This is a genomic window from Photobacterium sp. GB-56 (genome assembly GCF_003026105.1).
Lineage (GTDB): Bacteria > Pseudomonadota > Gammaproteobacteria > Enterobacterales > Vibrionaceae > Photobacterium.
This window is the reverse complement of sequence record NZ_PYNW01000001.1, coordinates 1-57671: the sequence shown is the minus strand read 5'-3', so window position 1 is coordinate 57671 and position 57671 is coordinate 1. Positions and strand designations below refer to the sequence as shown.

48 protein-coding genes and 9 tRNA genes are annotated in these 57671 nt (G+C 41.1%); 20 read left to right on the top strand and 37 right to left on the bottom strand.

What is annotated here, in order from left to right:
* Positions 1 to 70: 70 nt before the first annotated feature.
* The 7 genes from nusB to glyA all read right to left on the bottom strand — a co-directional run bounded on the left by nusB (position 71) and on the right by glyA (position 6138).
* Positions 71 to 541 carry a transcription antitermination factor NusB gene (gene nusB / locus C9J42_RS00290; protein ID WP_005370080.1) on the bottom strand — a complete coding sequence of 157 codons (471 nt, stop codon included), beginning with the start codon at positions 539 to 541 and terminating at the stop codon, positions 71 to 73.
* Positions 542 to 543: 2 nt separating this feature from the next.
* Positions 544 to 1014 carry a 6,7-dimethyl-8-ribityllumazine synthase gene (gene ribE / locus C9J42_RS00285; RefSeq protein WP_006646664.1) on the bottom strand — a complete coding sequence of 157 codons (471 nt, stop codon included), beginning with the start codon at positions 1012 to 1014 and terminating at the stop codon, positions 544 to 546.
* A gap of 234 nt (positions 1015 to 1248) precedes the next feature.
* Complete coding sequence (gene ribBA, locus C9J42_RS00280; protein ID WP_107287231.1) at positions 1249 to 2352, bottom strand: bifunctional 3,4-dihydroxy-2-butanone-4-phosphate synthase/GTP cyclohydrolase II; 1104 nt, start codon at positions 2350 to 2352, stop codon at positions 1249 to 1251.
* A gap of 51 nt (positions 2353 to 2403) precedes the next feature.
* Positions 2404 to 3060 (bottom strand): riboflavin synthase, encoded by a 657-nt coding sequence (locus C9J42_RS00275; RefSeq protein WP_105060781.1) that lies wholly within the window; start codon positions 3058 to 3060, stop codon positions 2404 to 2406.
* A gap of 29 nt (positions 3061 to 3089) precedes the next feature.
* Entirely contained in the window at positions 3090 to 4214 is a 1125-nt protein-coding gene (gene ribD / locus C9J42_RS00270) for a bifunctional diaminohydroxyphosphoribosylaminopyrimidine deaminase/5-amino-6-(5-phosphoribosylamino)uracil reductase RibD (protein WP_107287230.1), read from the bottom strand.
* Positions 4215 to 4224: 10 nt separating this feature from the next.
* Positions 4225 to 4674, bottom strand: a complete 450-nt coding sequence (nrdR, locus tag C9J42_RS00265; protein WP_107205413.1) for a transcriptional regulator NrdR — start codon at positions 4672 to 4674, stop codon at positions 4225 to 4227.
* Between the two features lie 213 nt (positions 4675 to 4887).
* A complete protein-coding gene (gene glyA, locus C9J42_RS00260) occupies positions 4888 to 6138 on the bottom strand; it encodes a serine hydroxymethyltransferase (protein WP_107205412.1) in 1251 nt (416 codons plus the stop codon).
* Positions 6139 to 6531: 393 nt separating this feature from the next.
* Here glyA and C9J42_RS00255 point away from each other — a divergent pair, with 393 nt between their 5' ends.
* Entirely contained in the window at positions 6532 to 7146 is a 615-nt protein-coding gene (locus tag C9J42_RS00255; protein ID WP_107205411.1) for a YitT family protein, read from the top strand.
* Positions 7147 to 7204: 58 nt separating this feature from the next.
* On the opposite strand, the gene glnB is transcribed toward C9J42_RS00255, so the two are convergent.
* The 3 genes from glnB to purL form a co-directional block, all read right to left on the bottom strand.
* Positions 7205 to 7543: a nitrogen regulatory protein P-II gene (glnB, locus tag C9J42_RS00250; protein ID WP_006646656.1), complete on the bottom strand. Its 339-nt coding sequence runs from the start codon at positions 7541 to 7543 to the stop codon at positions 7205 to 7207.
* A gap of 100 nt (positions 7544 to 7643) precedes the next feature.
* A complete protein-coding gene (locus tag C9J42_RS00245) occupies positions 7644 to 8048 on the bottom strand; it encodes a hypothetical protein (protein WP_107287229.1) in 405 nt (134 codons plus the stop codon).
* 178 nt (positions 8049 to 8226) lie between these two features.
* Positions 8227 to 12144 carry a phosphoribosylformylglycinamidine synthase gene (purL, locus tag C9J42_RS00240; RefSeq protein ID WP_107287228.1) on the bottom strand — a complete coding sequence of 1306 codons (3918 nt, stop codon included), beginning with the start codon at positions 12142 to 12144 and terminating at the stop codon, positions 8227 to 8229.
* A gap of 445 nt (positions 12145 to 12589) precedes the next feature.
* On the opposite strand from purL, the gene mltF reads away from it, so the two are divergent.
* Positions 12590 to 14080, top strand: coding sequence for a membrane-bound lytic murein transglycosylase MltF (gene mltF, locus C9J42_RS00235; protein ID WP_107245682.1), 1491 nt, complete (start codon positions 12590 to 12592; stop codon positions 14078 to 14080).
* A gap of 80 nt (positions 14081 to 14160) precedes the next feature.
* Here mltF and tadA read toward each other — a convergent pair whose 3' ends face one another.
* Together tadA and C9J42_RS00225 are read right to left on the bottom strand one after the other, a co-directional pair.
* Positions 14161 to 14688, bottom strand: a complete 528-nt coding sequence (tadA, locus tag C9J42_RS00230) for a tRNA adenosine(34) deaminase TadA (protein ID WP_107205407.1) — start codon at positions 14686 to 14688, stop codon at positions 14161 to 14163.
* 30 nt (positions 14689 to 14718) lie between these two features.
* Positions 14719 to 15609 carry a LysR substrate-binding domain-containing protein gene (locus tag C9J42_RS00225; protein ID WP_107205406.1) on the bottom strand — a complete coding sequence of 297 codons (891 nt, stop codon included), beginning with the start codon at positions 15607 to 15609 and terminating at the stop codon, positions 14719 to 14721.
* Positions 15610 to 15807: 198 nt separating this feature from the next.
* On the opposite strand from C9J42_RS00225, the gene C9J42_RS00220 reads away from it, so the two are divergent.
* The gene (locus C9J42_RS00220) at positions 15808 to 16938 is read left to right on the top strand and encodes an S-(hydroxymethyl)glutathione dehydrogenase/class III alcohol dehydrogenase (RefSeq protein ID WP_005370059.1); all 1131 of its coding nucleotides are present in this window, start codon (positions 15808 to 15810) and stop codon (positions 16936 to 16938) included.
* A gap of 83 nt (positions 16939 to 17021) precedes the next feature.
* Positions 17022 to 17870 carry an S-formylglutathione hydrolase gene (gene fghA, locus C9J42_RS00215; RefSeq protein WP_045129331.1) on the top strand — a complete coding sequence of 283 codons (849 nt, stop codon included), beginning with the start codon at positions 17022 to 17024 and terminating at the stop codon, positions 17868 to 17870.
* 124 nt (positions 17871 to 17994) lie between these two features.
* Here the strand turns inward: fghA and C9J42_RS00210 are convergent, their stop codons facing one another.
* From C9J42_RS00210 to guaB, 3 genes are all read right to left on the bottom strand, one after another.
* Positions 17995 to 19551, bottom strand: a complete 1557-nt coding sequence (locus C9J42_RS00210; RefSeq protein WP_107205404.1) for an AbgT family transporter — start codon at positions 19549 to 19551, stop codon at positions 17995 to 17997.
* 437 nt (positions 19552 to 19988) lie between these two features.
* Positions 19989 to 21566 carry a glutamine-hydrolyzing GMP synthase gene (guaA, locus tag C9J42_RS00205; RefSeq protein WP_107301634.1) on the bottom strand — a complete coding sequence of 526 codons (1578 nt, stop codon included), beginning with the start codon at positions 21564 to 21566 and terminating at the stop codon, positions 19989 to 19991.
* 111 nt (positions 21567 to 21677) lie between these two features.
* Entirely contained in the window at positions 21678 to 23141 is a 1464-nt protein-coding gene (gene guaB / locus C9J42_RS00200; protein WP_107301578.1) for an IMP dehydrogenase, read from the bottom strand.
* A 273-nt stretch (positions 23142 to 23414) separates the two neighbouring features.
* Here guaB and xseA point away from each other — a divergent pair, with 273 nt between their 5' ends.
* Positions 23415 to 24764, top strand: coding sequence for an exodeoxyribonuclease VII large subunit (xseA, locus tag C9J42_RS00195; RefSeq protein ID WP_107290608.1), 1350 nt, complete (start codon positions 23415 to 23417; stop codon positions 24762 to 24764).
* A gap of 57 nt (positions 24765 to 24821) precedes the next feature.
* Here the strand turns inward: xseA and C9J42_RS00190 are convergent, their stop codons facing one another.
* From C9J42_RS00190 to C9J42_RS00175, 4 genes are all read right to left on the bottom strand, one after another.
* Positions 24822 to 25067 (bottom strand): zinc ribbon domain-containing protein, encoded by a 246-nt coding sequence (locus tag C9J42_RS00190; RefSeq protein ID WP_045150963.1) that lies wholly within the window; start codon positions 25065 to 25067, stop codon positions 24822 to 24824.
* Positions 25068 to 25476: 409 nt separating this feature from the next.
* The gene (locus C9J42_RS00185; RefSeq protein WP_107290609.1) at positions 25477 to 26352 is read right to left on the bottom strand and encodes a metal-dependent hydrolase; all 876 of its coding nucleotides are present in this window, start codon (positions 26350 to 26352) and stop codon (positions 25477 to 25479) included.
* A 78-nt stretch (positions 26353 to 26430) separates the two neighbouring features.
* Positions 26431 to 26838, bottom strand: a complete 408-nt coding sequence (locus C9J42_RS00180; protein ID WP_107290610.1) for an META domain-containing protein — start codon at positions 26836 to 26838, stop codon at positions 26431 to 26433.
* 196 nt (positions 26839 to 27034) lie between these two features.
* Positions 27035 to 28051 (bottom strand): OmpA family protein, encoded by a 1017-nt coding sequence (locus tag C9J42_RS00175; protein ID WP_107205399.1) that lies wholly within the window; start codon positions 28049 to 28051, stop codon positions 27035 to 27037.
* A gap of 689 nt (positions 28052 to 28740) precedes the next feature.
* On the opposite strand from C9J42_RS00175, the gene C9J42_RS00170 reads away from it, so the two are divergent.
* Positions 28741 to 29415, top strand: a complete 675-nt coding sequence (locus C9J42_RS00170) for a winged helix-turn-helix domain-containing protein (RefSeq protein WP_107245689.1) — start codon at positions 28741 to 28743, stop codon at positions 29413 to 29415.
* On the top strand, positions 29402 to 29839 hold the full coding sequence (locus C9J42_RS00165) for a hypothetical protein (protein ID WP_107205397.1): 438 nt from the start codon (positions 29402 to 29404) through the stop codon (positions 29837 to 29839). Before C9J42_RS00170 ends, C9J42_RS00165 begins: the two co-directional genes overlap by 14 nt.
* Before the next feature lie 38 nt (positions 29840 to 29877).
* On the opposite strand, the gene cueR is transcribed toward C9J42_RS00165, so the two are convergent.
* Positions 29878 to 30273, bottom strand: coding sequence for a Cu(I)-responsive transcriptional regulator (cueR, locus tag C9J42_RS00160; RefSeq protein WP_107205396.1), 396 nt, complete (start codon positions 30271 to 30273; stop codon positions 29878 to 29880).
* 120 nt (positions 30274 to 30393) lie between these two features.
* Between cueR and C9J42_RS00155 the strand changes: the two genes are divergently transcribed.
* Complete coding sequence (locus tag C9J42_RS00155; RefSeq protein ID WP_107301577.1) at positions 30394 to 33324, top strand: copper-translocating P-type ATPase; 2931 nt, start codon at positions 30394 to 30396, stop codon at positions 33322 to 33324.
* A 180-nt stretch (positions 33325 to 33504) separates the two neighbouring features.
* The gene (locus C9J42_RS00150) at positions 33505 to 34392 is read left to right on the top strand and encodes a TraB/GumN family protein (protein ID WP_107301576.1); all 888 of its coding nucleotides are present in this window, start codon (positions 33505 to 33507) and stop codon (positions 34390 to 34392) included.
* 426 nt (positions 34393 to 34818) lie between these two features.
* Here the strand turns inward: C9J42_RS00150 and C9J42_RS00145 are convergent.
* The 5 genes from C9J42_RS00145 to C9J42_RS00125 form a co-directional block, all read right to left on the bottom strand.
* Positions 34819 to 34895, bottom strand: a tRNA-Pro gene (locus tag C9J42_RS00145).
* 41 nt (positions 34896 to 34936) lie between these two features.
* Positions 34937 to 35013: transfer RNA gene (locus C9J42_RS00140), tRNA-Pro, on the bottom strand.
* Positions 35014 to 35336: 323 nt separating this feature from the next.
* Positions 35337 to 35413, bottom strand: a tRNA-Pro gene (locus C9J42_RS00135).
* Positions 35414 to 35731: 318 nt separating this feature from the next.
* Positions 35732 to 35808 (bottom strand) — tRNA-Pro (locus C9J42_RS00130).
* A 180-nt stretch (positions 35809 to 35988) separates the two neighbouring features.
* Positions 35989 to 36065: transfer RNA gene (locus C9J42_RS00125), tRNA-Pro, on the bottom strand.
* A gap of 551 nt (positions 36066 to 36616) precedes the next feature.
* Here C9J42_RS00125 and smrA point away from each other — a divergent pair.
* Positions 36617 to 37201 (top strand): DNA endonuclease SmrA, encoded by a 585-nt coding sequence (gene smrA / locus C9J42_RS00115; RefSeq protein WP_105060798.1) that lies wholly within the window; start codon positions 36617 to 36619, stop codon positions 37199 to 37201.
* A 52-nt stretch (positions 37202 to 37253) separates the two neighbouring features.
* Here smrA and C9J42_RS00110 read toward each other — a convergent pair whose 3' ends face one another.
* From C9J42_RS00110 to C9J42_RS00090, 5 genes are all read right to left on the bottom strand, one after another.
* Positions 37254 to 37868: a LysE family translocator gene (locus C9J42_RS00110; protein WP_107205393.1), complete on the bottom strand. Its 615-nt coding sequence runs from the start codon at positions 37866 to 37868 to the stop codon at positions 37254 to 37256.
* A 133-nt stretch (positions 37869 to 38001) separates the two neighbouring features.
* Positions 38002 to 38919: a LysR family transcriptional regulator gene (locus C9J42_RS00105; protein ID WP_107247680.1), complete on the bottom strand. Its 918-nt coding sequence runs from the start codon at positions 38917 to 38919 to the stop codon at positions 38002 to 38004.
* A 24-nt stretch (positions 38920 to 38943) separates the two neighbouring features.
* On the bottom strand, positions 38944 to 39423 hold the full coding sequence (gene ybaK / locus C9J42_RS00100; RefSeq protein ID WP_006646632.1) for a Cys-tRNA(Pro) deacylase: 480 nt from the start codon (positions 39421 to 39423) through the stop codon (positions 38944 to 38946).
* Positions 39424 to 39633: 210 nt separating this feature from the next.
* Positions 39634 to 41307 (bottom strand): bifunctional UDP-sugar hydrolase/5'-nucleotidase UshA, encoded by a 1674-nt coding sequence (gene ushA / locus C9J42_RS00095; protein WP_107247681.1) that lies wholly within the window; start codon positions 41305 to 41307, stop codon positions 39634 to 39636.
* A gap of 310 nt (positions 41308 to 41617) precedes the next feature.
* The gene (locus C9J42_RS00090; protein WP_107205390.1) at positions 41618 to 42976 is read right to left on the bottom strand and encodes a Na+/H+ antiporter NhaC family protein; all 1359 of its coding nucleotides are present in this window, start codon (positions 42974 to 42976) and stop codon (positions 41618 to 41620) included.
* Positions 42977 to 43276: 300 nt separating this feature from the next.
* On the opposite strand from C9J42_RS00090, the gene C9J42_RS00085 reads away from it, so the two are divergent.
* On the top strand, positions 43277 to 45160 hold the full coding sequence (locus tag C9J42_RS00085; RefSeq protein ID WP_107205389.1) for a methyl-accepting chemotaxis protein: 1884 nt from the start codon (positions 43277 to 43279) through the stop codon (positions 45158 to 45160).
* Between the two features lie 90 nt (positions 45161 to 45250).
* On the opposite strand, the gene C9J42_RS00080 is transcribed toward C9J42_RS00085, so the two are convergent.
* The 7 genes from C9J42_RS00080 to hemA all read right to left on the bottom strand — a co-directional run bounded on the left by C9J42_RS00080 (position 45251) and on the right by hemA (position 52146).
* Positions 45251 to 46513 carry an HAAAP family serine/threonine permease gene (locus C9J42_RS00080; protein WP_199189311.1) on the bottom strand — a complete coding sequence of 421 codons (1263 nt, stop codon included), beginning with the start codon at positions 46511 to 46513 and terminating at the stop codon, positions 45251 to 45253.
* 308 nt (positions 46514 to 46821) lie between these two features.
* Entirely contained in the window at positions 46822 to 47676 is an 855-nt protein-coding gene (kdsA, locus tag C9J42_RS00075) for a 3-deoxy-8-phosphooctulonate synthase (RefSeq protein WP_005369997.1), read from the bottom strand.
* A 15-nt stretch (positions 47677 to 47691) separates the two neighbouring features.
* Complete coding sequence (locus C9J42_RS00070; protein WP_039872581.1) at positions 47692 to 48501, bottom strand: SirB1 family protein; 810 nt, start codon at positions 48499 to 48501, stop codon at positions 47692 to 47694.
* A 13-nt stretch (positions 48502 to 48514) separates the two neighbouring features.
* Positions 48515 to 48895: a SirB2 family protein gene (locus C9J42_RS00065; protein WP_107205387.1), complete on the bottom strand. Its 381-nt coding sequence runs from the start codon at positions 48893 to 48895 to the stop codon at positions 48515 to 48517.
* 2 nt (positions 48896 to 48897) lie between these two features.
* The gene (gene prmC / locus C9J42_RS00060) at positions 48898 to 49752 is read right to left on the bottom strand and encodes a peptide chain release factor N(5)-glutamine methyltransferase (protein ID WP_107294881.1); all 855 of its coding nucleotides are present in this window, start codon (positions 49750 to 49752) and stop codon (positions 48898 to 48900) included.
* Positions 49752 to 50840 carry a peptide chain release factor 1 gene (gene prfA, locus C9J42_RS00055; protein ID WP_107205385.1) on the bottom strand — a complete coding sequence of 363 codons (1089 nt, stop codon included), beginning with the start codon at positions 50838 to 50840 and terminating at the stop codon, positions 49752 to 49754. Before prfA ends, prmC begins: the two co-directional genes overlap by 1 nt.
* A gap of 43 nt (positions 50841 to 50883) precedes the next feature.
* The gene (hemA, locus tag C9J42_RS00050; RefSeq protein ID WP_107205384.1) at positions 50884 to 52146 is read right to left on the bottom strand and encodes a glutamyl-tRNA reductase; all 1263 of its coding nucleotides are present in this window, start codon (positions 52144 to 52146) and stop codon (positions 50884 to 50886) included.
* Positions 52147 to 52360: 214 nt separating this feature from the next.
* Here hemA and lolB point away from each other — a divergent pair, with 214 nt between their 5' ends.
* The 9 genes from lolB to C9J42_RS00005 all read left to right on the top strand — a co-directional run bounded on the left by lolB (position 52361) and on the right by C9J42_RS00005 (position 57625).
* Positions 52361 to 52951, top strand: a complete 591-nt coding sequence (gene lolB / locus C9J42_RS00045) for a lipoprotein insertase outer membrane protein LolB (RefSeq protein ID WP_107205383.1) — start codon at positions 52361 to 52363, stop codon at positions 52949 to 52951.
* A gap of 42 nt (positions 52952 to 52993) precedes the next feature.
* Positions 52994 to 53872 (top strand): 4-(cytidine 5'-diphospho)-2-C-methyl-D-erythritol kinase, encoded by an 879-nt coding sequence (gene ispE / locus C9J42_RS00040; RefSeq protein WP_107291453.1) that lies wholly within the window; start codon positions 52994 to 52996, stop codon positions 53870 to 53872.
* Between the two features lie 32 nt (positions 53873 to 53904).
* Positions 53905 to 54852 (top strand): ribose-phosphate pyrophosphokinase, encoded by a 948-nt coding sequence (locus C9J42_RS00035; RefSeq protein ID WP_005370023.1) that lies wholly within the window; start codon positions 53905 to 53907, stop codon positions 54850 to 54852.
* Between the two features lie 237 nt (positions 54853 to 55089).
* Positions 55090 to 55680: an aminoacyl-tRNA hydrolase gene (gene pth, locus C9J42_RS00030; RefSeq protein WP_045153818.1), complete on the top strand. Its 591-nt coding sequence runs from the start codon at positions 55090 to 55092 to the stop codon at positions 55678 to 55680.
* 97 nt (positions 55681 to 55777) lie between these two features.
* Positions 55778 to 56869, top strand: coding sequence for a redox-regulated ATPase YchF (ychF, locus tag C9J42_RS00025; protein WP_107247682.1), 1092 nt, complete (start codon positions 55778 to 55780; stop codon positions 56867 to 56869).
* Positions 56870 to 57182: 313 nt separating this feature from the next.
* Positions 57183 to 57259 (top strand) — tRNA-Met (locus C9J42_RS00020).
* A gap of 49 nt (positions 57260 to 57308) precedes the next feature.
* Positions 57309 to 57393, top strand: a tRNA-Leu gene (locus tag C9J42_RS00015).
* 42 nt (positions 57394 to 57435) lie between these two features.
* Positions 57436 to 57510 (top strand) — tRNA-Gln (locus C9J42_RS00010).
* A gap of 38 nt (positions 57511 to 57548) precedes the next feature.
* Positions 57549 to 57625: transfer RNA gene (locus C9J42_RS00005), tRNA-Met, on the top strand.
* Positions 57626 to 57671: the final 46 nt, after the last annotated feature.

Sequence of the window (57671 nt, the reverse complement as noted above, 5' to 3'; positions counted from 1 at the left end):
TATCAACACAATAGATAAAAAAAAAGCCAGCTAAGCTGACTTCTTTTATCTAGTTTCGTTACTTCGAAAATTACTTTTCTTTACGAAGTGTTGGTGCAGCTTTATCAAGTACACCATTAACGAACTTGTGGCTATCTTCCGCACCGAATAGCTTAGCTAATTCGATTGCTTCGTTAATAACAACTTTAAATGGTACGTCTTCACGCTTAACCATTTCGTACATTGCAAGACGAAGTAGCGCAAGTTCCATCTGATCAAGATCCTGTAGAGGACGAGATAAGTATGGACGCATCTTGCTATCAAGTTCTTGGTGGCTTAGTACTACGCCTGTGAACAGATCACGGAAGTAGCTAACATCAGTATGTGGTGCAGCAAGAACTGGCGCATCAGCTTGATGTTCTTCTTCTTCAAACTTATCGCCAGAAAGAAAATGTTGCTCAATATCAGCAACATTACCTTTCGTAAGTTGCCAAGAGTAAATAGCTTGTACAGCAAACTGACGTGCATTACGACGTGCGGCTGGTTTCACAGTAACCCCCATTATTAGGATTCGATTTGGGACAGGACATTAACCATTTCGAGCGCGCTTAGTGCAGCCTCTGCCCCTTTATTACCAGCCTTGGTACCGGCACGCTCAATGGCTTGTTCAATAGAATCTACAGTCAAAACACCAAAAGCAACTGGAGTATTATACTCAAGTGCGATTTGTGCTAGACCTTTATTACACTCACCGGCAACATAATCGAAGTGCGGTGTACCGCCACGAATAACTGAGCCTAGAGCAACGATTGCATCATAACGGTCGCTTTTAGCAACCTGTTGAGCAACAAGTGGTAGCTCGTAAGCACCAGGACAACGAACAACAGTAATGTTGTCTTCGCTAACCTGTCCTTGACGTTTCAGCGCATCTAATGCACCTGAAAGTAAGCTTTCGTTAATAAAGCTGTTGAAGCGTGCAATTACGATAGCAACTTTTGCGTTTGGTGCCGCGATGGCGCCTTCAATTACCTTCATGGGCCTTCCTGTGACTATGTCTTTCCGGTTTGAGAAACCGCGGGAGTCTATCACACTTTGCAATATCTCTGCTATGGACAACCGTCGGTTTCAACAGATTTGTTAATATTTATTGCTTATCTGTCCTTGATTCGACCAATAAACAGTATTGAAAGCGGTAGTTAAAAATAATAATTGTCTTTAGCTACCGCAGATATCAGTTATTTTATCACTAGCGTCTAACATTTGGTGAATTTAATCACAAATATACTCAACGACTTCTAAGCCAAAACCTGATAGTGAATGATAACGTTGCGTACTTGATGACAATAAACGCATTTTACTTACGCCTAAATCAGAAAGAATTTGTGAGCCTACACCAACTTGGCGAGACGGATCTTTCTGTGTCACTTTCACCTTAGGTTGACCTGCTTCTTCCGCAGCAATATTTTTCACTTTATGAATAATGGCATCAGTTGGTTCTTGTTTACTTAAAATAACCAATACACCATTTTCTTCGCTAATGCGCTTCATTGCTGCAGGCAGCGTCCATTGCGTTGCACCTGATTGCAGAATATCTTTAAACGTATCTTGCAAGTGAACACGTACAAGCGTTTCTTCACCCGCTTTGATATTGCCTTTACGCAGCGCATAGTGCACTTCGTTATCAATCTTGTCACGGTAAGTGATCATCTCAAACTCACCGAACTCTGTTGGTAATCGACACTCAGCTACACGCTCAATCGTGGTTTCATGATTATTACGGTATTCAATCAGATCAGCAATTGTACCTAATTTAAGGCCATGTTTTTCCGCAAACACTTCAAGCTGCGGGCGACGTGCCATCGTGCCATCTTCATTTAAGATCTCAACAATCACACTTGATGGCTCAAGGCCAGCTAAACGCGCAACATCACAACCCGCTTCAGTGTGACCTGCGCGGGTTAATACGCCACCTTCTTGTGCCATTAATGGGAAGATATGGCCCGGCATAACAATATCAGCTGCAGTCGCATTTGCTGCAACGGCTGCTTGTACTGTGCGAGAACGATCAGCGGCTGAAATACCCGTAGTTACCCCTTCAGCTGCTTCAATAGAAACAGTGAAAGGTGTGCCAAACTGTTCGGTATTTTCTTGAACCATTAAAGGCAAGTTCAATTTTTGACAACGGGCTTTGCTCAGTGTCAGACAAATTAGACCACGACCATAGGTCGCCATAAAATTAATAGCTTCAGGTGTAATTTTTTCAGATGCAATAATCAGATCGCCTTCATTTTCACGATCTTCATCATCCATCAGAATAACCATTTTGCCCTGACGAATATCATCAATAATTTCTTTTGCGCTGCTTAAAGCCATAACACTACCCTTAATTCTTATGTACCTTAGCTGACTAGCTAATCATCATATTTAGCCAAGAAAACCCGTTCTCGCTAATAAATCCATTGTGACTTGCGGTTTTTTATCTGCAGCTTTATCACCCAACATTAAACGCTCTAAATAGCGGGCAATCACATCTACTTCAAGATTTATCATTCGGCCTGGTTTGAATGCGTCCATTGTTGTTTCTAATGCTGTATGCGGAACAATGGTTAACTTAAATTCATCACCATTAATTTCATTCACCGTTAAGCTAATCCCATCAACCGCAACCGAGCCTTTTTCTGAGATATATTTCGCTAAATGCGCGGGTACTTTTACCCAAAACTCAATAGCGCGTCCCGTATGGTGACGTTCAATAATCTCAGCAACAGCATCAACATGACCAGATACCATATGACCGCCAAAACGCGTCGTCGGTAACATCGCTTTTTCTAAGTTGACGACCTGACCAGCCTGATAATGAGCAAAGGCAGTACGTTTTAAGGTTTCTAATGACAGATCAGCAACATAGCCTTTACCTGTCAATTTAACCACAGTTAAGCACACCCCATTTGTCGCAATACTGTCACCCAATTTAACATCGGACAGATCAAGATTGCCTGAGTCGACAGTGACAGAAATATCAGCGCCTTTAGGTGTTAAAGCGGTAATGGTTCCAATTGCTTCAATGATACCGGTGAACATGGAGAGTCCTTGCTTCTTTATTCTATTGATTAACAGCGTTTAACGGTGGCTGTAATTTTTACATCACAATCAACCATACGTAGATCTGTAATATTCAGATCGATAACTTGATCCATCGCGGTTAATGGCGATAAATTCATTAAACTACGACTATCAGCCCCCATTAATTTTGGGGCCTGATATAAAATCAAACAATCAACTAATTGTGCTTCAAGTAATCCACCCGCAAGCCCAGCGCCAGCTTCAACCCAAATATGGTTTATGCCATTTTCTGCTAACTTACGCATGAGTAATGTGAGATCGAGTTGTTGGCTATTTTCTCGGGTAGGAATTATCCACTGAGACACGGAGTCAGGCCAATCTTCATTACCTATTTCTGCGCGTGCCAAAATCGTTTCTCCCGGAAGGTGAAATAACTGATATGCCGGGGTTAATCGGTTTTGGCTGTCAATAATAACGCGAATAGGTTGACGAACATCTGCTTGTGGATATTCATCTTGAATCTGTGTACCCAACTCACTCCAACGCACATTCAGTGATGGATCATCAGCGATAACAGTGGCACTGGTTGATAATATTGCACCAGCTTGCGCACGATGACGTTGAACATCAGCACGAGCATAAGGCCCAGTGATCCATTTACTTTCACCGTTCGCTAACGCTGTTTTACCGTCAAGACTTGATGCCAGTTTTAATTCAACATACGGCATCTTGGTTGTCATTTGTTTAATGAACGCTTTATTAATGGCTTGAGCCTCTTCTTTAAGAAGCCCTACTTGCACATCTACCCCCGCTTTTTGCAACATTTCAACGCCACATCCAGCCACTAACGGGTTAGGATCAACCATGGCACAAATAACTCTACTTACGCCTGATTTAATTAATGCTTCAGCGCAAGGTGGTGTGCGTCCGTAATGAGAGCAGGGCTCTAAAGTGACATAGGCTGTTGCACCTTTCGCGCGCGCACCTGCTTGTTTTAATGCAAACACCTCCGCATGGGATTCTCCCGCGCGAAAATGAAAACCTTCACCAAGGATTTCATCGCCATTAGCAATAACACAACCCACCTTCGGGTTTGGCGCTGTTGTAAAACAACCACGTTTAGCTAACTGAATAGCGCGTAGCATTAATCGTGTATCAAGGTTAGTAAACATTACACTCAGCTTAACGTTCTAGTTTGGCTATTTCTTCACCAAACTCACGAATATCTTCAAAACTACGGTAAACCGATGCAAAGCGAATATAGGCGACTTTATCGAGCTCTTTTAATGCTTCCATCACTAAGTTGCCGATCATCTCTGAAGGCACTTCTCGCTCTCCAGTTGCGCGTAAACGAGTTTTAATATTATTAATCGCACGCTCGATGTCATCCGTACTCACAGGGCGTTTTTCTAATGCGCGTTGAATACCACCTCGAAGTTTTTCTTCATTAAACGGATCACGATTGCCATTGGTTTTCACCACACGAGGCATTACCAATTCGGCCGTTTCAAAGGTCGTATAACGTTCATTACAAGCTAAACATTGGCGGCGTCGGCGCACTTGGTGGCCATCCGCAACCAATCGTGAATCGATTACTTTGGTGTCATTCGCACCGCAAAAAGGACAATGCATTTAGCCTCCTACATTTAATCGCTTCAGTGTAACTCATTTAAAACCGTTAATGAGAATATTCACCCTGTTTTTCTACTCATTTTGATTAAAAAGCCACGAATAGTCGGTTTATTGTTCACTCCGAAAAAGCGCAAAATATAAAAAAGGCTTACCTAGTGGTAAGCCTTTATCATCATAACTCGACAGTTATGTTACTTAATGCATCTAAGTAGATTAAGCGTAAACAGGTAGACGCTTACAAATATCTAAAACTTTTGCTTTTGTTTCTGCAATAACTTCTTCGTTATCAACATTGTCTAAAACATCACACATCCAACCTGCAAGTTGACGCGCATCATCAGCAGTAAAGCCACGACGAGTAATAGACGGTGTGCCAACACGGATCCCTGATGTTACAAATGGGCTACGTGGGTCATTTGGTACACTGTTTTTGTTAACTGTGATGTTAGCGGCACCTAGTGCTGCATCGGCTTCTTTACCAGTGATACCTTTATCGATCAAATCAACAAGGAATAAGTGGTTTTCAGTGCTACCAGAAACAATCTTGTAACCGCGCTCTAGGAATTCACCTACCATTACTTTTGCGTTTTCAACAACACGTGCTTGGTAGTCTTTAAATTCTGGCTCCATTGCTTCTTTAAATGCGACTGCTTTTGCCGCAATAACATGCATTAGAGGGCCACCTTGACCACCAGGGAATACTGCAGAGTTCAGCTTCTTATAAAGATCTTCACCTTCATTAGATAGGATAAGACCACCACGAGGACCTGCTAGTGTTTTGTGCGTTGTTGTTGTAACAACATGTGCATGTGGAACTGGGTTAGGATAAACACCCGCTGCAATCAGACCCGCTACGTGCGCCATATCCACAAAGAAGTACGCGCCAACTTTGTCTGCGATCTCACGCATGCGTTTCCAATCAACAATTTGAGAGTAAGCTGAAAAACCACCGATGATCATCTTTGGTTTATGCTCAAGCGCTAACGCTTCAACTTCAGCGTAATCAATTTGACCGCTTTCATCGATACCGTATGGGATCACGTTGTAAAGCTTACCAGAGAAGTTTACAGGTGAACCGTGAGTTAAGTGACCGCCGTGAGCAAGACTCATACCTAGTACGGTATCGCCAGCATTCAGAAGTGCCATGTAAACAGCATTGTTCGCTTGTGAGCCTGAGTGAGGCTGAACGTTCGCGTATTCTGCACCAAATAGCTGACAAGCACGGTCGATAGCCAGTTGCTCGGCTTTATCAACAAACTCACAACCACCGTAATAGCGCTTGCCTGGATAACCTTCAGCATATTTGTTTGTTAGCTGAGAGCCTTGCGCTTCCATTACACGTGGGCTTGTATAGTTTTCAGAAGCAATCAACTCGATGTGTTCTTCCTGACGAGCTGTTTCTTCCTGAATGGCTGCAAATAGTTCCGCATCATAATCAGCAATATTCATATCGCGCTTTAGCATCTGTATCTCCTAACTCAGCTAAGTTAAATACCATTTTGAGCAAAAACTGAAAAATCGCAATGCTAGGCGCCACGTAGACGCAAACGTTTTCGTCTTGCTTGTTAATTATCGTCTATCTTACATAAATTGATCTAAATCAGGTAGTCCTAATTGTTCTTTTTCTTAATGATTAACTCGGTTTATTTTCAATAGAGCATGAATAATTTTCATCTTGATATACGATTCATGGCTCGATTTTAAATCAAATATAGATGGCAAGTATTTTAACAATAAAATTATTTACAACAGTGTAAAAAATAAATTACAACGCTAAAAAGTGCTTTTCACACGTAAACTTTTATAAATTCTTATTCCCTCTTACTATGGCTTTATTATTTACAAGGAGTTGTTCCATTGAGTCGTATTAAACATCCTGTTCATGAAAATATGATCGCTATTTTAACGGGGACATTTATTGTTGCTCAGGGCATATTTTTTCTACAGCAAAGCCAGTTATTAACGGGAGGCACGACAGGACTCGCGTTACTACTCACCCATTTTGTCGATATCTCTTTTGGTAAGCTGTATTTTTTAATGAACTGTCCGTTTTATTTAATGGCATGGTTTAGAATGGGCAAATCTTTTGCTATTAGCAGCGTCTTATCTGGTGCATTGGTCTCTATTATGGTGGATAACCTTCACCATGTATTAGCTATCAGTTGGCTTAATCCAATTTACTGCGCAGTGATTGGTGGCTTATTGATGGGGCTTGGTATGCTGATATTATTCCGTCATCACACCAGTCTTGGTGGATTTAATGTTCTGGTTTTATTCCTTCAAGATAAATTTGGTATTTCAGCAGGAAAAATCCAAATGTCGATAGATATCTGTATCTTGGTTGCATCCTTTTTCTTTGTTACCCCAACCACTTTATTGCTTTCAATTCTTGGTGCAATTACCCTAAATATTGTCCTTGCAATGAACTACAAACCAGGCCGATATAACCCTGTGGTCCCTGATGTGAATTAGCAATAAAAAAGGAGCATTACAGTCAATGTAATGCCCCTTTTTTGTATTCTTATACAACTTAAATCGCGTCTTCGTCTTCTTCTCCGGTACGAATACGCACTACACGTTCAATATCAAACATGAAGATTTTACCATCACCAATCTTACCTGTTTGTGCCGTTTCAACAATCGTATCAATGCATTGCTCTGCTACTTCATCAGTGACAACAATTTCAATTTTCACTTTAGGTAAAAAATCGACCATGTATTCTGCGCCACGGTATAATTCGGTATGGCCTTTCTGACGTCCAAACCCTTTCACTTCAGACACAGTCATGCCAGTAATACCTACTTCCGCTAATGCCTCACGAACGTCATCAAGCTTAAATGGCTTAATTATCGCTTCAATTTTTTTCATTCTCATCATCCTTTACTGAGCAGAAGTAATATTTTTACTTACAAGCAATTGATTTAATTGCTCTCATTATCGCAGATCCTACAGACAAATTTAAATTTATTTAAACTTCATGCAGTAAGTTTCGATCCATCCTACGCAATAATAAAAAAACTGAATACACTAAAACTACACTATTTAGCCCTAAGATCACCTGATTGCGATAAATACTAAGGACAAGTTCGGGGAGTATCGGAATAATACTGATATTAAGAAACATCGTTGCAGCAGGTATGTAGAAATACAGAGGAAGAAATCCCCATTTTTGGCCTTTTAGTAAACCAATAATTGCCAACACGCCAGAAAATAAGACCAGTAAAACGATAATATTTGGCACTATAACTATTTGAGAGGTAGTAAAAAATTGGTCAAATCGGTCGAATTGACGAAAAATGCTCAGCGCAACCAGCACTGCCAGTATTTGGGATGCAATACATAAACGTAAAACTCTGGGAATACCTTCTCCCATATATAATCCTTTATCGCAATAAAAATTCCATTACATCTTATTCCCCAATTATAACCGTCTATTTTCAATTTTTAATGTGATTATTATCAATTAAAGGGTTGAAAAAGTGATTTTTATACAAGAAGAATAAAAAACCGCCATTTCTGGCGGTTTTTTGATTCTTCAACGCTGTTCTTTATTAACCTAAATTAACACGCGCATTTCTAAACATACGCATCCATGGGCTATTTTCACTCCAGTCATCTGGGTGCCATGAGTTTGCAACGGTTCTAAACACACGCTCAGGGTGCGGCATCATGATGGTTACACGGCCATCTGTTGTCGTCACACTGGTAATACCGTTTGGTGAACCATTAGGGTTCGCAGGGTACTGTTCTGTTAGCTTACCGTAGTTATCAATATATCGTAGTGCAACAATATCGGTTTGCTCTAATGCAGCAAGATGATCAGCATTACGCACTTCAACACGACCTTCACCATGAGATACCGCAATTGGCATGTGAGAGCCTGCCATTTCGTTAAAGAATAATGATGGGCTTTGTTGTACTTCAACCAAGCTAAAACGAGCTTCAAAACGCTCAGATTCATTGCGTACAAAACGCGGCCATAAATCAGCACCTGGAATTAAGTCACGAAGGTTAGACATCATCTGACAACCGTTACAAACACCTAATGCCAACGTATCATTACGGTTAAAGAAAGCTTCAAATTGATCACGCGCAATATTGTTAAACAATACTGACTTCGCCCAACCTTCACCCGCACCTAATACATCACCGTAAGAGAAACCACCACAAGCAACTAAGCCGTTGAAACCATCAAGTTTCACGTTACCCGCTAAAATGTCACTCATATGAACATCTTTCGCATCAAAGCCTGCACGATCAAAGGCTGCCGCCATTTCAACGTGAGAGTTAACCCCTTGCTCACGTAAAATCGCCATTTGCGGTTTAGCGCCAAGATTAATCGCAGGGGCAATAAATGGAGCCGCTACATCATCATTAATATCAAACGTCAGCTTGACATTTAAACCAGGATCTTGGGTATCTTTCTTGGCTTCAAATTCTTGCAATGCGCCAGCTGGGTTATCACGCATCGCTTGCATTTGGTAAGTAGTTTCAGCCCATACAGCACGAAGTTCGGTACGGTTTTGCTCTAGCACTAAATCATTGCCATTCCAAATACGAACAACATCTTCTTCAACCACAGTACCTAAAATATGGCTGCATGCTTCAAGACCGTTTGCTGCAAGTACCGACTGAACAAAATCAAGATCATCAGTACGTACTTGAATAACGGCACCTAACTCTTCGTTAAATAGCGAGGCTAATACATCATCAACTGCATCTTCACTGCCAGTATTAATATCAACTTCAATACCCGTGTGGCCTGCAAATGCCATTTCAGCTAGCGTGACGTATAAACCACCATCACCACGGTCGTGGTAAGCGAGTAGTTTTTCATCACGTACTAACGATTGCATTGCATAGAAGAAGCCTTTCAGTAATTCAGGACTATCTACATCAGCAGGCTTATCACCCAATTGCTTGTAAACCTGCGCCAGTGCTGTTGCACCTAGGCGGTTTTTACCACAACCTAAATCGACTAATAATAGGCTTGTATCACCTTTATCTGTACGCAGCTGAGGTGTCACGGTTTTACGCACATCTTCAACACGACCAAATGCAGTGATAATCAGCGACAATGGAGACGTCACTTCTTTCTCTTCACCGTCTTGTTGCCACTTGGTTTTCATTGACATTGAGTCTTTACCAACAGGAATCGTCAAACCAAGTGCTGGACATAACTCCTCACCGACCGCTTTCACGGCTTCATATAAGCCAGCATCTTCGCCAGGGTGACCTGCTGGTGACATCCAGTTAGCCGAAAGATTGATACGCTTCATATCACCAATATCGCTACACGCAATATTAGTAACCGCTTCACCGACAGCTAAGCGTGCAGATGCGCCAAAATCGAGTAATGCAACAGGTGTACGCTCACCCATAGACATCGCTTCACCATGGTAGGTATCGTAACTAGCAGCAGTAACTGCACAGTTAGCAACAGGTACTTGCCATGGACCTACCATTTGATCGCGTGCAACCAAGCCGGTAACTGTGCGATCGCCAATTGTAATAAGGAAGGTTTTTTCAGCCACAGCTGGCAGACGGAGAATACGCTGCGTCGCTTCAACTAAGTCAATACCACTGCGGTCAATCGCTTGGCCTTCTACTTTTTGTGATTTTACATCACGGTGCATTTTCGGCGCTTTGCCCAATAGAATATCCATTGGCATATCAATTGGCGTATCGTCGAAATGGCTATCTTCTAAGGTTAAATGACGCTCTTCTGTCGCTTCACCCACAACGGCATACGGCGCACGTTCACGCTGACAAATCGCATCGAAAACCGCCATATGTTCTGGTGCAACGGCCATAACATAACGCTCTTGAGATTCGTTACACCAAATCTCTAGCGGGCTCATACCTGGTTCATCGTTAGGAACATCACGAAGTTGGAATTTACCACCACGCTCGCCATCATCAACCAACTCAGGTAAAGCGTTTGAAATACCACCCGCGCCCACATCGTGAATAAAGGCAATTGGGTTAGCGTCACCCAGCTGCCAACAGCGATCAATCACTTCCTGACAGCGACGTTCCATTTCTGGGTTTTCACGTTGTACAGAAGCAAAATCCAGATCTTCTGCCGATTGACCTGATGCCATTGATGAAGCAGCACCACCGCCAAGACCGATATTCATTGCAGGGCCGCCAAGAACAATTAACTTCGCGCCAACTGGAATTTCTTTTTTCTGTACGTGATCAGCACGGATATTACCCATACCACCCGCGATCATAATTGGCTTATGGTAACCACGTACTTCTTCACCGGCATGCGACGTCACTTTTTCTTCGTAAGTACGGAAGTAACCCAATAGGTTTGGACGTCCAAATTCATTATTAAATGCCGCGCCGCCAAGTGGGCCTTCAAGCATAATATCAAGCGCTGTAACAATGCGGTCTGGTTTACCAAAATCAGTTTCCCAAGGTTGTTCAAACCCCGGAACTTTAAGGTTAGAGACAGTAAAGCCCACTAAACCTGCTTTAGGTTTACCGCCAATACCCGTTGCACCTTCATCACGAATTTCACCGCCCGAACCTGTTGATGCGCCCGGCCATGGGGAAATAGCGGTTGGGTGGTTATGCGTTTCTACCTTCATTAAGATATGAGTATCTTCATGGTGGTAGTTATATTGACGAGATTCTGGATCGGGGAAGAAACGCCCTACTTTTGAGCCTTCCATTACTGCTGCATTGTCTTTATACGCCGACAATACGTGCTCATGGTTTTGCTCATAGGTATTTTTGATCATCTTGAACAATGACTTGTCTTGATCAACACCATCAATAGTCCAATCTGCATTAAAGATTTTATGTCGACAGTGCTCTGAGTTCGCCTGAGCAAACATCATCAACTCAATGTCATTTGGATTTCGACCTAGTTTGGTGAAGTTCTCAACTAAGTAGTCAATTTCATCTTCAGCTAAGGCAAGTCCTAACGTAAGGTTGGCTTGCTCTAATGCCTGGCGACCACCAGCAAGGATATCAACGCTTTTCACCGGTGCTGGCTCTGCTTGTTTGAATAAAGCAGCCGCGGCTTCAAAATCGCCAACAATCACTTCCATCATGCGATCGTGGATTAACGCTTTGACTTGCGCTAATTGTGATGCTGATAGCTCGCAAGTTGATTCAATGTAATATGCGGTACCACGTTCAAGACGCTTAATTGATTTTAAGCCACAATTACGGGCAATATCGGTCGATTTTGATGACCAAGGAGAAATTGTCCCCGGACGAGGGGTAACAAGTAGCAAGGTGCCACAAGGCTCGTGCTCTGCAATCGTTGGACCGTAAGTTAAAAGACTCGCTAGTTTGCTATGCTCATCAGCAGTAAGGGCAGCAGATACATCAGCAAAGTGCATAAACTCAGCATAAATACCTGACACAGGCAGATCGAATTCGCGGCAACGCTCAAGTAGCTTATTAACGCGAAACTCAGACAGTGCGGGTGAACCACGCAAAATTTCCATGTGCAAACGTCTCTCGATTAGCGGTTAAAGAAAAGTAATATTGGCCTAACTCCCAAAAAATGGGGTAATTACGTCAATGTCACCTCTGATTTATCCCTGATTATTGACTAAATAGATGAATAATCGATTTCGCACCCGCGCAGTATAAGCGATTTTTTTTTGTGACGTAACACCTGACGCAACCGTTTGCGTGTTTTTTTTTCAAACATCCTGAATTTATCAGTAATTTTGACATTAGCCCGATTTTTTGAGCAAAAACTAACCGATAAAACAAAAGGAGACTATTTTTTTGTTTCAATCCGTGAATTAACACATCCAACGACAGGGTTCAGCTTTTCCACTACCGTTCACTTTGATATAAATGACAGCTCATTTTTAAGTTAGGTTAGCTTTGTTGATATACCTTCAATCTCTTACCAATATATACCGTGTACTCATATCATTAATGCTTGCTTTATTATTAAGTGGTTGCCAATGGCAAGAAAAACCGCTTGATCCTTTAGAGCGCATTCGTGAAAGCGGTGTATTACGTGTAGGTACGTTAAATAATCAGCTGTCTTATTATATAGGGGCTGATGGACCAACAGGCCTAGATTATGAATTAGCTCAACGTTTTGCTAAAGAGCTAGGCGTAAAGCTGGAAATGCAAACCATGTTTACCCTCTCGGGCTTATTCCCTGCTTTAAAAAATGACGATATTGATATTGTTGCAGCAGGATTAACGGTAACGCCTCAACGTTTGCAAGGTTTTCACCCTGCTCCTGCTTATTATTATGCCAGCCAAGTGGTTGTTTATAAGAAAGGGAAACGCCGCCCTCGCGATATTGAAGAATTAGCCAATACTGACCGTTCGTTAGCTGTTGTAGCTAGCTCTAGTCATGAACGTAAATTAGAAGAGCTCAAGAAAAAATATCCCAACCTAACATGGCAATCGATCAAAGAAACCGATATCGATGACCTATTACGTAAAGTCGCTAATGGCGAGTTAGATTATACCGTTGCCGATTCTGTTGATGTTGCCCTACTACAACGAACTCATCCTGAATTAGCAATCGCACTTGAACTAACTGAAGATGAACCTATTAGCTGGTTTGTCAAAGACAGTAACAATGACAGCTTATATGCCCTCTTAATTGAATTTTTTGGTCATATAAAACAAAGCGGTGAATTAGCACAGCTAGAAGAGAAATACTTCGGCCATGTCGAACAATTTGATTACGTTGACACTCGTGCATTTTTACGCGCACTCGATAATAAATTGCCTAAGTGGCAAGGGCTATTTAAAAAGTATGCTAACGAGTTTGATTGGCGTTTAATTGCCGCTCTTGCTTATCAAGAGTCGCATTGGGATCCACAAGCGGTTTCTCCAACAGGCGTTCGTGGCATGATGATGCTGACCAATCCAACTGCGAAATCTGTTGGTGTTACTGATCGCCTCAATCCAGAGCAAAGTATTCGTGGAGGTACCGAGTATTTGAGAAAAATGGTTGCCCGTGTGCCTGACAGTATTGATGAGCACGAGAAAGTTTGGTTTGCTCTTGCCTCATACAATATTGGATTCGGTCATATGATGGATGCTCGTCGTCTAACGAAAGCACAACATGGTAATCCCAATACATGGGCTGATGTAAAGCAACGTTTGCCACTATTACAACAGCGAAAGTATTACACGCAAACTCGCTATGGGTATGCGCGCGGTACAGAAGCGGTTAACTATGTTGAAGGGATCCGCCGTTATTACCAAAGTATTATTGGTTTTGAGCAGACGCATAGCGACAATTATGATGGTGATGATGTCACGATTATTAATGGATTACAGACCATCACATTACCGAATAAACTAATACAAACTTCATCAGCGGCAAGAAACACCCTAACTAGCCCTTCTCAGGCGACAGCAACCTCAGCTGCGATTTCGGTCTCGACCTCAAAATAAATCGCCCACAATATAAAATTTAAAAACAAAAAAGCTCAGGTTATCCCTGAGCTTTTTCTTTTCCGTTGTTAGGCGATAGGTTAAAGCGACTGATCATTCGCCATCTGTTGTTTAGCTAATAGCTTTGCCGCTTTTTTCTCTGCTCGTCGACGTTTAAAAAAAGCTTGTAGCTGAGCACGACATTCCTCGACTAATACGCCTGATGTTTGCTCTACATGATGATTGACGCCATCATAGCTAAGTAAATTCATGGTACTTCCAGCCGCCCCTGTTTTTAGATCATCAGCACCGTAAACGACCTTTCCCACACGACAATGCACCATAGCTCCTGCACACATTGGGCAAGGCTCTAAAGTGACATACAATGTAGTATCAATTAAACGGTAATTTTCTAGCACTTTACCCGCTTGTCGCAACGCCATTATTTCTGCATGCGCTGTGGCATCATGTTGACCAATAGATCGGTTCCAGCCCTCACCCACCACTTGACCGTTATAAACAACAACGGCCCCAACAGGTACTTCACCTTCTTCTTCTGCTTTGGCTGCGAGCTCTATCGCACGGCGCATAAAGTGTTCGTCGTTTGGTTCTACTTGTATCGTCATCATTTACATATTCAGTCAAAAATACATTTTAGCTTATACGTCGTAATGGCTAATTCGCGGTAATTTCTCGGCCAAAAAGTCCACCAGCATTCTTATTTTAGGTGATAGGTGACGGTTATGTGGATACAGCGCCCAAATCCCTTCATCTGGCTCTTGGTAGTTAGTCAAAATAGGAACAATGGCACCCGAATCTAAATCTTTATCAATATAGTAATCAGGTAACTGCGCTATACCGATCCCTTTTAATACCGCATCACGTAAACCGTAACCACTATTGCAGTTTAAATTCCCAGAGACTCTAACACTTTTCTCTTTGCCTGATTCTTGAAAACGCCAATGATCATAGTTTCCGATCAAGCAGTTATGGTGACGTAATTCAGAAAGTGAATGTGGTACACCAAATCTTGCAAGATAATCAGGAGACGCACAAACATACATCGTACGAGAAGTTAAACGTTTTGCCATCATTGAAGAGCTTGTCAAACGACCAAGACGAATCGCTAAGTCAAAGCTACCTTCAACTAAATCAACCTGTCTATTGGTCATATCAATAACCACTTCAAGTTCTGGGTATTGCAGCATGAAATCATTCACTAACGGCATGATATATTTTTCACCGTAGGTGACAGGAGCCGTTAATTTAATTAAGCCTTGAGGTGTTCCACGTAAGTTACTTAATGCGCGTTCAGCTTCTTCCAAACCGTCCATCACTTGACGACAGTGCTGGTAATACACATTGCCTTCTTCGGTCAATGACACCTTACGCGTAGTACGATAGAATAATTTCGTATTAAGTCGATTCTCTAAGGCACTGACTTGTCGGCTCACTTGCGCAGTTGAAATACTTAATCGTTTAGATGCCGCTGTAAAACTTTCAGTTTCAGCTACAGCTACAAATTCTGTTACGCCTTCCCATAGGAACATCTTACTTACCTATATTTTGATACCAATAACAGTCATTATTACTGTTAGGTAAAAGTTATTTGCACTTTAACCTAATTATCATTTATTCAGAAATAAATACAATAGTCTTCATCGAATCGAGACAGAGAAATTTCGATTAAACTTAATTACTCTCTACGAATATCAATAACAACGTAGAACAAATAGAAGAGAATTATAATGACTGATAAATTTATCAAATCAAAAGCTGCGATTGCATGGGGTCCAAACCAACCACTTTCTGTTGAAGAAGTTGATGTAATGCTTCCTCGTGCAGGTGAAGTTCTCGTTCGCATCGTTGCAACTGGCGTATGTCATACTGACGCATTCACACTATCAGGTGATGATCCAGAAGGTATCTTCCCTGCAATTCTTGGTCACGAAGGCGGCGGTATTGTTGAAATGATTGGTGAAGGCGTTACCGATCTTCAAGTAGGCGACCACGTTATTCCACTTTACACAGCAGAATGTGGTAAGTGTAAGTACTGTCTATCTGGCAAAACAAACCTTTGTCAGGCAGTACGTGAAACTCAAGGTAAAGGCTTAATGCCAGACGGTACAACACGTTTCTACAAAGATGGTCAACCTATCTTCCATTACATGGGTTGTTCAACATTCTCTGAGTACACTGTTCTTCCTGAGATTTCACTAGCGAAAATCAACAAAGAAGCACCACTAGAAGAAGTTTGTCTACTAGGCTGTGGTGTAACAACAGGTATGGGTGCGGTACTTAATACAGCGAAAGTTGAAGAAGGTAGCACTGTTGCTGTATTCGGTCTTGGTGGTATCGGTCTAGCAGCGATTATTGGTGCAACTATGGCGAAAGCAAGCCGCATCATCGCTGTTGATATCAACGAAGAAAAATTCGAATTAGCACGTAAGTTAGGTGCAACTGACTGCATCAACCCAATGAAGTTCGACAAGCCGATTCAAGAAGTGATCGTTGAAATGACTGACGGCGGTGTTGATTACTCTTTCGAGTGTATTGGTAACGTAAACGTAATGCGTTCTGCACTTGAGTGTTGTCATAAAGGTTGGGGCGAATCAGTAATTATCGGTGTGGCTGGCGCAGGTCAAGAGATCTCTACTCGTCCATTCCAACTAGTAACAGGTCGTGTATGGCGTGGTTCTGCATTCGGTGGTGTTAAAGGCCGTTCAGAGCTTCCAGGTATCGTTGATCGTTACATGGCAGGTGAATTCCAACTTGATGACTTTATCTCATTTAATATGGGCTTAGACAAAATCAACGAAGCATTCGACCTACTACACGAAGGTAAAAGTATCCGTACTATTATCCACTTCGATAAATAAGAATATAATTACATAATAATTAATGCGCAGAGATCATCTTCTGTACCCTATCTCTGCGCCTAATCTGACTGAGAGAGCATCCCATGCCTTTAGAAAACATTAGCTGTAATAAAACTGCTGGCGGTTGGCATAAACAATATACACACCGCTCAGAAGTACTTAATTGCGATATGCGTTTTGCTATTTTCCTACCACCACAAACGGCTGCAGGACAAAAAGTACCAGTACTTTACTGGTTATCAGGCTTAACGTGTACTGATGAAAACTTCATGCAAAAAGCGGGCGCTCAACGTATCGCAGCAGAATTAGGTGTTGCCATTGTTGCACCCGATACTAGCCCACGCGGTGAAGGTGTAGAAGATGATCCTGCAGGTAGCTATGATTTTGGTTTAGGTGCTGGGTTCTACGTGAACGCAACAGAAGCACCTTGGAATCGTCATTACAACATGTACGATTACATTGTTAATGAGCTACCAGCATTAGTTGAAGCGCACTTCCCTGTATCAGATCAGCGTGCAATCAGTGGCCACTCAATGGGTGGACATGGCGCATTGATGATTGCGATGCGTAATCCTGAGCGTTTTTCTTCAGTATCTGCATTTAGCCCAATTGCTAATCCAATGAATTGTCCTTGGGGTCAAAAAGCCTTCACTGGTTACTTAGGTAGCAACACTGAAACGTGGAAGCAATACGATTCAAGCGAGTTAATTCGTAAAGCTGAGAAAAAACTGCCAATGCTGGTTGATCAAGGTACTCATGACAACTTCTACATTGAAGGTCAACTTCGTACCGAAAGTCTAGCTGCCGCTGCAAAAGCAAATAACTACCCGGTAGAAATTCGCATGCAAGATGGTTACGACCATAGCTACTACTTTATGGCAACATTTATTGAAGATCACTTACGTTTCCACGTAGAGCACTTCAACAAGTAATGAGTATGCGTGTCATACTGAAGTATTCACATAATATCTTCAGATGCTAAATAGAAAAAAGCCTCACTATTCTTAGCGAGGCTTTTCTTTTATCTGCTCAAATTTAAATGTTCAGTCACTTAAATTATAAGCTGTATGTGTATGGCGCTTGTACACCTAGAGGAATGCCTAACGCCCAGTAAGCAAGTAAGAAAATTGTCCAACCAACTAACATTGCAATTGAGTATGGCATCATCATTGACGCTAATGTACCGATACCAGAACTCTTCACATAACGTTGCATGTAAACAACAACCAATGGGAAGAACACCATCATTGGTGAAATGATGTTAGATACAGAGTCACCAACACGGTATGCCGCTTGCGTTAATTCTGGAGAAATTCCTACCGCCATTAGCATTGGAACCATGATAGGACCAATCAGTGCCCATTTTGCCGATGCAGAACCCACTAACAAGTTAACACTCGCCGTTAATAAAATCATACCCACAATCGTTATCTGGCCTGGCAAATTCATTTCTTGCAGTAACTGCGCGCCAGATAGTGCTAATAGCGTTCCCAGGTTAGATTGGGTAAAGGCTACTAGGAACTGAGCGATGAAAAAGACCATGACCATAAAGCCTGCCATACCAGCCATTGTAGTAGACATCGCTTTAATTACATCGCTGCTTTGCTTAAAGGTACCAGCAACGCGACCGTAAATGATCCCAGGGATCACGAACAGGATAAAGATTAGCGGTACGATTGATTGCATTACCGGTGCATTAAACGCTGCTATTTCACCCGTTGGGGAACGCAGTGGTGACGATTCTGGCCATACCGCTGCAACTAATAGTACGATACCAGCAACCATTGCCCAACCCGCGTAAGAAAATGCTTTGCTTTCAAGTTCAGTGAAAGAGCCCATATCAGGTGCTTCTTCCGCATCTTCATCGATAGCTGTTTTACTTAAACGAGGCTCAATCACTTTATCTGTAATGTACCAACCGATACCAATGATCACGATAGATGATAAACCAGTGAACATTAAGTTCGCTAGTGGGTTCACAATGTAGCTAGGATCCATAATACGTGCAGCTTCTTGGGTAAAGCCTGCAAGTAATGGGTCAATACCAGACGGAATAAAGTTTGCTGAGAAACCACCTGATACGCCAGCGAATGCAGCCGCAATACCCGCTAATGGGTGACGACCTGCCGCATGGAAAATAATACCACCTAGTGGAATAACCAGAACATAACCCGCATCAGCTGCAGTATGTGAAACAATCGCAACTAAAATTAACATTGGCGTTAATAGTTTAGCAGGGGTCACATTCAGCATCTTCTTTAGGCCAGTATTGATAAAGCCAGAAGCTTCAGCAACACCAACACCTAACATTGCCACCAGTACAATACCCAATGGGGCAAAGCCAGTGAAATTCTTCACCATATTGGCAAGGAAACTCGCCAACGCATCACCTGTTAAAAGATTGTTTACTTGTACAACTTGTTGTGTAACAGGGTGAACTAAACCAAAGTCAAACTGAGACATAATCGCGGAAAGTACCCAAACTGCGATTAATCCCCAAAAGAATAATAAAGCAGGATCTGGGATCTTATTACCTGCTCGCTCAATACCATTTAAAAACTTATCCATAGCACTTGATGGCTTCGGTGCTTGATTTAATGTTTTTTCGTTCATGGCAACTCCGTGCCCCCATATTGGTTACGTCTGCAAAGTGGACTTACTTTAGTAAGTCTCATTGTTTTGCCTTTCAGCTACTACGGCTGAATTTAGGTCGGGTGATTGTAGCGAAATACAATAAAAAAAAAGCCATATCACCTAACGAATAACTAAACCTTATTACGGAAGATTGTAACCAAGCATTAACCATAAACAATAAAGCAACAACTCAATAAACAATTAAAAACATAAGCACCAACAAATACAAAACAAGTCTCAATCGCTTAGTTATACCTCTAGAAAATCCCCTCCAACAAGTAACCTTACGTGAAGCATGTCTTTCCTCATTTTCATCTTCATTTGAATGGATATCTATAAAATATGAGCAATAAAAAACCCTAGTAAGTCACCTTACTAGGGTTTGATGTTTGCTCAGTATTTTTCAGTAAGAGAGATTATTCCCACTCAATCGTTGCTGGCGGCTTACCTGAAATATCGTAAACCACACGAGAAATACCATCGACTTCGTTGATAATACGGTTCGATACTTTGCCAAGGAAGTCGTAAGGCAGGTGTGCCCAGTGTGCTGTCATAAAGTCGATTGTTTCTACTGCACGTAACGATACAACCCAATCATATTTACGACCGTCACCCATTACGCCTACAGAACGAACAGGTAGGAACACGGTGAATGCTTGTGATACTTTGTTGTAAAGATCGGCTTTATGAAGCTCTTCAATGAAGATTGCATCTGCACGACGTAGTAAGTCACAGTACTCTTTCTTCACTTCACCTAGTACACGTACACCTAGACCTGGACCTGGGAATGGGTGGCGGTAAAGCATGTTGTAAGGTAAGCCTAGTTCTAGACCAATCTTACGTACTTCATCTTTAAATAACTCTTTTAATGGCTCAACTAGACCCATTTCCATATCGTCAGGTAGACCACCTACGTTATGGTGAGATTTAATCACGTGTGCTTTGCCTGTTTTCGATGCTGCAGATTCAATCACATCAGGGTAAATCGTCCCCTGCGCTAACCACTTCGCATTTTTTAGTTTCTTAGATTCTTCATCAAATACGTCAACGAATACGTGACCAATTTTCTTACGCTTCGCTTCTGGCTCATCAATACCTGCAAGTGCAGATAAGAAACGATCCTCAGCTTGTACATGAACAATGTTTAGACCGAACTTGTCGCCAAACATGTCCATCACTTGTTGACCTTCATTTAAACGAAGCAGGCCGTTATCAACAAATACACACGTTAGCTTGTCGCCAATCGCACGGTGAATAAGCATAGCAACAACTGATGAGTCTACGCCGCCAGAAAGGCCAAGAATCACTTCATCGTCACCCACTTGCTCTTTAATACGAGCAATAGCATCTTCAATGATATTTGCTGATGTCCATAGCTTTTCACAGCCACAGATATTCATTACGAAGTTCTCAATTAACTTCATACCTTGACGTGTATGCGTCACTTCAGGGTGAAACTGAACACCGTAAAAACGCTTCTCTTCATTCGCCATTGCTGCAAATGGGCACGTTTCTGTTTCTGCAATTTTGATAAAATCTGACGGGATTTCTACCACTTTATCGCCATGGCTCATCCACACATCCATTAATGATGTGCCGTCTTCGGCTGTTGCGTCTTGAATACCTTCAAGGAAATGTGTTGGTTCAACAATTTTAACTTGTGCGTAACCAAATTCACGCTCAGATGAACCTGCAACTTTACCGCCTAACTGCTCAGCCATTGTTTGCATGCCGTAGCACACACCAAATACAGGTACACCAGCTTCAAATACATATTGTGGTGCACGTGGAGAACCGGCTTCCGTTACACTTTCAGGACCACCAGAAAGAATAATACCGTTTGGCGCAAATTCACGGATATCGGCTTCATCAACATCCCAGCTCCAAAGTTCACAGTACACACCAATTTCGCGAATACGACGGGCGATTAGCTGTGTATATTGAGAGCCAAAGTCCAAAATAAGGATACGTTGTTCATGAATATTTGTGGTCATGGTCATTAGTGAATGTTCTCGAATAATTTTATATATTGGGAGCAAAGGCTCTGCTCCCGATGTTATTTCTTACTGACGTAATCGTTAAACCCAAAGATGAGTGGGTAACAATTAACCCATACGGTAATTAGGTGCTTCTTTAGTAATAGTCACATCATGAACGTGTGACTCTTTCATGCCAGCCCCTGAAATACGTACAAATTCAGCTTTAGTACGAAGATCTTCAATCGTTGCTGAGCCCGTTAGGCCCATGCTTGAGCGTAAGCCACCCATTTGTTGGTGAACGATTTCTTTTAGGTAACCTTTATAAGCAACACGGCCTTCAATACCTTCTGGTACCAATTTGTCAGCCGCATTATCAGTTTGGAAATAACGGTCAGAAGAACCTTTTGACATTGCGCCTAGTGAACCCATGCCACGGTATGATTTGTATGAACGACCTTGGTATAGTTCAACTTCACCCGGCGCTTCTTCAGTACCAGCAAACATAGAACCTACCATTACACATGATGCACCAGCGGCAATCGCTTTACACATATCACCAGAGTAACGAATACCGCCATCAGCAATAACAGGAATACCGTATTGATCAGCAACAGATGCCGCTTCTGAAATTGCGGTAATTTGTGGAACACCAACACCTGTAACAATACGAGTTGTACAGATTGAACCAGGGCCGATACCAACTTTTACTGCACTCACACCTGCTTCAATAAGAGCACGTGCACCTTCAGCCGTAGCGACATTACCGCCAACAATTGGAAGATTAGGGAATGCCGCACGCGTTTCACGAATACGTTGTAGAACGCCTTCAGAGTGACCGTGTGAAGAATCGATAAGCAGTACGTCTACGCCAGCTTCAACCAAAGCAGCTACACGCTCTTCATTACCAGCACCAGCACCAACCGCAGCACCTACACGTAAGCGGCCGCGCTCGTCTTTACAAGCATTAGGTTTACGTTCTGCTTTTTGGAAGTCTTTTGCAGTAATCATGCCTTTAAGGCGGAATTCATCATCAACAAGTAACACCTTTTCAACACGGTGTTGTTGCATGATAGCTTCAACTTCTTCACGAGATGCGCCTTCTTTAGCCGATGCTAAATCTGCTTTAGATGTCATCACTTCTTCAACTGTCTTTGAAAGATCAGTAACAAATCGAACATCACGACCTGTAATAATACCAACTAACTCATTGCTATCTGTTACTACAGGGTAACCAGCAAAACCGTTCTGCTCTGTTAATCGCTTAACATCAGCAATCGTTGCGGTAGGTTTAACAGTCACAGGTTCAGAAACAACACCTGCTTCGAACTTTTTCACCATGCGAACTTGATCCGCCTGCTGTTCGATAGACATATTTTTGTGAATGAAACCGATACCACCTTCTTGAGCAAGACCGATAGCTAAGCGGCCTTCAGTCACAGTATCCATTGACGCTGACACCATTGGGATATTAAGAGAAATATCTTTTGTCAGTTGAGTGCGCAGATCGGCAGTGTTAGGTAGAACGGTTGAATGGGCAGGAACCAGCAAAACATCATCGAAGGTTAAAGCTTCTTGTTTAATTCGTAACATTGCAATATCTCACACCGAATAGGGGTTTAAAGAAGGATAAAATATTGCGGTCGAATTATACGTATGAAGCAAACGTTTGGCTAGATTTTTTTTAATTTTTTTTCTTGACACATTTTAATTGATAAGTAATATATTTCGGTTAACTATCCGGTGATGCGGTCAAGGAAATACGGCCAAGATCTGTCCATTGATCTGCCTGTATACTTTATGTCTTATTCGGTTTTATTTTGACCGCCTGCCTACTACTTCATTCGATAGCAGGTACCATTCCTAGTGACCACTTTTTCCCCTCAAAGCCAAACGAATAGTCGTATTTACACGGTTTCTAGCTTAAATGCACAAGTACGTCTCGTACTTGAAAATGAAATGGGTGTAGTGTGGCTTATTGGTGAGTTATCTAATTTTTCGATGCCCGTTTCTGGTCATTGGTATTTCACCCTGAAAGATTCACGTGCCCAAGTTAAATGTGCCATGTTTAAAGGCAGTAATCGACATGTGACCTTTAAACCTGCCAATGGTAATCAAGTATTAGTTAAGGCGCGTTTGTCATTATATGAACCACGTGGTGATTATCAGCTGATCATTGAAAGTATGCAGCCAGAAGGCGATGGTCGCTTACAACAGCAATTTGAACAATTAAAAATGTCGTTAGCAGCGGAAGGTTTATTTGCGCAATCACTCAAAAAAACGCTGCCAGAACAACCTAAACGAGTAGGTATTATTACCTCAAAAACAGGCGCGGCTCTGCACGATATTTTACACGTTTTGCAACGTCGCGATCCGAGTTTACCCATTGTGATTTATCCAACCATGGTACAAGGCGAAGGCTCTGCAATTTCTATTGCACAAGCGATTGGTCGAGCCAATGCTAGGCAGGAATGTGATGTATTAATTGTCGGTCGAGGTGGCGGTTCACTGGAAGATCTTTGGGCATTTAATGAAGAAATTGTCGCGCGAACCATTGCCGCTAGCCAGATCCCCATTGTCAGTGCGGTTGGTCATGAGGTCGACGTCACTATCGCAGATTTTGTTGCCGATGTCCGTGCACCAACACCTTCTGCTGCCGCTGAGTTGATCAGTCGCGATATGACTCACCAAACACAATTACTCGATCGTAAAAAACAACAATTGCGCCATGCCGTCAGGTCGTATTTATCACACTCTTTGCGCCAAGCAACTCAACTACAACACCGTTTAGAGCGTCAGCATCCACAGCTTCGTTTAAATCAGCAGCAGCAACATCTTGATGAAATTAGTCAACGCTTAGTTCAAGCGATGCAGAAAAAATTACAAAAGCATCAACAACATATCGATAGTAATAACTATAAAATATCACTTTACTCCCCCGCTACGTTAGTAAGCAATGCACAACGAAATTTAGAGCGGAGTGAACGAAGACTCTATGATGCTTTAGACCGTAAGCTGCTAAATGCAAAACATAAATTAGCGGTAGCTGCAGAAAAACTAGAAACAGTAAGCCCCCTCGCAACTTTGGCCCGTGGTTATTCTATTACTCGAAATGAGCAAGGTGATCTAATCAGAAATACATCACAAGTTCAGCATGGTGATAAACTTATCACCACAGTAACGGATGGTGATATCCATTCCTGTGTTATCAAATAACCATAGTATCTGTTAACAAAAATGGCGCTATTTAGCGCCATTTTTTATACATTCTATTTAGCGTGTCTCAGCACGCATTTCAAATTGTACCTTAACCCGAGATTTAGACTTTAACTCATTGCAATGATTACAAAAATAACTTGCAGAACCACACGCTTGTAATCTTTCTAACTGCTCATTGCAATCAGGACAAAATACATGTTTCTCAACTTGTTGTTGGCAAAAATCGCAAAAATAGCCGTGATCTTTCCAACTTAATAAGCTGCTACATTGCGGACAAATATTTTCAACGTTATCAGCCATGCTCTTCGACCTCTGTACAAAATTTACATCTTCGAATGATTATTAAGTGCGGTAATCAGAAATACAATTATCTTGCGCGTAGAACTTCATCTTCATCACAAAGAATTATCATAAATAAGTTTTTTCCATTATTCGACAATCATAAAACAATCAATTTAGATCAACACGATGATCAACATGCTTAGTGGTGATCTTCTTTTAAAACAAACCTGATCAGCTAACAGGTATCAAAAGAACATTTATCAATACACTTCCCGAAAGCATAAGTTACATATGTTGTATTTGGATTTTAAACAGGATATAAATCCAAGAAATAATATTAAAACACAATGATCATGCATTATATAAATTAGGATCTTTATCTTTATAAGCATAACTCAGAGAATAAAATCTAAATAAACGTTTAATATTACGCTTTCACACTCTTGGTATACATCACAATCTCTTGGTCTGAATTCACTTTAAAATTAACGGTAACTGATTGATATTCAGATAAAGATAAAATATGAGTTCCACCACAAGGGATCTCAATAACGCCCTCAGAGCCTAAATTACATTGCCAATAACGCGAATCTGTCAGATGATCACCTTCTCGCCTCATTACCACAGCAGTTTTTAATGCTACCCAATCACTGAGTTGCAGATTAATACGCTCAGCTACAACATTAAGTTCTGCTAGTAGATCTGCGCTGTTTAGCCCACGCTTACGTAATGTTTTACCTAAACGATACGTGTCAGTACTGAGATCGGGCGTCACTTCACTTTTTTCTTGGGCATAGCTATGAAAATCATAGAAACCAAGCTCATCTCTACGAGTCGGCTCTTTTCGCCAGAAGTCATTATGAAGAACTTTATTTAACGCTAAAGAAGATAAATGCCCCGCACTATGTCCACGACTCAAACTTTGCTGATATTCCCTATCAACAGACAATGTCACTGTATTGCCAATATCAAAGTCTATTGTTCCTGTAATAATATGAACAACAACAAACACCCATCCTTCCGTATCCCGTTTAACCGGAATGTCTTGGGCAATAAAAAGATTGTTTGTTGCTAGCTCAATAGCACCAACGACACAATTGTTAACCTGATACTGTTTATCAGCATGAATAATCATCCCTTGATCAGCAGGATGATCAGGCCAAATATGGCTAACAGGATGAAAAGGGGTCGACTGGGTAACAACATAATTTTCGTCACCTGAATGACTTATCATTAGTACAGTACTATCAAGCAACCATTGTTGTTGAGTAAATACGACTTGCGTTGGCGCGATAACAGGCATCTTCTATCCTTAGTTCTACTTATAAAAAAGCCCAGCACAATGGCTGGGCTCTACATAAAATTAAATCACATAAGACAATCAACTTGCATTAGTTTTTTCAAATACCAAAAACTTATCGCCAGCATCAACAATGAGGCTATTGTTAATCACTTCAATACTTGTCGCACTGCGTAACACATTTAGCATATTATTTTCTTGTTTAACTAACTCAGGTAAACACATTTTGCGCGTGACAAATGGAAGCGAAAAATCACCGACTGGCTCAACCTTACCTTTAAAAACATTACAACCGGTAAAACCTGTTACCTTCATGTTTGATTCAATATTTAATGATGGTCGATGCTTTGTAATACCGGGGAGCTCAACTCCACCTTTTAGTTTCCAATCACCAACCATTTGTGCTGATTTTTCAAATTGCTGGTTGGAAAAGCACCCAGTTAATGAAATGGTCATTAATGCTAATAAACATAACGTTGTTTTTTTCATTATTAGTCCTTACAACATATCTTAATTCATTCTAATTAAATCGCTTACGCTTGACGTACACCGTCCTCCGCATTAAGCGCGACGAATTAAAAGTGATTTAATGAGAATGTGATTAAAAAAATAATGCCGGTGAAAATATCACCGGCATTAATTTATCTTAGTAATAAAATACTAGATAGATGTGGATCAGTCTTAATTACTTAAGGATGATCTGTACTGAACGCTGAACGTAGTTAGTATTAGTCGCAGAGTCAGTTTTAAGTGGGTTGTTGTAACCTACAGAAGAAACAGTTAGACGAGATGCGTCGATACCGTTAGCTTCTAGGTATTTAGCAACGTTTGCTGCACGCTCTGCAGAAACTTTTTCGTTAACTGCAGCAGAACCAACTTTGTCTGCACGACCAATGATTTGAGCGTTAACTTCTGGGTTAGCTTGCATAGTTGCAATAACTTCACCTAGGTTGTAACGGCCGTAGTCATTTAGCTTAGTTTGACCATTTTGGTATGGTAGAACGTAAGAAGAACGAGTTGGTACTTGAGACTCAACAGCTACTTCTTTAACTACTTCAACGTTGTTAGTAACAACCATTGGAGTTGCTGGTTGACCGAACTTGTAAGTCATACCCCAGTACGCTTGAGTTAGATCAGCGTGACCGTGTGAAGTACGTAGGTCTTGGTAGTAATCAGCACCGATTTGAGTAGATAGTGCATGAGTGATTTGGTAAGACAGACCTAAACCAACTGTTGGTGAGAAGCTGTCAGACTTCATGTGTAGCGCGTTGTTTGCAAAGTTCTTGTTATCAGCGTAGATGTATGTAGCACCTAACTTACCGAACGCAGATAGTTTTTGAGTTAGAGGTAGGTTACCTTTCACACCCAAAGTACCTAGGTGCATGTCAGCATTACCTAGATCATGCATGTAATCGTAGCTACCGTAGATACCGAAGTATTGGTTGAAGTCGTAACCAGCATCTAGTTTAACACTTGGTGCTTCACCGTTTGCAGAACCAGGGAACTTAGAAATATCGCTGTTAGATACGTAACCCATACCTAGTGCGCCACCAACCCAGAAACCAGATTGATCGTAAGAAGGAGCAGTTTGTGCAGGCGCTGTAGCTGTAGTGCTAGTAGTTGCATCAGCTGCCGTAGCAGATGTAGCAACACCTAGAGATAAAGCTGCTAGTACAGATAGAGATAGAGATTTCAATTTCATGTTTAACTCCATTGAGTAATGCTTAAACTTTTTAAGTCTGCTTTATGTAGTGCGTACTATTTTTTTAATGTGTATCGCAAAGCAGTTATTGTCAGGAACGGGGTGTATTTTGTGACGAATACGATGTTATGGCAAGTAATAAAAAATGATGTTCACAATTATTTTGTGTTTTTCACCACAAAAAAAATCGGACTTCTGAAAAATAGTTTTTTCAGAAAAAAAAGGAGATAAAGGAAAATACAAAACAATTCATCTAGAAAAAACAGTTCTAAAAAAAGATAAAAAAACCATGTAAAAAAACATAAAGCAATAAAAAACAAATAATTAAATAGTTCTTTTTTATGATTCCAGCCATCTAAAAACATTACTTTATATAGGTGTATTGAATTATCAAAAAACGTTCAAAGATTAATTTATCTGCACAATGTGGTATCTGCTACTTTTATTATCTCTTCCATAAATAAATTTTTTTGTTAGCATCAATGCTGACAAAAAAGATACTGGATTATTTTTTGTTTTTCTTTCATCCAATACATGTTACTTAAGTCTTCAATTTAGACAGAGTAACTGCTAAAAATTGCGTAGTTTATCCCGCTGCGCCAAGATACATTTAGCACTATAAATAATAACAATGATAAATACGTTAAAAGGCGACTATGGTCTTTTGTAGATAGTGAATAGGTAAATCAATGATTATATATAAGCAGGGTAAAGATAGCTTTGAACCCCAAAAAAGCGCTTATTCTACACCTGATACTACAACCAAACTCAGTGCTAGTGAGACAAAAATACTACAATACTTAATTGATAATAATGGTGAGATTATTAGCCGCGATAAATTACTGGAGATCGGTTGGCCTGATAAAGTCGTTGTACCTAACTCATTAAATGTTGCTATCGCTAATTTACGCAAAGCTTTTAAAACAAAAAATGAAATTATCATTACGATAAAAGGGGCTGGATTTACGATTGCTAAAAACACTTTTATACAGCATAAAATCCAACCAGAGATCGTATCAGACAGTGACCATATAACGACTAGCCAAAGTGCAACCGCATCTTTAAATAAAGAAGAGAATGTAACTGCATTATTGGATAATAACGGTGAGCAGAAAAATGACACCACAGCAAAACAACCGTTATCAAAGATAGCAAAAATTGGTTGTGGTATATCCATGATTGCATTATTAGCATGGATAGGACTTTGGACCAGTAGTTGGCAAACACCACCCTGTGTATCCGTTAATAATCAGCAGATCTGTGGTAATATAGAGCTTCTTAACTTAAATGAATTGCCTAAAAACCTGCCATCGAAAGGCACTATATATATAGATTCAGCAGGTAAACTGTATGAAAAAAATTAAATACATCATCATGGCCTTAGTTGCTCTGATGTTATTTCCAATTATTAACGGTATGGGTTGCGACTTTAACTATAAATTAACCACTCCCGGCCATGAACAGTTCGGCAGTTGTAAATTTGGTCAATACACCTTAATAGACTATCCCGACCCAAAACAAGATAATGGCTATACCGTATTAAAAGGACTGTATTTTTACGCTTTTGGCAATGCGGCAATATTAATCACCAGTAATGAAGATCACACCAAGAAAATTACTGATTCTTCGATAGAGAGCTTAAACTTTGCAAATAAACGTTTTTGGTACCAGCTTTCGTTACAAAGACTGAATAAAGATGAACTTGTGATTTTCACAAAGCATCCAAAACCCAAGCTACAAGTGATCCCTTACGACGGCACACTTGCAATGACTGACAGTAATTCATAATCAGAATTAATAACAGGTGCTAATTTTCTAGCGCCTGTTTATTCTTGTTGTACTAACCCTTCCAATATCGGACAGGTTGAATTTTTATCTCCAGGACATTGCTTCGTTAATGCTTCTAGTGTTTTCTTCATCTGTAGTAATTCATTAATCTTAATATCTATCTCTTTTAACTTTTCTTCCGCCTTTTGTTTTACATCACGACTCTGACGACTTGAGTTCATTGATAACGTTAATAAATCACGGCATTCATCAAGAGAAAATCCAATCATTCGAGAACGTTTGATCAACAGTAACTCTGAAATATGGTTTTGATTATAATAACGATATCCATTAGCACCTCTAGGAGCTGGGCTTATCACACCTTTCGCTTCATAAAACCGAATAGTTTTTGCTGTTAGCCCTGTTTTTTCAGCGACTTCACTTATATTAATCATCTTTATCCTTCCACGTTTTATCTATTCTTTAAAATACACCAAACATACCTTGACCTTACAGTAACTGGAAGGTTTATTCTTACTTCATCCTTTAAATATAGTAAGGCGTAAGGGCTCAAAATGAATGCTATTACTCTCCCACTCGCGAACGTCCATTGCATGAGCTGCGTAAATAAAATACGTTCAGCTTTAGCAACATTGCCCGACTGCCAAATTATCGATATAGATACAAAGCAAATTACTGTAAATAGTGAAAGCCCACTAAAAACAATGTCTGAAAAGATCAATGCATTAGGCTATCACGTCGGTTTCCACTATCAACTTGCACTAGCTGGTTTATCATGTGGTCGATGCGTGGCTAAAGTTAAAGCCGCACTAGCAAGCCGGAATGATATTTTCAGCGCTAGTATAACGAAAGAAACAGCTGATATAACGGGCTCTCTAAGTGAGCAAACACTTACCGATATTATTACATCACTGGGTTATCAAGTAATACCTGCTTCGTCGGAATTAGAAAAAGACACACTGATGTTTACTCTATCAGGGCTTTCATGCGGAAAGTGCGTTGCCAAATTGACAGAGAAACTAAAAGCCAATGATCAGATCAAAATCCTTGCTTTAGATAAAACGCATGCAGAAATTAGAACAATACTTACTGCAGAAGATGTCATTTCCATTATTACAGAGGCTGGCTACCAAGCAACACAAACAACTATAGATGACAAATTAGCTCAACCAGTAAACACCAATGAGCAAGAGAACAAGGATGATAAAGCGCTAAATGCTCTTCTCTCATCTGAAAGTTCTCAGGTTCAACAGTTACTGTTATCAGGTATGACATGTGCCAGTTGTGTCGCCTCTGTTGAAAAAGCGATTAAGCAAGTTACAGGTGTTGATACCGTCAGTGTAAACCTTGCGGAGCGTACAGCACTTATCTCAGGTAATCCTGATATAAAAGCCGTTATTACCGCTATTACTGCAGCCGGTTATGGCGCTGAAATCAGTGAAGATGAACAAACTCGACGTCATCGTCAACAACAACAAAATACCCAAACATTCAAAACACACTTAAGGAATGCATTTATTGCACTTGGCTTAGGGGTTCCTATGATGGCTTGGGGGATCTTTGGCGGTAGCATGATGATCGACTCAACCACCAGCCAATTAGCATGGGGATTTGTTGGCTTAATCACCCTATTATTGCTCGTAACTGTTGGTAAAGATTTCTATATCAATAGTTGGAAAGCATTCAAACATCATCGCGCTACTATGGATACATTAGTTGCGCTGGGGACCGGTGCTGCTTGGCTATTTTCAATGCTTGTAGTGCTAAAACCAGATATGTTTCCTGCATCTGCTCGACATGTTTACTTTGAAGCAACAGCCATGATTATCGGTTTAATTACATTAGGCCATGCCCTTGAAGCTCGCGCTCGCAGTCAAACATCGAAAGCATTAGAGCGTTTAATCGATCTACAACCACAAACGGCTATCGTAGTTGAAAACGGCGTGGAAAATGAGCGCCCACTCAATGAAATAAAAAGTGGGATGACGTTACGTCTTCGCCCTGGTGCAAAAGTCGCTGTTGACGGTGTCGTTATTGAAGGTAATACCTATATAGATGAATCCATGCTAACGGGTGAGCCTCTTGCTGTTCACAAACAGAATGGTGACAAAATCAGAGCAGGGACTATCAACCAGCAAGGAGCATTACTCTTTAAAGCTGAGCATATTGGCAGCGATACAATGCTAGCTCGAATTATCCAACTCGTTCGTCAAGCGCAAAGCAGCAAACCCGCACTTGCACGCTTAGCTGATACTATTTCAAGCATCTTTGTGCCAAGTGTCATGATCATCGCCATCATTACTGCCATGGTGTGGTACTACTTCGGTCCAGCACCGTCATCGGTTTATATGTTAGTCGCTGCAACGACCGTACTTATCATTGCTTGTCCTTGTGCATTAGGTCTTGCTACACCAATGTCAGTCACTGTAGGTGTTGGGCGCGCAGCAGAGCTGGGGATTTTAATCCGTGATGCTGAAGCTATGCAGCAAGCAGCCAACATCAATACTGTTGTGTTAGATAAAACAGGTACGCTCACTGAAGGGAAGCCACAAGTGGTAAGTATTCAGAGCTATACCGCTCTTACTGAAGATCAGCTATTACAATTAACCGCTACCTTAGAACAAGGTTCGGAGCATCCTTTAGCGAATGCTATTATTGAATCAGCGAAACAAAAAGATCTGACTCTCAGTCGAGTAACAGAATTTAAAGCCATTGCAGGTATGGGTGTGTCAGGCACTATTGATACAAGCAGCGTGATACTGGGAAATGAAAAATTAATGACCCAATACAATGTTGATATCAATCAAGCCCAAACTGACTTTGATAATATCGCATCTCAAGGTGCAACACCTGTTTACTTAGCGAAAAATAACCAACTTATAGGAATTATTGGCATTAGCGATCCTCTACGTAGTGACTCATTAAGTGCGGTTAAACGAATGCAAAAAATGGGTCTGACTGTTGTGATGCTAACGGGAGACAGTTTTAAAACAGCACAAGTTATCGCGACTAAATTAGGCATCACGGATGTAGTTGCTGATGTGCTACCCGATGGTAAAGCGGCGCAAATAAAACAGCTTCAACAGCAAGGTAATCGAGTCGCAATGGTCGGTGATGGCATCAACGATGCTCCAGCTCTTGCATTGGCAGAAGTCGGTATTGCGATGGGAAGTGGCACTGATGTTGCGATAGAAAGTGCGCAATTTACATTAATGCGTCACTCTCTTCATGGGGTGGTTGATGCCTTAGAGTTATCTAAAGCAACCTTGCGAAATATGAAAGAAAACCTATTTGGTGCTTTTATTTACAATAGCTTAGGTATTCCTGTTGCTGCAGGTGTATTGTACCCACTCACGGGGGCATTACTCAGCCCAGTCATTGCGGGGGCTGCCATGGCGTTATCATCCATAACGGTAGTTACCAATGCCAATCGACTTCGCTTATTTAAACCTAGCTACCAAGCTAAATCAGCACAGGAGAAATAGTATGTGCTTGTTATTAGGCATTGCTGCTATTGCATTAATTATTTGGTGGTTCTGGCTTCACCCTAGTCTTCGCTAACCAAACTAACACCAAAGGCTACTATCTGTAGCCTTTTTTATTACTAATCAGGAATATTTTGTTATAACTAAGAAAAAGTATAATTTCTTATTTTAAGGCGATGAATGTTTAAATCCTTACTTTCGAAAATTCTGGTGCTGCTGCCATTTATTTCTCATCATGCATTCGCAGAGCCCATTGTTTGGAAAATTTATGACACGCAACGCCAGTTCTATGTATTAGGTTCAATACATGCGGGTGAGAAAGACATGTTTCCATTACCAAAGGCTTTTTTAACGCAATGGAAAAATGCTGATGCATTAATTGTTGAAGCCAATATACTCACTCAATCAACATCGACCATAGAACAATACCAGCCACCATTAACCCAAGAAAAACTCAATTCCAAACAACTCCAAACGCTTCAAATAATCACAACATCACTACAACTTCCTTATGAACACCTTATTGCTCAGCCACCATGGTTGACAGCAACTTATCTCCAGCTTGCACTCGCTAAGCAACAAAATCTATCGACCGATCAGGGTATCGATTATGTGTTATTGAAAAGAGCGCAGCAGCAAAATCTACCAATTAAGGCATTTGAAACGGTTGAGCATCAATTAAACCTGCTTCAAAACTTACCTGAAAATGGCACTAACATGTTGTTAGAGACCATCAATAACTGGCAACAAACAGAGCAAGCACTGAAATGTTTAGTTAATGTATGGAAACAAGGCGACAGTAAAAAATTTACCGAACTATTCAACGATACCCAATTTGATCCAGAAACCAACGATGCCTTAATTTTTTCTCGGAATCGTCAATGGACAAAAATACTCAGTGAATCAGAAGATTATCAATCTGGACGGTTTATGGTTGTTGTCGGCGCATTTCATTTAATCGGAGAGCAAGGACTTCCCGCTTTGATGGAGAAAGAAGGATTTACTGTTGAAAGGATCACCAAAGGTGTTACGGCACAGTGTGATGGATGGGAAAAGCTAACGTCATAAATACCAACACATGGCTGTGGAACAACACTTTAAATCGTATTATTTACTCACAGGGTTTATAAACATCAGATGTAAAAAAGCCCCGTTTTTCAACGAGGCTTTTATAAGTGGTCGGTGAAGAGCTGGTTTTTAATAGATCAGGAACTCCCGACCCTCTGGTCCGCCATTTACCTAGAGCTGTGATGCTCTACCAAACATGCTATTCAACAAAATATGAAAGACATCTGATGCAAAAAAGCCCCGTCTTTCGACGAGGCTTTTTATAAGTGGTCGGTGAAGAGCAGTTTTTTAATAGATCAGGAACCCCCGACCCTCTGGTCCGCCATTTACCTAGAGCTGTGATGCTCTACCAAACATGCTATTCAACAAAATATGAAAGACATCTGATGCAAAAAAGCCCCGTCTTTCGACGAGGCTTCTAATAAGTGGTCGGTGAAGAGGGATTCGAACCCCCGACCCTCTGGTCCCAAACCAGATGCGCTACCAAACTGCGCTATTCACCGACTGTAAATAATGGCTTTATTAAACCACTATTTTTAAATAGTGGTCGGTGAAGAGGGATTCGAACCCCCGACCCTCTGGTCCCAAACCAGATGCGCTACCAAACTGCGCTATTCACCGACTGTAAATAATGGTTATATTAAACCACTACTTTTAAATTGTGGTCAGTGAAGAGCTGAGTCTATATAGAGAAGGAATCTCCGACCCTCTGGTCCGCTATTTCCAAAAACAGGATACTTACCAAGCTACGTCATTCACCGACTGTAAATAATGGTTTTATCGAAACCACTACCTTTTAATTGTGGTCAGTGAAGAGCTGAGTCTATATAGAGAAGGAATCTCCGACCCTCTGGTCCGCTATTTCCAAAAACAGGATGCTTACCAAGCTACGTCATTCACCGACTGTAAATAATGGTTTTATCGAAACCACTACCTTTTAATAGTGGTCGGTGAAGAGGGATTCGAACCCCCGACCCTCTGGTCCCAAACCAGATGCGCTACCAAACTGCGCTATTCACCGACTGTAAATAATGGTTAATTAAACCACTACCTTTTAATAGTGGTCAGTGAAGAGCTGAGTCTATATAGAGAAGGAATCTCCGACCCTCTGGTCCGCTGTTTCCAAAAACAGGATGCTTACCAAGCTACGTCATTCACCGACTGTAAATAATGGTTATATTAAACCACTACTTTTAAATTGTGGTCAGTGAAGAGCTGAGTCTATATAGAGAAGGAATCTCCGACCCTCTGGTCCGCTATTTCCAAAAATAGGATGCTTACCGAGCTACGTCATTCACCGACGAAAATAATGGTTTTATTAAACCACTACTTTTAATAGTGGTCGGTGAAGAGGGATTCGAACCCCCGACCCTCTGGTCCCAAACCAGATGCGCTACCAAACTGCGCTATTCACCGACTGTAAATAATGGTTTATTAAACCACTACTTTTAAATTGTGGTCAGTGAAGAGCTGAGTCTATATAGAGAAGGAATCTCCGACCCTCTGGTCCGCTATTTCCAAAAATAGGATGCTTACCAAGCTACATCATTCACCGACTGTAAATAATGGTTTTATTAAACCACTACCTTTAAATAGTGGTCGGTGAAGAGGGATTCGAACCCCCGACCCTCTGGTCCCAAACCAGATGCGCTACCAAACTGCGCTATTCACCGACAAATTCAACAACGCTCTGCGTCGTCGAGGTCGCTTATAATACTCGCCAAATTGATTTTAGCAACCCCTATACGGTATTTTTTTTTGTAACGAATTTTTTTGCTCATCAAGCAACCAAATTTGTGCATTCTCGGTAACTTAAGTGCTCTCAAACGCACAAATAACCACAACAATGAAACAGCCTTTTTACTCTTGTTCTAGATCATAACAACAGGCTATACACATTGCTTGAATAACCGCCATCATATCTAAACGCTAGGGATCTATATGGACTTTTGGTTAGCGCTTTTATTTGGAAATAGTATAGGACTTGCCTAGATACTAATTATTTTTCAGCGTTTGGCTTAATGCTATTATTTGGTGGTTACTTTATCTATAGAACAGTCACAGCAACTTCCCCTCGCTAGTAACGTTTCGCAATTTATATATTGCATGGGGCTTTATATCTCCTAAGCGATCTTTTTCATCTTCTTACCTTTCACCATCAACTAGGCAAGATTTTATTACACTTGTATAATCAATAGCATCGGTTACTTAAAGTGAAAGTCCTATGCCAGATAATAATGAATTAGACCTTTTTAAAGAAATGATGGCCGATGTTGCGCCAATCAAACAAGATACTGTGACCATTTCACAAAAATATCAGGTATCAGAGTCTCAACTAGCTCGTCGAATTGCCGCTCAAAGCCTCGCTGAAAGTGATTCTGAATACTTATCATTAGATAATGCCAAAATGGTAAAACCTGATGATATGATTGAATTTAAAAGAGATGGTGTACAAGAAGCTGTCTTTAGAAAAATGCGTCAAGGTAAGTACGATATTCACGGTCGTTTAGATCTTCATAAAAAGTCATTACAACAAGCGCGTGATGAAATATTAGCATTTTTAAAGCAATCACAACGTTTAGATATTCGCACCGTTATGATTGTTCATGGTAAAGGTGAGCGTGCTAATCCCCCAGCATTAATGAAAAGCTATGTCACAACATGGCTAGAACAAATATCTGATGTGCTTTGCTTTCACTCGGCGCAACGGCAACATGGTGGCACTGGTGCGCTATATGTCATGCTAAAGAAAAGTCCTGAGAAAAAAGCTGAAACACGTGAGCGCCATCTAAATCGTCGCAGTGAGTAATTTAAAGACTATAAAGAGCGGTTTTGCCGCTCTTTTCTTTTAAGTTTTACAATCACACTAGCCAGAGTACACGACAAGCAAGCCCAATAAGCACAACACCTGATAAACGATCAATCAATACTGCACGGGATCTTAACGTTTGTAACACTCGAGGATATGATAAGACACAAGCGACTAAGGTATACCATAATCCATCGACTAATAGTGGTGTCGCTACAATAACAATTTTACTTCCAGTTTCTGTTCCCAACGCAACGAATTGACTAAATAGAGCCAAAAAATATAACGCTAACTTAGGGTTTAATAATGAGATCATTAAACCATCTCTCGCCGCATGAAGTAGTGAAGAAGGCTTTCCTGCTGCGAGTTTTTCTGCAACGCCACCTTTAGATCGCAACGCATTTACGCCAAGGTAGGCTAAATAGCCAGCTCCTGCATAGCTAATCAGATTAAAGACTGTTGGTGATTGTTTTAAAACAACCGCAAGCCCTAATAATGTTAATAATGCGTATAAACCTACCCCACAAGCATGAGACCAAGCCGTTACTAAGCCATGTTTACGCCCACCGGTTAAGCTATGCTTAGCAACAACAGCAAGACTCGGTCCTGGTGACATCGCCCCTAAAATACAAATTAATAATAATGATAGCCAAATACTGATGGTCATGATGTTCTCCTTACATTGGTAGAAAAAATACCAAGTAAGCGTTATAAGAAGAAATCAAAAGAAATCATTACGGTCATGATAAAAAATCATTACCTTTCGGTGTCGTAAAAACACATCATTGTTCGTTAATGATTTATTGCCCCATTGAATACAAAGAGTTCTTCATTAACGTTAGCACATGCTCTCGCAACCATTGATGGGATAATTCGTTGTTATATTTAGGGTGCCATAGCAGCCAATACTGATTCAGCACACTTGGAAATGGTAATGGCTTATAAACAATATTATAGAAATCTTGCATCGTAACAGCTATATGTTCTGGAATAACAAGAAACATTTCTGTACGAGATACAATACTTAAAGCAGATCCGAAAAATGGCACTGTTGTTTGAATATGTCGCCGATAACCTAAAGTACGTAACTCCACATCAACGAAACTGTCTTTATCTCCACCACCGTTAACAGAAATATGATTGTAGGCAACAAAGTCTTGTACCGTTAAATCTACCTTTGTATTTGCTAATGGATGCGTTGTACTCATCACGCACACTGCACGATCAGATCCAATCTGTATCCCAGATAATCCGGTAGGTATCTTTGGGGCCATAGTCGAGACTAATTGAATATCAAGATCGGCTAACTGGTCGGTGTAACTTGGTGACCATAGCTGATAGCTCACATCAAGCAAAGGCGCGTGCAATGTTAATAACTCGACGATATCAGGAAAGATATATTGCGCGACATAATCAGAAGATGACAAGACTATTTTCCCGCGCCAGTGATGTGGCGAGAACTGTTCTGGTTCAAATACCAAATCGCAATCGGTAAGCAATGACGTAATTTTATCTTGTAGTGAAAGTGCGCGAGGGGTTGGTAATAACCGGTTTCCCTCACGCACAAACAAAGGATCAGAAAAAATTTCACGTAATTGTGTCAGTTGCCGACTTACTGCAGACTGCGTAATGTGTAAACGCTCAGCCGTACGTGTTACATGGCACTCATCCAATAAGACATGTAATGTTCGAAGTAAGTTTAAATTAGGTACTGACACACTCTTTGCTCTCTATCCTTGGTATTAGTCTTCCTTGCCAATCGGGGCAAATTTACCGCCAGTCAAACTAACTAAATCTTTTGCCGCAAGTTCTATTTCTAAGCCGCGACGACCTGCACTAACACAAATAGTATCAAACGTTTCTGCGCTGCTATCAACAAAAGTTGGCAGCCGTTTTTTTTGTCCTAACGGGCTAATACCACCCACTATGTACCCTGTTACTTTTTCCGCAAGCTTTGGATCGGCCATTTCAGCCTTCTTACCGCCCGCAGCTTTAGCTGCTGCTTTTAAATCTAACATGCCAGATACAGGAACGACGGCAACCGCTAAATTTTTAGGATCGCCATTTAATGCAAATAATAAAGTTTTAAATACGCGATTAGGATCTAGCCCTAAGACTTCTGCCGCTTCATGACCAAAATTATTATTGGCTGGATCATGTTCATATTGATGTACTTGATACGAAATTTTTTGTTTCTTTGCTAATTGAATCGCTGGAGTCATTATTTTTCACTCTATTTATCATTCAAACAGCTGTGGTTAATTCCCCCTATTGCTCAAAAGCAACTAAAGAAATTAAGAACATCTGTTTACCTGTAATGATTATATCGTGAGTTGACAGTTTTCGGCTATATCCATCAAAAGAAGGATTTTAAATACAAAAAAGCGCATCGAATAAAAATATAAGATGCGCTTTCGAGCAATTAATATTGCTTATTTATAAACAATTTCACCTTTCGGCGCGAATTTGTTTACATCAATGGGTGAATTCGTTTCCAAGTATTGCTTTAATACTTCCGCGTCAACAAACCCCGTATTTACATGGCCTGCATGATCATTGATCTTCGGATAGCCGTCACCACCAGCTGCGTTGTAGCTTGGTACAGTGAAACGGTAAGTCTTTTTCAGATCTAACGGCTTACCAGCAAACTTCACATCACTTACTTTGCCATTTTCAACCGTCATTGAAATACCGTAGAACTGCGCATAAGCACCAGAATCTATCGGCTTAGTGGCAACAATATTCAGATAATCTAAAACTTCTTTACCTGACATATCGGTGTACGTCACGATATTGCCAAAAGGTTGAACAGTGAGTACATCTTTATAAGTAATGTCGCCGCCTTCAATTGAGTCACGAACACCACCAGAGTTCATTACAGCAAAGTCCGCTTTAGCACGTTGCATGTGTGACGCAGCAATAAGACGACCTAAGTTTGTTTGTTCAAATCGAACCACATTACGATCGCCTTCTAGCTTGCCATTCGACTTGGCAATCTTAACGTTTAACTGCTCTTGTCCATGCTCTTGGTAAGGCTTAAGGAAGTTATACACTTCTTGGTTTTTTACAATTTCATCTTGAATAAAGACACGCTTGCTTGAGCCATCATCTAGCTTAACTTTTTTCTTCAAGTTAACAGGGATCAAATCGTAACTAACCAGTGAAAGCTCACCGTTCTGAAATTCAAAGTCAGCACGACCTACATACTTACCCCACTCGTGGGCTTGGACAATCCACGTACCATTTTGCTGATCAGGTACACACTCATCACCCGGTTTAAAATCTTTCTTCGCAACATTTGGGCCTTCCATACAGACAGGCTCTTGCGAGTGACCACCGACGATCATATCAAGATCACCATCATCTAAATAACGTGCAAGCGCAACATCACCCGGTGCATTAATGCCACGATGACCATCTTCATAATGCCCCATGTGAGTTGCCGCAATGATCACATCAGGCTTTTCTGTTTTTTCTAGCTCGGTGATCACTTTCTTGGCTTCAGATTTTGGATCGCGAAATTCTACATTGCCGATAAATTCAGGGTTACCAATTTTAGCCGTATCTTCTGTCGTCAAACCAATGACGGCAATCTTGATCCCTTGCTTTTCAAAAATTTGGTAAGGCTGAAATAAGCGCTCACCTGTTGTCTTATCGTAAATATTAGCCGACAACATTGGGAAATTCGCCCACTCTTCTTGCTTACGTAGTACATCTAATGGGTTATCAAATTCATGATTTCCTAATGCCATTGCATCATAGCCAAGCAGATTCATTCCTTTAAAATCAGGTTCTGCATCTTGTAGATCTGATTCAGGAACACCCGTGTTAATGTCACCGCCAGAAAGTAATAAGCTAGTACCACCTTGTTCTTCTACTTCTGCACGGATTTCATCAATCAATGTCTTGCGGGCAGCCATACCGTACTCACCATTCTGGTTATGCCAGAAACGACCATGGTTATCGTTGGTATGAAGAATCGTGATTCTATAAGTTGTATCAGCATCCCATGCTGATGAGGCTTTTTCCGCTGTCGTTGCACAACCTGAAAGAACGGCAACGAGAGCGGCGCTTAATGCTGTTTTAGCAAATAGGCGTTGCTTCATGGTATCCACCTTAACTGTATTTTTAATGGCGACTTCAAACGAAGATAATATTTCGTAAAACTGGAAAAATTAATTAGTCACATTTTAACCACAAAAAAATGTCGGTAAAAGTAAAACAATGTGACCAATATCGCCAGTGTAACGAAATAAATACGTATGAATTTTCCATTTTAATTTTTTGTTAACAGGATCACTTTTCGTCTTTTAAAACTCTTGTTTATGTCACACCCAAGCACAAAAAAGCCCAGTAAATACTGGGCTTTTTTCAAACAGTTATGCTCAACACTACTTTATAGTGATAGATATCACATTATACTTTCGCCAATTTTCGACTAGGGTGTTTCAACATAATCGCAACAATGGCAGAAAGAGCTAAGAAGAAACAGTAATAAGAGTGCGCAACAACATCTAATGGTGATAACTCAAAAACAGAACCAAGGAGTAACGCTTGCGCTCCGTATGGTAAAACACCTTGAATTACACACGAGAAAATATCGAGTAAACTCGCGGAACGACGTGGTGTAACCCCATTTTCATCAGCCAGTTCACGTGCAACACCGCCTGATACAATAATCGCAACAGTATTATTTGCCGTACATAAGTTAGTCAAGCTCACAAGACTAGCAATACCAAACTCACTCGCTCGTAAATTTTCAGATGACTGATGTTTTTTGCTAAATACATTAATCACACGACTGATACTTTGAGTTAAGAAAGCGAGTCCACCTTGTTGGCGCATTAATTCACTAATACCACCAATCAACATAGAGAGCAGGAAGATTTCCTGCATATTGCTAAAACCACCATAAATATCTTTGCCAAAACTGGTAAAACTATAATCAGCAGCAGATGTTAGACCGACACCACCAGCCAGTAAAATACCGACAGATAGAACAACAAACACATTAACCCCAGAGACTGCGAGCACCAAGATAGTGATATAAGGAATGACTTTTAACCACTCAATAGGTGCTGTTTCAGGCAATTGTGTAACCGAGCTATTAAACGCAAATAATAAAATAGCGGCAATTGCAGCAGGTAAGGCGATTTTAATGTTTTCACGGAATTTATCTTTCATCTGACAGCCTTGTGATCGCGTTGCTGCGATTGTGGTATCAGAAATAATTGAAAGATTATCACCAAACATTGCCCCACTAAGAACCACACCAGCAGTTAATGCGACATCCATACCAGACGCATGTGCAATGCCTAATGCGACGGGGGCTACTGCTGCAATCGTCCCCATAGATGTTCCCATTGCAGTAGCAATAAAAGCAGAGATCACAAAGATACCGGGTAAAATCATGCTTGCAGGAATAAGTGATAAACCAAGGTTAACCGTTGCATCGACCCCACCCGACGCTTTAGCAACAGAAGCAAAAGCGCCTGCCAATAGGTAAATCATACACATTGCGATAATGTCACTATGACCCACACCACGGATAAATTGCTCTATCGCTTTATTCAGTTTTTCTTTACTTAATAAAATCGCAACAACAACAGCAGGCAAAGCTGCGACAGGTGAAGGTAATTGATAAAAAGCAAAATCAACCCCTTGCATCGTAAGGTAAGTACCCACACCAATGAATAAAGCTAAAAAAATACCCAAGGGTAAGAGTGCTAATGCAGAAGGTGAAATGGTTTGATTTTTTTTATCTATATTTGGCATGGCGACGACTAAAGTTCTATTTATACATTCATTCCAAGACTAAAGGGATGCGCTCACAGTGTCAACATCTAGACGTCTAAACATCCAAAAGATATGTAACTAAATTACATATTCAGTCAAGTTCAGTTTATTTCTTGTGTTTTATGACAAGAAAAACGCTTATTTTGTAGTAAAAGCACAAAAAATGGAACGGTCATCACTCAATTCAGTAACACTAATAACAATTCCATTATTTAAGGTGCATCAATGATAAACAACCGCTAAAATCTGCTAACATTTACTGGATTTTAGGGATATATAATGCAGTTAACATTAAAACAAAAACTTATTGTCGCGAGTTTATCGGCAGTTTTAGTGATGGCGACTGCACTCACTTGGCTCTCTGCTAATCAAATTGATACTCAAGCTAAACGTGATCTTTACGCTCGAGCAAGTAGCCTAACCGAGGCTGTTAGCAGCAGTGTGGGTGACTGGGTAAATATTCGTACCAATATTATTGACTCAGTAACAATTAACAATCCTGACATTGCTACGATCCCCTCTTTAAAGCAAGCCCGTTTAGCGGGTCAATTTGAAGATATTTACTTCGGCAGCACCGCAGGTATCGCCACTAGCTCTTTTGCTGAACGTGATTTATCTCAGGTAGATCCACGTACCCGTCCTTGGTACCAACAAGCACAAAAAGCGAATGAAACCATCATATCGTCACCGTATATGGACACCTTAACTAAAGCTAAAATGGTGACCATCGCCAAACCTGTTTATGATAATTCCACTTTTATCGGTGTTATCGGCGCTGATATATTGATCACCCAATTAATCGACGACATCGTCAATTTGAATGTTGGTCAAAATGCATTTGCTATGTTGATCAATAAAAAAGACGCCACATTTATCGCTCACCCCGATCAGCAGCTATTACTACAACCTATTTCACGTTATAGCAACGCGCTTTCTATTAATTATATTGAGCAGCAAATTCATAATAATGCACTGACTAACCTGACCATTAACGATCAGCCTAAACTACTTTATTTTGCTAACATCCCTCATACTGACTGGATATTAGCACTCAACATGGATAAAAAAACCGAGGAAGCCAGCCATAAAGCATTGCTTTATAAGCTCCTTCTTACCGCTGCGGTTATTGCACTGTTAGTCATTACTACAGTGGCATGGTTAGTTAACTTCTTGTTCCGCGATTTAGATCGCGTATCAAACGCGCTGGCAGAAATCGCCAGTGGTGAAGGCGATCTAACTCAACGTATTGAGCCAAAGAGCAATGATGAAGTGGGCCAACTCGCCAATAACTTCAACCAGTTTGTTGGCAACATGCATCAAATGGTGGCACGTTTAAACCATGTATCTCAATCTCTCAGTCAACAGTCACATTTAACGGCAACCCAAGCAGAAGAACGTAGTACCCGTATCCAGCATCAACAAGATGAAATCAATATGGTCGCAACTGCTATTAACGAAATGGCAGCGGCAACCAAAGAAATTGCCTCTAACGCTGAGAATACAGCACGAACAGCAGAAGAAACTGTGATGGCATCTAATCATGGTGCTACTCAGGTCAATCAAAGCCAACAATCTATTTCTAGTTTGGCGCAAGAAGTTGAAACGGCAACGACAGTGATTAGCGATCTTAATAGCCATGCCCAAAGTATCAATACGATTCTTTCAACTATCCAAGGCATTGCAGAGCAAACTAACTTGCTGGCATTAAACGCCGCGATTGAAGCTGCACGTGCTGGCGAACAAGGTCGTGGATTTGCGGTTGTTGCAGATGAAGTACGAGTATTAAGTCAACGTACCCATGCCTCGACCCAAGAAATTCAGCAAATGATTGAAACGCTACAACAAACCACAGGGCAAGCGGTTGGGATAATGGAAGATAGTCGTCACCTATCTGAAACCAGTGTTGATGATGCAAGCTCTGCTTCTGCTAGTTTGGCGCAAATTACCAATGCTGTTAATAACATCAATGATATGGCAACCCAAATAGCCTCTGCTGCCGAAGAGCAATCATCAGTGACATCAGAGATCACGCGCAATACCGAAGGGATCCGTGATGTTTCAAACGAGTTGGCTGTTGAAGCTAATGAAGCCGCAAAACAAGCCGCTGAATTATCAGAGCTCTCTTATGAACTGCAGCAAGAAATCAACCGCTTTAAATTATAAGGCCTGATACTGATAAATAAACAAAAAGGCTTGCGTATAACGCAAGCCTTTATTTTAGAAACCAATTTAAACCAGCTATCAAGTAAATGTTTACACTAAGCTAAAAATAATCGCCGCGACTGCTAAACATCCCATCAATAAAATAAACCAAGTACTGATTTTACCTCGGTACATTTTCAGACTTTCAATTCGATATACCGCAAGCATTGGCATAATAAAAAGTATCATCGCAATCACAGGGCCTGATAACGCTTCCATCATCCCTAAAATACTTGGGTTCATAACAGCAGCAAACCAAATAGAGAAGAACATGATCACTACCCCAACCTTGTCGATGGTTTTTAATGGCAGTGATGTTTGTTTCGCTACAATGCCATTGAAGCTTTCACGTGCGCCCATAAAGTGCCCTAAAAACGATGACGTAATTGCAATAAAAGCAATTAAAGGGCCTAGCAACATAATAAAGTGACTGTCTTTAACGTTCGCTAAATAAGATAACACTGACACGTTATCCATTTTTGCATGCTGTAACTGCTCAGGGGATAAACTTAGCACGCAAGAGAACACAAAGAACAAAACAAAAGTAATCAACATCATTGAGGTACGCTTTAAGATTGTTTCTGATTTTCGATGTGCATGATCGCCATACTGACGACGTTGAGCATTCACAAAGCCAGAAACGACAGGCGTATAACTAAAAGCAAAAACAACAACCGGTATTGATAACCATAACGATGAGCTAAATTCAGTGATACTTTGAGAGAAGTTAAGATTAGGTACATGCCAGCTTGGGATCAGGTAAATAGAAATGCCCGCCAGAATAAATGCCAGTGGGTAGACAATCACTTCAAACGCTTTAAGCATCGCTTTTTCACCCGCAAGCATCACAGTTATCATCAAGAAGACTAATCCGCCTGATAACAACACCCGTGACGGCGCTTGCCAACCTAATTGATGGACAATAAAACTATCAACGGTATTGGTTAGGCCGACACCATAAATGAGTAAAATCGGAAAGATAGAAAGAAAATACAGGGCTGAAATTAAGCGTCCGTAACGGGAACCAAAATGCTCTTCAACTACATCGGTAAAATCAGCGTCAGAAGATGATGATGATAAAACAAAACGCGCTAATCCACGATGAGCCCAAAATGTCATAGGTCCTGCTAATAATGCCATTATAACCAGTGACCAGAATCCACCTGAGCCGATATTGATAGGTAAAAATAAAATACCCGCCCCGACCGATGTGCCAAACAAACTTAACATCCAACGGGTGTCATGCTGTGTCCATTTAGAAGGATGTGCTGTGCTCTCTTTTTCGGGGTTCGCTTGGATTGTTGTTAATGACACAAGTAACTCTCTAACCAAATAAAATCGGCTACAAGTATGAAACTACGAGCTTTAAGTTTCAAAACAAGTGAGACACAGATCACACTGAATACCTAATACCCAATAAGCATAAGAACTGCAATACTAACAAATACGATATATAACTTCACATATCACTCAAGAAATAAGAATTAAATATCGTTTTTGTAGGTATATTAACTTTTCATATATTGAATATTTATCACACAAAATAATCATTCAGTTCGTTATCGGCAATAAAAAAGCCCAGTGATTTATACTCACTGGGCTTTAAAATCTAAATGAAAGACTTAGTTCACTTCAATTGGAGCAAAGCTCTTAATCAAATCATCAAGCTGTTTAATTTGTGCTAAAAACGGTTCTAGCTTATCGAGTGGGAATGCTGATGGACCATCACAAAGCGCGAGATCTGGCGTTGGGTGTGCTTCCATAAATAGGCCCGCAATACCCGTTGCAATACCAGAGCGAGCTAGATCAACGGTTTGCTCACGACGACCACCAGAAGCCGCACCTAGTGGATCACGACACTGCAGCGCATGTGTCACATCAAAGATGATTGGGCTACCCTTTGATGCTTTTTTCATTACATCAAAACCAAGCATATCAACCACTAAGTTATCGTAACCGTGCAATACACCACGCTCACATAAGATCACATTGTGATTATCACACTCAGCGAATTTCTCAACAATGTTACCGACTTGACCAGGGCTCATGAACTGTGGTTTTTTCACATTAATCACAGCGCCTGTTTTTGCCATTGCTTCAACAAGATCAGTTTGACGAGCCAGAAACGCTGGAAGCTGAATCACATCAACCACATCAGCAACAGGTTGTGCCTGCTCTTTCTCGTGAATATCAGTGATAATTTTCACACCAAACGTATCTTTTAGCTCTTGAAAGATTTTTAAACCTTCTTCCATACCAGGACCACGGTATGAATGAACAGATGAACGGTTAGCTTTATCAAAAGAAGCTTTAAATACGTAAGGAATACCTAATTTCTCAGTGACCTTCACGTAGTGCTCACACATTTGCATCGCTAAGTCGCGAGACTCAAGCACATTCATGCCACCAAATAAAACAAATGGCTTATCATTTGCAACATCAATATCGCCAATGCGAACAGTTTTTTGTTCCATCATATTTGTTGTTCTCTTCTAGTGTAGAATCAGAGGCTCATCAAAGAGCGTCTCTACTTGAGTTTTAAGTAAATCAGCGGCTGGATCTTCTGGGCATTGCTCAATAAAGTATGAGTAATCCATCGCTGCAGCGTGATTACAATCAAGCTGTTGATAAATATAGCCTCGGTCACGGATCTCATGGGGATCGCCTGGGCTAAATACCAGCGCAAGATCACTACAACGTAAAGCATCCGTAAAATGCTCTTCACGAAGAAGTGCACTTTTCATAACCGTTAACCAACGCGTTAAAATTTCATGATTCTGCTGTGTTTTAAGGTATTCAGGTTTAAGTTCAGTAAATGGACCACGGTGACCAATCAACCAGCTACGTAATATATGCGTGCTAACAAATTCACCATCAAAGGGGTTAATATACTGAACATCGCTTTCAGACCATGTCGCTTTTAATAGAAACTGGGTCGGAAAGCCTACGCTTTCAATCGGCAGATCAAGGTGCTGAGATAAATAAAGAAATAAAGCACCAAGGCTGACAGGGATCCCCTTTCGACGCTCCAGTACTTTATCTAAGAATGCATTATCTGACGAAAAGTATTGTTGGTGATCGCCTTGAAAGCCCCATTCACGATAAAAAAGGCGTAACAGCCCCTCTAACCGTAAACGAGGATTAACTTCTTCCATTAATGTTTGCTCAGCTTCCTGCGCTAATTGAGATAACTTTAACTCCACCCACTGGGTTGGAAATTCAGGCACGATGTCCTTCATCATATCAATAGCACCATAAACTAATGGCCGCGAATTTAATTCGTCTTCATTAAACAGCATCATGATCTAACCTAACTTAACCTAAAATTGGCGTTTTCGTTACCGCCAATTGCGCAGCCAGAAATACCCAGCCCAATGCGCCTAAAAAGGCAAATGTCTTAAAGACTTTATTTTTACCCATATGCAGTGTGACATAACCAAGGGCGATGTAAGCGAGTACACAAGTTAACTTTTCAGTTAACCAACTATTACCAGCCGTAAAAGGCATAAATCCTGTAATAAAAATTAATGCCACACCACTTGCTAAAAGCACAGTGTCAACAATATGGGGAGTGATCTTGAAAAACTTTTTATTTAAAAGTGATGAGTTTGCCATCATCATGATGTAGCGAGTCACAAACAGTAAAACACTGAGTGCGATTGCCACTAAATGAAGATGTTTCATTGCCATATACATAATTATAATTCTCCTTGCCAGCAGCCCATCGTGACACGATCGAGCCCTGCATAGTCTTGACTGGTAGATACTTGTTGATAACCCAACTGTTCTAAAATAGTTCTTACAGCCGAACCTTGTTCGAAGCCATGCTCCATTAACAACCAACCACCTACTGTTAAGTGTTTGCGTCCTTGCGCGCTAATAATACGGATATCAGCTAAGCCATTATCATCAGCAACTAATGCACTCTTTGGTTCAAAGCGGACATCGCCTTGAACTAAATGGGGATCGGCGTGATCAATGTAAGGCGGATTACTCACAATTAGCTCAAACACATCATTGTCTTGTAATGGTGAATACCAACTTCCCGCTAAAAATCGGGTATTTAATATTGATAAACGTTGGCTATTTTCATGCGCAAGCTCAGCCGCTTCTTGACGTAAGTCAATGCCTGTAACCTGAAGACTTGGACACTCAGAAGCAATCGCCAGTGCAATCGCACCGGTTCCTGTTCCTAAATCCAATACTTTGGTAGTAGCGCTGGTGATTTTATCTAATGCAAGTTCAACCAAACGCTCAGTATCAGGACGTGGGATCAAGGTTGAAGGTGAGACTTTTAATGGCAGTGACCAAAATTCACGCTCACCAACAATATATGCGATAGGCTCACCATTTCGGCGGCGTGCAAGTAACTGCTGAAAAAAATTATATTGCTCATCATCTAGTTGCTTTTCAGGCCACGTTAATAAATAACTGCGTGGCTTATCAAGCGCATGACATAGCAAAACAACGCTATCAAGTTGCGGACTCTCAGAGCCCGCACTTGCTAGTTGTTCAGTGGTTTGCTTTAGCAAATATTCAATGCTTTGAGGCATTAGTTTTGCTCAGACATCGCAGCTAACTGATCCGCCTGGTATTCAGTAAATACCGGTTGGATCAATGCATCTAAATCACCTTCCATCACTTCATTTAAGCGGTAAAGTGTCAGTGTAATACGGTGATCAGAAACACGACCTTGTGGGTAGTTGTAAGTACGAATACGATCAGAACGATCACCTGAACCTAGTAGGTTACGACGTGTGCTCGCTTCTTCAGCATGACGTTTCTCTTCTTCTGCTTTGATAATACGAGCAGCAAGTACCGACATCGCTTTTGCTTTGTTTTTATGCTGTGAGCGCTCATCCTGACACTCAACAACAATACCTGTTGGTAAGTGAGTAATACGGATTGCAGAGTCGGTGGTGTTAACGTGCTGACCACCCGCACCTGATGAACGGAAGGTATCAATACGTAAATCGCCAGCATTGATTTCTGGAATTTCCGCTTCTGGAATTTCAGGTAATACCGCAACAGTACAAGCTGAAGTATGTACACGACCTTGAGATTCTGTTGCAGGAACACGCTGAACGCGGTGACCGCCTGACTCAAATTTCAAAATACCGTAAGCACCATCGCCGTTCACTTTTGCGATCATCTCTTTGTAACCGCCTTGTTCTGAGCGGTTTTCATTGATGATCTCGATACGCCAGCCACGACGTTCAGCATATTTGCTGTACATACGGAAAAGATCACCCGCAAAGATACCCGCTTCATCACCACCCGCACCTGCGCGGATTTCGACAAAACAGTTACGATCATCGTTAGGATCTTTAGGAATCAATAGCACCTGAAGTTCATCAGCTAAGCGTTCAATTTCAGCTTTGGCTTCTTTGATCTCTTCTTGTGCCATTTCACGCATTTCTGCATCGTCTTCCTGCGCCATTTCTTCAGCAGCCACTAAATCTTCTTTTGCTTGTTGGTAAGCTTGAAAACACTTAGTCACTTCTTCTAGCTGAGAATATTCTTTTGATAACGCACGAAAGCGGTTTTGATCCGCAAGAACACTTGGATCACCGAGGAGATGTTGAACTTCTTCGTAACGTTCAACAAGAGTTTCTAATTTAACTAAAATTGATTGCTTCATAATCTTCTAATAGTGCTGAGCGAAAGCCAAAGGCGATCAACTACTAATCGTTATAGGAATCCAGACCGAGTGCTTCACGAATCACAGCTAATTTTTCAGATTCGCCATTTTTTGCGACCTGCTGCATAGCCTTGGTTGGTGCATGGATAAGCTTATTGGTAAGTTTGTTACTGAGCTCTGCTAACGCCTTTTCAGGCTCGGTACCATTAGCAATGGCTTGGAGACTACGCTGTAGTAGCTCCTGTTTAATTTGTTCGGCAAATTGACGATAATCTCGAATACTATCAACTGCTTCAAGTGAGCGTAACCACTGCATAAACACAGCGCTTTCTTCACTTATAATGGCTTCAGCTTGAATCGCTGCGACCTTACGCTGCTCACGGTTCTTCTCTACAATCGAGTGAAGATCATCAACAGAATATAAGTAAGCATCGTTCAATTCGCCAACTTGTTGTTCTATATCTCTAGGCACAGCAATATCCACCAACAGCATAGGTTGATGACGACGTTGTTTTAATGCCATTTCAACCATCCCTTTACCAACAATCGGCAATGGGCTTGCGGTTGAACTAATAACAATATCAGCGCGATGGAGGTGATCAGGAATTTCTTCAAGACTGATCACTTCAGCACCAAACTCTTGTGCAATGCCTTCTGCTCTCTCACGCGTACGGTTAGCAACAATCAAACTATTACAACCTTGTTCAACGACATGGCGAGAAACAAGTTCAATTGTTTCGCCTGCACCAACAAGTAAAATAGTAGCACCCGATAAAGACTCAAAAATTTGTCGCGCTAAAGAACACGCCGCATAAGCTACAGAGACAGCATTGCCGCCAATGTCCGTTTCAGTACGTACGCGTTTCGCTACTGTAAAGGTTTTTTGAAACAGCTTTTCTAAGGTGCCACCTACTGCTTCGTTGTCTTTTGATTCCGAATAAGACTGCTTCACCTGTCCTAGGATTTGCGGCTCGCCCAATACTAACGAATCAAGGCCACAAGCAACACGCATTAAATGACGTGCTGCCGCTTGCTCTTCATGAAAGTACAGGCTTGGCATCAGTTCTTCGGCTGTGATCTGATGAAATTTGGTCAACCAGTCAATGATCACACCCGGCCCTGACTGTGAAATCTCACAGTAAACTTCAGTACGGTTACAGGTAGATACTATAACCCCACTTAATACCTCAGGGTGGTTTTTCAGCTGCTGCAACGCCAAAGATAGCTTTTCAGGAGAAAAAGCTACTTTTTCGCGTAAATCAACAGAAGCTGTTTTATGGTTGATTCCTAATGCAAGCAAGGTCATGGAGACGGTGTACCCACTTCGCCAGTGAAAAAATCTAAGGAGGGGATTTTACTTGATGCCCTGACTTAATAAAAGGTAGCTGACGTAATCAATCAATAATGACTGCATTTTTATTGCTTTATTTGCCTAATTTACCCCTTATTTTTGCTTAATATTTGGCTTTAATTAAAATAATCGTTATTGTTTTTGCTCATTCTTATTACGAGCTTTCATCATGAGATTACGTAATTTAGCCTTTATTGCTATTACATTTTCCTTATTATCTGGCTGTGCGCAAACGCCCAAAAGCACCGCAAAAGTCGATTGGGAAATCCATCAAGCCCAATTAAAACACCTCACCGATTATCAAGCGAAAGGTGTGTTTGGCTATTTAAGCCCTGAGCAACGCATATCTCTCACCTTTAACTGGAAAAATCATGCTGATAAATACCAGTTAATCTTAACAAAAATGTACAAAACCGTCCTTAATCTCAATGCAGAGCCAGGCAACGTAACACTCATAGATCCTGATGGTAAAACCTATCATGGCACTGATGCTGCGCAATTAGTGAAGCAATTAACAGGAATCGAATTACCCCTATCACAAATGCGCGATTGGCTAATTGGTTTACCGACGGCTGCTGATACTTATCAGCTAAACAAAAATGATCAAGTCGCTTATCTCGCCAAAGAGATTGATGGTCAAGTATGGGAAATGCACTACAACACGTATAATGATCAAAGCCCTGCCTTACCCACACAAATGGTACTAAACCAAGGCAAACTCAAAATTAAAATAAAAATCTCTAACTGGTTAGCAAATTAAACAGCAAAGCATTTTCGATTACTCAAAATAGACGAGCATTGCATGAGTCAATACATCCCTTTTGGTGTCGCGAGCCAATGGCCAGCGCCAGCAAAACTGAATTTATTTTTATACATTACAGGCCAACGTCCAAATGGCTACCATGATTTACAGACGCTGTTTCAGTTTGTCGATTATGGCGATACTTTAACCATCACGCCACGTCGTGATAACCAAATTAATTTAACGCCTGCAATTGAAGGAGTTAAAACCGAAGATAACCTGATTTATCGCGCTGCAAATGCACTTCGTCAAGCCTCACATTGTGACTTAGGAGCCGATATTCATATTGATAAGATCCTTCCTATGGGAGGTGGTCTTGGTGGTGGCTCTTCTAATGCAGCCACAGCATTAGTCGCCCTCAATCATCTTTGGCAAACCCAGCTATCGATTGATGAATTAGCAGATATTGGTCTTAAATTAGGTGCTGATGTCCCTGTTTTTGTCCGTGGTACTAGCGCATTTGCCGAAGGTATTGGTGAAAAACTGCAACCGGCAGAACCGCAAGAAAAATGGTTTTTAATCGCAAAGCCTGATATTAGCATTGCAACTGTCGATATTTTCACCCATCCAGAACTTCCGCGTAATACTAAAAAACGTAGCCTAGATGCACTGTTACGTGGAGTTTACGAAAACGATTGCGAGAAAATTGTAAGAAGTCTTAATCCCGAGGTTGATCAGGCGCTTTCGTGGCTGTTAGAATACGCGCCATCAAGATTGACCGGCACTGGCGCTTGTGTATTTTCGGAGTTTAATACGCAGGAAGAAGCCAACGCAATTTTGAAAATTTTACCTGACTGGCTCCACGGATTTGTCGCAAAAGGTGTCAACACGTCTCCTCTTATGACAACCTTAGCCGCACATTCTACGGATTGTCAGTAATTACAACTTGGACGCAACCTGAGGTTTACACCGTGCCTGATATGAAGCTGTTTGCTGGTAACGCAACACCAGAACTAGCCCAACGCATCGCTGATCGTCTTTATATTTCATTGGGAGATGCAACGGTTAACCGTTTCTCCGATGGTGAAGTATGTGTACAAATTAATGAAAACGTACGTGGTAGCGACGTATTCATTATCCAATCAACTTGTGCACCAACGAACGACAACCTAATGGAACTGGTTGTTATGATCGATGCACTACGCCGCGCTTCAGCTGGCCGTATTACAGCAGTAATTCCATACTTTGGTTATGCTCGCCAAGATCGCCGCGTTCGCTCTGCTCGTGTACCAATCACTGCAAAAGTAGTTGCTGATTTCCTTTCTAATGTGGGTGTTGACCGTGTTCTTACTGTTGACCTACACGCTGAGCAAATCCAAGGCTTCTTCGATGTTCCTGTAGATAACGTATTTGGTAGCCCAGTTCTTCTAGAAGACATGCTAGCCAAAGATCTTCAAGATCCTGTTGTGGTATCACCAGACATCGGTGGTGTTGTCCGTGCTCGTGCTATTGCAAAACTACTTGATGACACAGATATCGCTATCATCGATAAGCGTCGTCCACGTGCAAACGTATCTCAAGTCATGCACCTAATCGGTGACGTTGAAGGTCGTGACTGTATCATCGTTGATGACATGATCGATACAGGCGGTACCCTATGTAAAGCAGCAGAAGCGCTAAAAGAGCGTGGTGCAAAACGTGTATTTGCATACGCTACTCACCCAGTATTTTCAGGTAGTGCACTAGAGAATATCCGTGAATCTGTTATCGATGAAATTATCGTTACAGACTCAATTACGCTAACAAAAGAAATTGAAGCGACGGGTAAAGTATCAGTATTAACACTGTCAGGTATGCTAGCTGAAGCTATTCGTCGCATTAGCAACGAAGAATCAATTTCAGCAATGTTTGAGCACTAATTTGCTCACTCGGTTAGGTTGCCTTAATTTAACCGAATAAGATATTTAACGCCTCGCAATAGCGAGGCGTTTTCTTTTGTCTAGCCAGCAAAAACAGTGACTACGAAGAGCCATATCAATTTTAGTTAATTTAATATAATATATGGCGCGTTTTGAGCCCAACACCCAGTAACTCATTGTCACTATAATTTCAGGTGCAACCCGCTAAGTTACTGGTAAATGACAAGAGAGATAAACGTGAGTAATAATATTCGTTTGCTTGTTGGCCTCGCTAACCCGGGTCAAGAGTACGCCAACACCCGCCATAATGCTGGTGCATGGGTCGTTGAAGAATTAGCGCGCGTCCACAATGTAACCCTTCGCCCTGATCCCAAGTATTTTGGTTTAACAGGAAGAATTACAGCCAATGGACAAGATCTTCGCCTATTGATCCCATCGACTTTTATGAATCTGTCAGGAAAGTCGGTTGCTGCGTTAGCTAACTTCTTCCAAATCAAACCCGAAGAAATTTTAGTTGCTCACGATGAATTAGATTTACCACCCGGTGTTGCGAAATTTAAAAAAGGTGGTGGTCATGGCGGACATAATGGTCTTCGCGATATCATTAGTAAAATGGGCAACAATAAAGATTTCTATCGTCTGAGGATCGCTATCGGTCATCCAGGCGATAAAAACAAAGTCGCAGGCTACGTACTTGGAAAAGCACCTGCTAAAGAGCAAGAATTGATTGATGCTGCAGTAGATGAATCTGTTCGCTGCATTGATATCTTACTTAAAGACGGCTTAACAAAGGCGCAAAATCGCCTACATACATTCAAAGCAGAATAGCCACACATTTTCGCGTACTATTTTGCCGCTATAGATACAGTCATTCGTACTATAGTTGAGTTGTTACACAGAATAATCACCAAAAGGGTTTTAAACCATGGGTTTTAAATGCGGTATCGTAGGTCTACCAAACGTTGGTAAGTCAACTCTATTCAACGCCTTAACAAAAGCAGGCATTGAAGCAGCAAACTTCCCGTTCTGTACTATTGAACCAAACACAGGTGTAGTACCTGTTCCTGATCCACGTATGGATGCATTGGCAGTATTCGTAAATCCAGAACGAATTATGCCAACGACGATGGAGTTTGTTGATATCGCGGGTCTTGTTGCTGGTGCATCTAAAGGTGAAGGTCTCGGTAATAAATTCCTAGCTAACATCCGTGAAACAGATGCTATTGGCCACGTTGTTCGTTGTTTCGAAAACGATAATATTGTCCACGTTGCTGGCCGTATCGATCCGTTAGAAGACATGGATATCATCAACCTTGAGCTTGCGATGGCAGACTTAGATACGTGTGAACGCGCAATCCAGCGTTTAGCTAAACGCGCAAAAGGCGGTGATAACGATGCTAAGTTTGAAATCAAAGTACTAGAGAAGATGCTTCCTCACTTAACTGAAGGTGGCATGCTACGTGCACTTGAGCTGACAAAAGAAGAAAAAGCGGCGATCGATTACCTACACTTCTTAACGCTTAAGCCAACCATGTACATCGCTAATGTTAATGAAGACGGTTTTGAAAATAACCCATTCCTTGACAAAGTAATTGCACGTGCAGCTGAAGAAAATGCGGTTGTTGTTCCAGTATGTGCGGCAATGGAATCAGAGATCGCTGAACTGGATGATGAAGATCGTGAAGAGTTCCTTGCCGATATGGGTATCGAAGAACCAGGTCTTAACCGTGTTATCCGTTCAGGTTATCAGCTATTGTCTCTTCAGACTTACTTTACAGCTGGTGTTAAAGAAGTGCGAGCATGGACAATCCCTGTCGGTGCAACAGCACCAAAAGCAGCGGGTGTTATCCACACTGACTTCGAAAAAGGCTTTATTCGTGCAGAAGTTATTGGCTATGACGATTACATCAATTTCGGTGGTGAGTCAGGTGCTAAGGAAGCAGGTAAATGGCGTCTAGAAGGTAAAGAGTACATTGTTAAAGACGGTGATGTTGTTCATTTCCGTTTTAACGTGTAATTTGTAGCTTAGCCGCTAATTTTACAAATTATATAAGCCAGCTTTATTAGCTGGCTTATTTTCATCTAAATATAAATTTCACTTATTTGTTAGCAATATAAATAACTTGATAGTGTTCACATTTTTTGAAGTTTTAAGCTGACAATCGTAATTTCAGTTTGTCATTCGCACACATCGCCCAAATATGCGCCGAACAAACGAATTTTGACGATATATTTAAAAAAACTATTGACGGTTTTCGCTGGTATGAGCATAATGCGCCCCGTTCCCGACACAGTGATTCGTTAAGAATCAGTGTTAAAAAACGGAAAATGGCTACGTAGCTCAGTTGGTTAGAGCACATCACTCATAATGATGGGGTCACAGGTTCGAATCCCGTCGTAGCCACCATTCAATTTTCACGTTAAAATTGAATATCGGTTCTAGAAACTGATAACATGCGGAAGTGGCGGAATTGGTAGACGCACCAGATTTAGGTTCTGGCGCCGCAAGGTGTGAGAGTTCAAGTCTCTCCTTCCGCACCATTCTCTCAATAGCGTTGAGAGATGCTTTTAAAAAGCACTAGTAGGTCTATCGCCAAGCGGTAAGGCAGCGGCTTTTGATGCCGCCATTCCCTGGTTCGAATCCAGGTAGACCTGCCATTATTTAAGAATATTGATATTAGTCAGTATTCTATGTTGGCTACGTAGCTCAGTTGGTTAGAGCACATCACTCATAATGATGGGGTCACAGGTTCGAATCCCGTCGTAGCCACCATTTATTCTTTAAATCAGCTTTTTACCAATTACTGATTTAAATTATA

What these genes read in the sequence shown, in the direction of transcription:
- nusB (WP_005370080.1), bottom strand. Translation starts at nt 541, where the DNA reads ATGGGGGTTACTGTGAAACCAGCCGCACGTCGTAATGCACGTCAGTTT.
- ribE (WP_006646664.1), bottom strand. Translation starts at nt 1,014, where the DNA reads ATGAAGGTAATTGAAGGCGCCATCGCGGCACCAAACGCAAAAGTTGCT.
- ribBA (WP_107287231.1), bottom strand. Translation starts at nt 2,352, where the DNA reads ATGGCTTTAAGCAGCGCAAAAGAAATTATTGATGATATTCGTCAGGGC.
- C9J42_RS00275 (WP_105060781.1), bottom strand. Translation starts at nt 3,060, where the DNA reads ATGTTCACCGGTATCATTGAAGCAATTGGAACCATTACCGCTTTAACA.
- ribD (WP_107287230.1), bottom strand. Translation starts at nt 4,214, where the DNA reads ATGTTTACTAACCTTGATACACGATTAATGCTACGCGCTATTCAGTTA.
- nrdR (WP_107205413.1), bottom strand. Translation starts at nt 4,674, where the DNA reads ATGCATTGTCCTTTTTGCGGTGCGAATGACACCAAAGTAATCGATTCA.
- glyA (WP_107205412.1), bottom strand. Translation starts at nt 6,138, where the DNA reads ATGCTAAAGCGCGATATGAATATTGCTGATTATGATGCGGAACTATTT.
- glnB (WP_006646656.1), bottom strand. Translation starts at nt 7,543, where the DNA reads ATGAAAAAAATTGAAGCGATAATTAAGCCATTTAAGCTTGATGACGTT.
- C9J42_RS00245 (WP_107287229.1), bottom strand. Translation starts at nt 8,048, where the DNA reads ATGGGAGAAGGTATTCCCAGAGTTTTACGTTTATGTATTGCATCCCAA.
- purL (WP_107287228.1), bottom strand. Translation starts at nt 12,144, where the DNA reads ATGGAAATTTTGCGTGGTTCACCCGCACTGTCTGAGTTTCGCGTTAAT.
- mltF (WP_107245682.1), top strand. Translation starts at nt 12,590, where the DNA reads ATGCTTGCTTTATTATTAAGTGGTTGCCAATGGCAAGAAAAACCGCTT.
- tadA (WP_107205407.1), bottom strand. Translation starts at nt 14,688, where the DNA reads ATGATGACGATACAAGTAGAACCAAACGACGAACACTTTATGCGCCGT.
- C9J42_RS00225 (WP_107205406.1), bottom strand. Translation starts at nt 15,609, where the DNA reads ATGTTCCTATGGGAAGGCGTAACAGAATTTGTAGCTGTAGCTGAAACT.
- C9J42_RS00220 (WP_005370059.1), top strand. Translation starts at nt 15,808, where the DNA reads ATGACTGATAAATTTATCAAATCAAAAGCTGCGATTGCATGGGGTCCA.
- fghA (WP_045129331.1), top strand. Translation starts at nt 17,022, where the DNA reads ATGCCTTTAGAAAACATTAGCTGTAATAAAACTGCTGGCGGTTGGCAT.
- C9J42_RS00210 (WP_107205404.1), bottom strand. Translation starts at nt 19,551, where the DNA reads ATGAACGAAAAAACATTAAATCAAGCACCGAAGCCATCAAGTGCTATG.
- guaA (WP_107301634.1), bottom strand. Translation starts at nt 21,566, where the DNA reads ATGACCACAAATATTCATGAACAACGTATCCTTATTTTGGACTTTGGC.
- guaB (WP_107301578.1), bottom strand. Translation starts at nt 23,141, where the DNA reads ATGTTACGAATTAAACAAGAAGCTTTAACCTTCGATGATGTTTTGCTG.
- C9J42_RS00190 (WP_045150963.1), bottom strand. Translation starts at nt 25,067, where the DNA reads ATGGCTGATAACGTTGAAAATATTTGTCCGCAATGTAGCAGCTTATTA.
- C9J42_RS00185 (WP_107290609.1), bottom strand. Translation starts at nt 26,352, where the DNA reads ATGCCTGTTATCGCGCCAACGCAAGTCGTATTTACTCAACAACAATGG.
- C9J42_RS00180 (WP_107290610.1), bottom strand. Translation starts at nt 26,838, where the DNA reads ATGAAAAAAACAACGTTATGTTTATTAGCATTAATGACCATTTCATTA.
- C9J42_RS00175 (WP_107205399.1), bottom strand. Translation starts at nt 28,051, where the DNA reads ATGAAATTGAAATCTCTATCTCTATCTGTACTAGCAGCTTTATCTCTA.
- C9J42_RS00170 (WP_107245689.1), top strand. Translation starts at nt 28,741, where the DNA reads ATGATTATATATAAGCAGGGTAAAGATAGCTTTGAACCCCAAAAAAGC.
- C9J42_RS00165 (WP_107205397.1), top strand. Translation starts at nt 29,402, where the DNA reads ATGAAAAAAATTAAATACATCATCATGGCCTTAGTTGCTCTGATGTTA.
- cueR (WP_107205396.1), bottom strand. Translation starts at nt 30,273, where the DNA reads ATGATTAATATAAGTGAAGTCGCTGAAAAAACAGGGCTAACAGCAAAA.
- C9J42_RS00155 (WP_107301577.1), top strand. Translation starts at nt 30,394, where the DNA reads ATGAATGCTATTACTCTCCCACTCGCGAACGTCCATTGCATGAGCTGC.
- C9J42_RS00150 (WP_107301576.1), top strand. Translation starts at nt 33,505, where the DNA reads ATGTTTAAATCCTTACTTTCGAAAATTCTGGTGCTGCTGCCATTTATT.
- smrA (WP_105060798.1), top strand. Translation starts at nt 36,617, where the DNA reads ATGCCAGATAATAATGAATTAGACCTTTTTAAAGAAATGATGGCCGAT.
- C9J42_RS00110 (WP_107205393.1), bottom strand. Translation starts at nt 37,868, where the DNA reads ATGACCATCAGTATTTGGCTATCATTATTATTAATTTGTATTTTAGGG.
- ybaK (WP_006646632.1), bottom strand. Translation starts at nt 39,423, where the DNA reads ATGACTCCAGCGATTCAATTAGCAAAGAAACAAAAAATTTCGTATCAA.
- ushA (WP_107247681.1), bottom strand. Translation starts at nt 41,307, where the DNA reads ATGAAGCAACGCCTATTTGCTAAAACAGCATTAAGCGCCGCTCTCGTT.
- C9J42_RS00090 (WP_107205390.1), bottom strand. Translation starts at nt 42,976, where the DNA reads ATGCCAAATATAGATAAAAAAAATCAAACCATTTCACCTTCTGCATTA.
- C9J42_RS00085 (WP_107205389.1), top strand. Translation starts at nt 43,277, where the DNA reads ATGCAGTTAACATTAAAACAAAAACTTATTGTCGCGAGTTTATCGGCA.
- kdsA (WP_005369997.1), bottom strand. Translation starts at nt 47,676, where the DNA reads ATGATGGAACAAAAAACTGTTCGCATTGGCGATATTGATGTTGCAAAT.
- C9J42_RS00070 (WP_039872581.1), bottom strand. Translation starts at nt 48,501, where the DNA reads ATGATGCTGTTTAATGAAGACGAATTAAATTCGCGGCCATTAGTTTAT.
- C9J42_RS00065 (WP_107205387.1), bottom strand. Translation starts at nt 48,895, where the DNA reads ATGTATATGGCAATGAAACATCTTCATTTAGTGGCAATCGCACTCAGT.
- prmC (WP_107294881.1), bottom strand. Translation starts at nt 49,752, where the DNA reads ATGCCTCAAAGCATTGAATATTTGCTAAAGCAAACCACTGAACAACTA.
- prfA (WP_107205385.1), bottom strand. Translation starts at nt 50,840, where the DNA reads ATGAAGCAATCAATTTTAGTTAAATTAGAAACTCTTGTTGAACGTTAC.
- hemA (WP_107205384.1), bottom strand. Translation starts at nt 52,146, where the DNA reads ATGACCTTGCTTGCATTAGGAATCAACCATAAAACAGCTTCTGTTGAT.
- lolB (WP_107205383.1), top strand. Translation starts at nt 52,361, where the DNA reads ATGAGATTACGTAATTTAGCCTTTATTGCTATTACATTTTCCTTATTA.
- ispE (WP_107291453.1), top strand. Translation starts at nt 52,994, where the DNA reads ATGAGTCAATACATCCCTTTTGGTGTCGCGAGCCAATGGCCAGCGCCA.
- ychF (WP_107247682.1), top strand. Translation starts at nt 55,778, where the DNA reads ATGGGTTTTAAATGCGGTATCGTAGGTCTACCAAACGTTGGTAAGTCA.